A 56,750-nucleotide genomic window follows, 5' to 3' on the forward strand; every position below is an offset into this window, starting at 1 on the left:
GGGCACGGTCCACATCCATTCGCGGAGCTTGTCGCGCTCGTGGGTGAGCTCGTGGATGTCGGTCTCGGCGTACTCGAACTCCGGGGACCAGAACAGCGCGTCGAAAGGACACACCTCGATGCAGATACCGCAGTACATGCAGAGGGCGAAATCGATCGCGAAGCGGTCCAGGACGTTGCGGCTGCGCTCGCGGCCGCCCGGGGCCGCCGCGGGCACCGTCTCCTTGTGGGAGTCGATGTAGATGCACCAGTCGGGGCACTCACGGGCGCAGAGCATGCAGACCGTGCAGTTCTCCTCGAACAGCCCGATGACGCCGCGGGTCCTGGGCGGCAGTTCGGGCTGGACGTCCGGGTACTGGGCGGTGACGGTGCGCTTCGTCATGGTCCGCAGGGTGACGGCGAGACCCTTGGCCAGGCCTGCGCCGGGGATCGGAGGCACTAGTTGATCGCCACCTTCACGATGCCGGTGAGCGCGATCTGCGCGAGGGCGAGGGGGATGAGCGTGGTCCAGGCGAGCTTCTGCAGCTGGTCCTCGCGCAGACGGGGGTAGGTGACGCGGAGCCAGATGACGACGAAGGCGAGGACGGCCGTCTTGAGCAGTGTCCAGACCCAGCCGAGCCCTTCGGCGCCGAGCGGACCGTGCCAGCCGCCGAGGAAGAGGACGGTGGTCAGCGCGCACAGGACGACGATTCCGGCGTACTCGGCGAGCAGGAACAGGGCGAACCGGAGCCCCGTGTACTCGGTGTACGCGCCGAAGATGATCTCCGAGTCGGCAACGGGCATGTCGAAGGGCGGGCGCTGGAGCTCGGCGAGCCCTGCCACGAAGAAGACGAGGGCGCCGACGATCTGCCAGGGCAGCCACCACCACTCGAAGGCGTCGAGGATGCCGGGGAGCGAGACGGTGCCGGCCGCCATGGCCACGGAGGCGGCGGCGAGCAGCATCGGCAGCTCGTAGGCGAGCAGCTGTGCGGCGGTGCGGAGGCCTCCGAGCAGGGAGAACTTGTTGGCCGAGGCCCAGCCCGCCATCAGCGAGCCGAGCACGCCGACGCCCATGACGGCGAGGACGAAGAAGATGCCCGCGTCGACGACCTGACCGACCGCGCCCTCGCCGGGTCCGATCGGGATGGCGACGATCACGAGGAGGTACGGGAGGAGTGCGACGGCGGGGGCCAGCTGGAAGATGCGGCGGTCCGCCCCGGCCGGGACGATGTCTTCCTTCTGTGCGAACTTCACCCCGTCCGCGACGAGCTGGGCCCAGCCGTGGAACCCGCCCGCGTACATGGGGCCGAGGCGGCCCTGCATGTGCGCCATCACCTTGTGCTCGGCCTGCCCCACGACCAGGGGGACGACCATGAACACGGCGAAGACGACGAGGAGCCGAAGGGCGACGTCGAGTACGTCGTTCACGCGGTATCGCCTCCGGCGGGAGGATCGGTTCGGGGCGCGGCGTCAGGATCGGTGGCGGAGTCGTCCTGCGGCTGCGGTGCGGGTGCCGCCTCGGCCCCGCTCCCGGCGTCTGCCTGCCGTTCCCCGGGCTCGGCGGCCCGCTCCTCGCTCGGCGAGGCGGACCCGGCGGCTCCTGGCCGCGGCTGGTTGGTGGTCCCGGGGTCCGGGCCGGGCGCGGCGGTGTCGCCCGGGGTGCCGGGGTCCGGCTCGGGGTCGCCCTCGAAAGCGGGGCGGGCGTGGTGCCAGGGTGCGTCCGTGCTGCGGACGGCGCGAGGCTGCCGCGAACCCGCGGGCGGGGTGCCGGCGGACCCGGCGTCGGCCGGTGCCCCGGCGTCGGACGGCGCGGCGTCGGACGGTGCGGACGGTGCGGACGACGGTGTCGAGCCGGTGGTCCGGGAGGCCGATCCCTGGGAGGCACTGCGGGTACGGCGCGCCGGTGCGGCCTCCGGTGTCGCCGCAGCGTCCGGCGCCGTGGCCGTGTCCGGCGCTGCGGGCCGCTGGGCCGCCGAGCCCTCGGTCACGCTGCGGGCCCGGCGTACGGGCCGGTCGCCCGCCGCGCGGGCCGCCCTGGCGGGGCGGGCCGGGGCAGGGGGGAGCTGCCCCTTGAGCGGACCCCACTCGTTCGGGTCGGGCACACCCGGCGGCAGCATCGTGCGCCGCTTGGGCCCGCCGTGTTCTGACTCGCCCGGCTCCTTCGCGCCCGGCCAGGCCTTGGCGACCCGGGCCGCCAGGACGAAGTCCTTCCGCAGCGGGTGGCCTTCGAAGCCCTCGGGCAGCAGCAGCGGGGCCAGGTGCGGGTGGCCCTCGAAGCCGATGCCGAACATCTCGTACGTCTCGCGCTCGTGCCAGGCCGCGCCCGCGTACACGCCGACGGCGCTGGGCAGGCCGGGGGTCTCGTGCGGGACCGTCGTACGGACGAGCAGGCGCCGGACCGTACCGTCGCCCAGCGCCGCGACATGGGCGCAGACGCGGAAGGCGGTGCCTTCGTCGACCGCGCTCAGCCAGTCGAAGTAGCTGCAGCCCAGTGCGTCACGGGCCGTTTCGAGGGCGCCCGTCCAGGCGGCGGCGGGGACGTCGACGGTCAGCAGGTCGTACGCGTACGTGGCGGTGGCGTCCGCGCCGAAGATGTCGGTGACCGCGTCCGGCAGCCGGTCGTAGGTGTCAGCGGCAGTCACTTCCGCTCCTCCCCCGGCGTCCGCGGGGCGGCGACGAGACCGCTGCGCAGGGCGGCGGCCGAGGGGCGGACCGTGTCCCCGGTGGCGTACCGGTCGGCGAGCGACTCGCGGGCGATCTTCTCCTGGAGCTTGAGGATGCCCTGGAGCAGCGCCTCGGGCCGGGGCGGGCAGCCGGGTACGTACACGTCGACAGGGATGATCTGGTCGACGCCCTTCGTCACGGAGTACGAGTCCCAGTACGGGCCGCCGCAGTTGGAGCAGGCACCGAAGGAGATGACGTACTTCGGTTCGGGCATCTGCTCGTACAGGCGCTTCACGGCCGGGGCCATCTTGTCCGTCACCGTGCCGGACACGATCATGAGGTCGGCCTGCCGGGGCCCGGGCGCGAACGGGATCACGCCGAGCCGGATGAAGTCGTGGCGCGCCATGGAGGCGGCGATGAACTCGATGGCGCAGCAGGCGAGTCCGAAGTTGAAGACCCAGAGGCTGTAGCGGCGGCCCCAGTTGAGGACCACCTTCATCGGTTCGGGCGCGAGCCGGGACAGCACGCCGAGCCTCTGCGACTGCGGCAGCGTCGTCGGGTCGGGCAGCGGAACGGGGGGTTCGGGGTTCGGCCGGCTCGTCACGCCCATTCGAGGACGCCCTTCTTCCATGCGTAGAGCAGTCCCACGGCCAGGAAGCCGAGGAAGATGAACATCTCCACCAGCGTCGTCGCACCGTATCCGGGCGCCGCGAACACCGTCGCCCACGGGAACAGGAAGATCGAGTCGACGGCGAAGATCACGTACAGGAACGCGTACACGTAATAGCGAACCTGGGTGTGGGCCCAGCCCTCCCCCACGGGGTCCACGCCGCACTCGTACGTGAGGAGTTTCTCCGGCGTCGGGACCACGGGCCTGAGCAGCCGGCCGGCCCCGAAGGCGACGGCGACGAACAGCACGCCGACCACGGCGAGCAGCCCGACCACCGAGTAGCTCTGGAAGTAGTCCGACGCGAGAACGGTCGGTCCCGGCACGTCCGCCACGTCCGCCCCTCGCTCCCTCAGCCTGTCCGACGGTCTGTACGCACGGGAGTCTAGGCCCTGCTAAAGGGAGGGTAAGCAGCCGCGTCGCACAACTGGTGGGGTTATCCCTACTTCGCCCCCACCCACGAACCCCATGGCGTGGGCGCCCCCGGCCCGGCAGGCTTGCCGTATGACCATGAGCCCCGCCATGCCGGACCACGACCTTCCACCGCCCGCGCGCTTCGCTCTCGACCGGTGGACGTGGAAGGAGGTCGCGTATCTCCTGGCCAACCTTCCGATGGCGATCGCCGGGTTCGTCTACGCCGTGTTCCTGATCGGTGTGGGCGTGGGACTCTCCGTCACCGTGATCGGACTGCCGCTGTTCGCCCTCGGGCTGCAGGGGGCACGCGGCTTCGGCCGGGCCGAGCGGGGCAGGGCGCGGGGATTGCTCGGGGTACGGATCGACGAACCGAGTCAGATGGCGCGCAGCCACCGGGACACGGGCTTCTTCGCCTGGCTGTGGTCGGCGCTGAAGGACCCGGTGGCCTGGCGGTCGTTGCTGTATTCGTTCATGCGGCTGCCGTGGGGCGTGGCGACGTTCGCCGTGACGCTGGTGAGCCTGTTCGTGCTCTGGCCGGTGCTCCCCTTCATCGCGCGGGGGCTGACGAACGCGGACCGGGCGATGGCCCGCGGGCTGCTGTCGCCCTCGGACGAACTGGAACGCAGGATCGCCGAGCTGGAGTCGGACCGGGGTGTGGTGGTGGACACGGCCGCCGCCGACCTGCGCCGCATCGAACGCGACCTGCACGACGGCGCCCAGGCCCGCCTCGTCGCCCTCGCCATGGACCTGGGCCTGGCGAAGGAAAAACTCACCGACGACCCCGAAGCCGCAGCCCGCATGGTCGACGAAGCCCACGGAGAGGTCAAGGTCGCCCTCCAGGAACTCCGCGACCTCGCCCGAGGCATCCACCCCGCCGTCCTCACCGACCGAGGACTCGACGCCGCACTCTCCGCCATCGCCTCCCGCTGCACCGTCCCCGTCAACGTCTCGGTGGACCTGACCTCACGACCCGCCCAAGCCATCGAAGGCATCGCCTACTTCACCGTCTCGGAACTCCTCCAGAACGTCAGCAAACACGCCCGGGCCACCCACGCCACCGTCGACGTACGACGCACCACCGACCGGCTGCTCATCCAGGTCACCGACGACGGACACGGCGGGGCGCGACTGGACGGCGGTACGGGCATGGCGGGGCTGGCGGAGCGCCTGGGGGCGGTCGACGGTCTGTTCGTGCTGGACTCCCCGGAGGGCGGGCCCACCACGGTCACCGCGGAACTGCCCTGGCGGGACGGCGCGGACACCTCGGCGGAGGTCTGACCGCGCCCCCACGCCCGGGGTGGGGAAAACCCCCGGCCGGATACGGAGACCGCCCTCATGGTGCGGCGCCGCCCGGCACAGCAGTCTTGAGGTATCGGCAGGTGTACAGGCCCGCGGGGGAGTTCCCGCTCGGAAGAAACGGACGGACGCCACTCATGGCCACGGCATACGGACCGGAGACGCGGGACCACCACAGGACCGGTGCCGGACCGGGCGACCACCCACGGGCACCGCGGACGAAGCACTTCTTCCCGGCGGCGCTGCGGGCGCCGCTCGAGGCGCGCACCTGGCGCGAGCTGGGCTACCTCCTTCTGAGTCTCCCGATCAGCGTGGTGCTGTTCAGCTGCGCGGTCGTCATGACCTCGCTGGGGCTGGGCATGCTCATCACCTTCCTGGGCATTCCGGTACTCGCCGCCGGGCTCGTCATGTGCCGAGGATTCGGCGCGTTGGAGCGGGGCCGTGCACGCGGACTGCTGAAGCTCGACGTGCCGGACCCGGAGCCGTTGCGCGGGAGGACGGGCGGCCTGATGTCCTGGGTCGGCGCGGTGCTGAGGAGCGGGGCGTCCTGGCGGCATCTGCTGTACGCGCTGCTGCACTTCCCGTGGGCCGTGCTCGCCTTCACGGTCGCGCTGACGTTCTGGTCCTACGGATGGGCGACGTTCACCTACCCGCTGTGGCACTGGGTCTTCCCGGCGTACGCGGGGACCGGCGGCATCCAGCTGTACGGGGACCGCACGCACGAGGTCTACCTCGACACCCCCTTCGAGCTGGCGGTGACCAGCGGTGCCGGCCTGGCGATCGTCCTCGTGACGCCGTGGATCATCCGTGGTCTGGCGTCCGTCGACCGGCTGATGGTCGCCGGTCTGCTGGGCCCCTCACGGCTGGCGACCCGGGTCTCGGAGCTGGAGTCGGACCGGGGTGTGGTGGTGGACACGGCCGCCGCCGACCTGCGCCGCATCGAACGCGACCTGCACGACGGCGCCCAGGCCCGCCTCGTCGCCCTCGCCATGGACCTGGGCCTGGCGAAGGAAAAACTCACCGACGACCCCGAAGCCGCGGCCCGCATGGTCGACGAAGCCCACGGAGAGGTCAAGGTCGCCCTCCAGGAACTCCGCGGCCTCGCCCGAGGCATCCACCCCGCCGTCCTCACCGACCGAGGACTCGACGCCGCACTCTCCGCCATCGCCTCCCGCTGCACCGTCCCCGTCAACGTCTCGGTGGACCTGACCTCACGACCCGCCCAAGCCATCGAAGGCATCGCCTACTTCACCGTCTCGGAACTCCTCCAGAACGTCAGCAAACACGCCCGGGCCACCCACGCCACCGTCGACGTACGACGCACCACCGACCGGCTGCTCATCCAGGTCACCGACGACGGACACGGCGGGGCGGACATCTCGTCGGGCAGTGGCCTGGCCGGGCTCACCGAACGCCTGGACGCGGTGGACGGCGTCCTCGTCGTCGACTCCCCCGCGGGCGGTCCGACGACGGTCACGGCCGAGCTGCCCTGGCGGGGCTGAGCGCGGCTCCGCACAGCCCGGGCCGGCGGCGGCAGCGCCCCGGACGCCATCACGGCGTCCGGGGCGCTGCCGCCCGCGTGCGCGGGCCGCGCGGAACCGCCGGCCCACGCGCGGGCGCACCGGACGAAAGGCCTCGGTACGGCCCGTCCGGGGACGGATGCTGGGATGCTGGACGCCGTAGGGGCGGCGCGTGCAGCGGCGTACAGGGAGCAACACCGACAGTGGGGGACAACAGCGTCGTGGAGGACAGGGTGCGGGTCGTCATCGCCGAGGATTCGGTACTGCTCCGGGAGGGACTCACCCGGTTGCTGACCGACCTCGGGCACGATGTCGTGGCGGGGGTGGGGGACGCCGAGGCGTTGCTCAGGACGGTGAGCGATCTCGCCGCACAGGACGCGCTGCCCGACGTGGTGGTCGCCGATGTGCGGATGCCGCCGACCCACACCGACGAAGGCGTGCGGGCCGCGGTGCGGCTGCGCAAGGACTATCCGGACATCGGGGTGCTGGTGCTCTCGCAGTACGTCGAGGAGCAGTACGCCACCGAACTGCTGGCGGGCAGCAGCCGGGGCGTGGGCTACCTGCTCAAGGACCGGGTCGCCGAGGTCAGGGAGTTCGTGGACGCCGTCGTGCGGGTCGCGCGGGGCGGGACGGCGCTGGACCCCGAGGTCGTGGCGCAGTTGCTGGGACGGAGCCGCAAGCAGGACGTGCTGACACGGCTCACGCCCCGCGAGCGGGAGGTCCTAGGTCTGATGGCGGAGGGGCGCACCAATTCCGCGGTGGCCAAACAGCTGGTGGTCAGCGACGGAGCGGTGGAAAAGCACGTCAGCAACATCTTCCTGAAACTGGGGCTTTCCCCCAGTGACGGGGATCACCGGCGCGTTCTGGCGGTTCTCACCTATCTGAACTCCTGAAAGTCGGATGATCTAGCGGCAGTGCAGCGAAAACCCAGGCCTACGACGAAAGGATGAGCACCGAGGGCGTCCGTCCGACGGCTTGGGGGGTCCGTGATCATGGCAGAGCGTGACGAAACGGCGTCTCGAAAACGCGTCCACCATATGATCGGTCCAAGGAAGGCGACCCTTACAGAAGTAGGGTGGGGCCTGGACCGCCGGCGGGTCGGCCGGTCCCGAGCCGCCGCCCCGAGGGAGGTCCAGTTCAGTGACGAGCCAGGTCAGTAGCCCAGCCGGAAAGACCGACGAGCCCAGCGAGGCTGTCGTCGGGGAGCAACGCGCCCCCCTGTCCGATCGAACGGGTGCCACTGAGAAGGAAATCCGCCGTCTGGACCGGGTGATCATCCGTTTCGCGGGTGACTCCGGCGACGGGATGCAGCTGACGGGTGACCGGTTCACGTCGGAGACGGCGTCGTTCGGGAACGACCTGTCGACCCTGCCGAACTTCCCGGCCGAGATCCGGGCGCCTGCCGGGACCCTGCCGGGCGTGTCGTCGTTCCAGCTGCATTTCGCGGACCACGACATCCTGACACCGGGCGACGCGCCGAACGTGCTGGTCGCGATGAATCCCGCCGCGCTGAAGGCGAATATCGCGGACGTTCCGCGCGGGGCCGACATCATCGTGAACACCGACGAGTTCACGAAGCGCCCGATGGCGAAAGTCGGATATGAGACGTCGCCGCTGGAGGACGGGTCCCTCGAGGCCTACAACGTGCATCCCGTGCCGTTGACGACGTTGACGATCGAGGCATTGAAAGAGTTCGGTCTTTCCCGCAAGGAGGCCGAGCGGTCGAAGAATATGTTCGCGCTCGGGCTGTTGTCGTGGATGTACAACCGGCCGACCGAGGGTACGGAGAAGTTCCTCCGGTCCAAGTTCGCGAAGAAACCGGTCATCGCCGAGGCGAATGTGGCGGCGTTCCGGGCGGGCTGGAACTTCGGGGAGACGACGGAGGACTTCGCGGTCTCCTACGAAGTCGCCCCTGCGTCGCAGGCGTTCCCCACGGGTACGTACCGCAATATCTCCGGGAATCTCGCGTTGTCGTACGGGCTGATCGCGGCCGGCCGGCAGGCGGATCTCCCGCTCTATCTGGGCTCGTATCCGATCACTCCGGCCTCCGACATCCTGCATGAGCTGTCCCGTCACAAGAACTTCGGTGTGCGGACGTTCCAGGCGGAGGACGAGATCGCGGGGATCGGGGCCGCGCTGGGCGCCGCGTTCGGCGGTTCCCTCGCGGTGACGACGACCTCGGGCCCGGGGGTGGCGCTGAAGTCGGAGACGATCGGCCTCGCCGTCTCCCTGGAGCTGCCGCTGCTGATCATCGACATCCAGCGGGGCGGCCCCTCCACGGGTCTGCCCACCAAGACCGAGCAGGCCGATCTGCTCCAGGCCATGTTCGGCCGCAACGGCGAGGCGCCGGTTCCGATCGTCGCGCCGAGGACGCCGGCGGACTGTTTCGACGCGGCCCTGGACGCGGCCCGTATCGCGCTGACGTACCGGACCCCGGTGTTCCTGCTGTCGGACGGGTATCTGGCGAACGGTTCGGAGCCGTGGCGGATCCCGGAGGCCGACAGCCTGCCCGACCTGCGGACGCAGTTCGCGACCGGCCCGAACCACGAACTCGCCGACGGCACCGAGGTGTTCTGGCCCTACAAGCGCGACCCGGAAACCCTGGCCCGCCCCTGGGCCGTACCGGGCACTCCCGGCCTGGAGCACCGGATCGGGGGGATCGAGAAGCAGGACGGCACGGGGAACATCTCCTACGACCCGGCCAACCACGACTTCATGGTCCGCACCCGCCAGGCCAAGATCGACGGCGTCGTGGTCCCCGACATCGAGGTCGACGACCCGGCCGGCGCGCGGACGCTCGTCCTGGGCTGGGGTTCGACGTACGGGCCGATCACCGCCGCGGTCCGGCGGCTGCGGGCGTCCGGCGAGACGATCGCGCAGGCCCACCTGCGCCATCTCAATCCGTTCCCGAAGAACCTGGGCGAGGTGCTGGGGAGGTACGACAGGGTCGTCGTCCCGGAGATGAACCTCGGACAGCTGGCCACCCTGCTGAGGGCCAAGTACCTCGTCGACGTGCAGAGCTACAACCAGGTCAACGGAATGCCCTTCAAGGCCGAGCAGCTCGCCACAGCCCTCAAGGAGGCCCTCGATGCCTGACACCAACGAACTCCTCCACCTGGTCCCCAAGGCCGAGGGCAAGCAGTCCATGAAGGACTTCAAGTCCGACCAGGAGGTGCGCTGGTGCCCGGGCTGCGGTGACTACGCGGTCCTCGCGGCGGTGCAGGGCTTCATGCCCGAGCTCGGGCTGGCCAAGGAGAACATCGCGTTCGTCTCCGGCATCGGCTGCTCCTCCCGCTTCCCGTACTACATGAACACGTACGGGATGCACTCCATCCACGGGCGCGCGCCCTCCATCGCGACCGGGCTGGCCACCTCCCGCCGCGACCTGAGCGTGTGGGTCGTCACCGGGGACGGCGACGCCCTGTCCATCGGCGGCAACCACCTGATCCACGCCCTGCGCCGCAACGTCAACCTCAAGATCCTCCTCTTCAACAACAGGATCTACGGCCTGACGAAGGGCCAGTACAGCCCCACCTCGGAGCTCGGGAAGATCACCAAGTCGACGCCGATGGGTTCGCTCGACGCCCCCTTCAACCCGGTCTCCCTGGCCCTGGGCGCCGAGGCGTCCTTCGTGGCCCGCACCGTGGACTCCGACCGCAAGCACCTCACCGGGGTGCTGCGCGCCGCCGCCGACCACCCCGGCACCGCGCTGGTGGAGATCTACCAGAACTGCAACATCTTCAACGACGGCGCCTTCGACGCCCTCAAGGACAAGGAGAAGGCCGAGGAGGCGGTCATCCGCCTCGAACACGGCCAGCCCATCCGCTTCGGGGCACAGGGGTCCAAGGGTGTCGTCCGCGACCCGGTCACGGGTGACCTGAACGTCGTCGCGGTGACCGAGGAGAACCAGTCCCGGATCCTCGTCCACGACGCCCACAACCCGAGCCCCACCACGGCCTTCGCCCTGTCCCGCCTGGCCGACCCCGACACGCTGCACCACACCCCCATCGGGGTCCTGCGCAGTGTGGAGCGCCCTGTCTACGACACCCTGATGTCCGACCAGCTCGACACCGCCATCGAGCAGCACGGCAAGGGCGACCTGAGCACCCTCCTCGCCGGCAACGACACCTGGACCGTGGTCGGCTGACCGGCCGCCACCCGGCCCGCGGAGGCCGGGAGCACGTCCGCGGAGGCCCGGAGCCGACCGAGCGGTCAGCTCCGGGCCTCGTCGTACGCCTCGCGCGCCGCCTGTACGGCGTCCACGCGCCGCTCGGTCCAGCGGGCCAGCCCCCAGACCTGGTCGGCGGCCTCCTTGCCGAGCGAGGTGAGCGAGTAGTCCACCCGGGGCGGGATCACGGGCTTCGCGTCCCGGTGCACGAAGCCGTCGCGCTCCAGGGTCTGCAGGGTCTGCGCCAGCATCTTCTCGCTGACCCCGCCGACCGTGCGGCGCAGCTCGCTGAAGCGGTACGAGCGCTCCAGCAGCGCGGCCAGCACGAGGACGCCCCACCGGCTGGTGACGTGTTCCAGCACCAGCCGTGAGGGGCACATCGGCTGGTTCACGCTCGGAGTCCGCCCGGCACTTACGCTCATGCCAGTACCTTACTTCAAAGTGGGTACTTTCGTTTGGTTAGTGCCCTCTCTAGAGTGAGTGGCGAGAGTCCGTACGAGGATCAGCGCACCCAGAGGGAGAAATCATGAGCATCGTTGTCACCGGAGCCACCGGCGAGCTCGGCCGTCTCGTCGTCGAGCAGCTTCTCGCCACGGTCCCGGCGGACCGGATCGCCGCGGTCGTCCGCGACAGGGAGAAGGCCGCGGGCCTCGCCGCCCGGGGCGTCGAGATCCGCGTCGCCGACTACGACCGCCCCCAGACCCTCGCCGAGGCCTTCCGGGCCGGTGACCGCGTGCTGCTGATCTCCGGCAGCGAGGTCGGCAGGCGGGTGCCGCAGCACTCGGCCGTGATCGACGCGGCCAGGGCCGCGGGCGTCGCCCAGCTCGCGTACACGGGTGTGCTGGGCGGTCCGGACGCGGACTTCCAGCTGGCCGCCGAGCACCGGGTGACCGAGCAGCTGATCCTCGACTCCGGGCTGCCGTACACCTTCCTGCGCAACGGCTGGTACACCGAGAACTACACGGCGAACCTGGCCCCCGTCCTGGAGCACGGGACCGTCGTCGCGAACGCGGGCGACGGGCGCGTCGCCTCCGCCACCCGGGCCGACTACGCCGCCGCCACTGCCGCCGTGCTGACCGGCGAGGGCCACCTCGGCGCGGCGTACGAGCTGAGCGGGGACGTCGCCTGGTCGCTGGCCGAGTACGCCGCCGCGGTCTCCGCCGCGACCGGCAGGGAGATCACGTACACCGACGTGCCGGCCGCCGCGCACCAGGAGATCCTCGTCGGCGCCGGCGTGCCCGAAGGCTTCGCCGCGATCCTCGTCGACGTCGACGAGGCGATCAGGCGCGGGCTGCTGGCGGGCACGAGCGGCGACCTGGCCCGCCTGGCCGGCCGGCCGACGACACCGCTGGCCGAGACGGTGGCCGCCGCGGTGGCCTCGGCGTGAAGCGGAACTGATCTTGTCACGACCGTTCCCGTGAGACGGCTATGACAGGAGGCCTTTCCGGCGCTACCGTCGTGCGGTCGGCCGATCGCCGGCGCAGGAGTACCGGGAGGGCCCGTGAAGGGGAAGAACGAGCAGCGGGCCGGCCTGCTGTACGGAATCGGCGCGTACGGGATGTGGGGTCTGGTGCCCCTGTTCTGGCCGCTGCTGAAGCCGTCCGGAGCGGTGGAGATCCTCGCGCACCGGATGGTCTGGTCGCTGGGCGTCGTCGGGATCGCCCTGCTGTTCCTGCGCCGCTGGGCCTGGATACGCGAGCTGGCCGGGCAACCCAGGAAGCTCGGCCTGATCGCGCTCGCCGCGGCCGTCATATCGGTCAACTGGGGGCTCTACATCTGGGCCGTCAACAACGGCCGCGTGGTCGAGTCGTCGCTCGGCTACTTCATCAATCCGCTGGTCACCATCGCGATGGGCGTCCTGCTGCTCGGTGAGCGGCTGCGGCCCGCGCAGTGGACCGCGGTGGCGACCGGTTTCGCCGCGGTGCTCGTGCTGGCGATCGGGTACGGGCAGCCGCCGTGGATCTCGCTGGTGCTGGCGTTCTCGTTCGCGACGTACGGCCTGCTGAAGAAGAAGGTCAACATGGGCGGCCTGGAGTCCCTGGCCGCCGAGACCGCCGTCCTGTTCGTGCCCGCGCTGGGCTTCCTGCTGTGGCTCGGGGCGCGCGGCGACGCGACGTTCCTGGCCGGAGGTGCGGGGCACGGGGCCCTGCTCGCCTCGACGGGCCTGGTCACCGCGATCCCGCTCGTCTGCTTCGGCGCGGCGGCGATCCGGGTCCCGCTGTCCGTGCTGGGCCTGTTGCAGTACCTGGCGCCGGTCTTCCAGTTCGCGCTCGGCATCCTGTACTTCGACGAGGCCATGCCGCCCGAGCGATGGGCCGGCTTCGCCCTGGTCTGGGTAGCACTGATGATGCTGACCTGGGACGCGCTGCGGAAGGCGCGGCAGACGCGGGCCCAGGCACTGCGCCTCGCGGTGCTGGCGGCGGAGGCCGGCGCCCCGGTGAGTACGGGTTCCGCTCCGGCACCGGCCACGACGGCCGGCCAGGACGCGACGACGGCACCGGGCCCCGACGCGACGGCTACGGAGCAGACCTCGGCCCCCTGACCGGGGGCGCGGACACCGTGGTCGTGATCCGTCCCGACAACCACGTGGGGCTGGTCGCCGGGGCGGACGACACCCCTGCGGTGCTGGGGTATCCGGCCGGGCCGGACCGGGCGCGGCCGGCGGACCGGATGGGTGTGGCATGCATGGTGGACGGCGCACGCAAAGGCTGATTGAGTGCCCCGGATGGGGACGGTTCTGGGGGACATGAGGCACGTTCAGTGGCATGAGCTGCGCCATGCCCATGGTTCCGCGTCCCAGGTCCCCGGGATGCTGTCCCGGATCGCCTGGGGCGACAGCGAGTCCGCCGAGGACGCGCTGAGTGATCTGGGGCAGTGGATCGGCGCCATGGCGGTGTTCGACTCGACGGTCGCCACGGTGCCGTTCCTGTGGGAGCTCGCCGCCGTGGAGACGGTGAAGGACCGCGTCGGGGTGCTCGACCTGCTGCGGACGATCCTCGCCCACGGGCACGCGCACCACCCGGAGTGGACGCGGGGCGCCCACCAGGCGGTCCTGGCGGGCCGGGCCACGGCCGTGCGGCTGGCCGGGGACGGCGACCCGGCGGTGCGGCGGTCCGCCCAGGAGCTGCTGGCCGTCCTCGACGCCCACACCTGCGCGACCTGCCCGCCGGACTAGGCCTCCGGCTCCGCCGGGCCGGGCTCACGGGGGCCGGCGCACCCCGCCCGGATCACCGGTGTGCAGCGGCTCCAGGCGGCGGGCATCCCGGGCATCCCGAGCGAAGCGGTACGGCGGCCCTGCCACGTACGGAGAATCAGCCCCGATTGCGGCGCGCCCGTTGCCATTGACGTCCCGCAACCACTAAGAACGGCTTCCATGACCCTGCACTGGAAGCTCGTCATCGACGCCACCGACCCGCACGCCCAGGCCGACTTCTGGGCCGAGGCCCTCGGCTACCTGGTCGAGGACCACAGCGTCCTGATCGAGGAGCTGCTCGCCGTCGGGGCCGCGCCCGAGTCCGTCACGGTCGAATCCCATGGGCGCCGCGCCTGGCGTGATCTCGCGGCGGTGCGGCATCCGGACGATCCGTTCGAGGAGAAGAGCGGGGCCGGCCTCGGGCGGCGCCTGCTCTTCCAGCGCGTGCCGGAGCCGAAGACGGTCAAGAACCGCCTCCACCTGGACGTGCACACGGCCCCCGGACAACGCGACTCGGAGGTGGCCCGGCTGGTGGCCCTGGGGGCGGGCGTGCTGCGTACCGTGGAGGAGCCGGGCGGGTCGTGGCAGGTCCTCCTGGACCCGGAGGGCAACGAATTCTGCGTCCAGTGACGGAGCTGACCGTCCGCGCAGGTCAGCGGTGTACGGCCGGAAGCCGATCTCCCTAGGCTTGCCCCATGCCGACGCCACCCGCATATTCCCTCGTCGCCACGGATCTCGACGGGACCCTGCTGCGTTCCGACGACACCGTGAGCCCCCGCTCCCGTGCGGCCCTCGCCCACGCCGCAGCGGCCGGCGCGCGGCATCTGATCGTCACGGGGCGGGCGGTGCCCGGCATACGGGCGCTGCTCGCGGACCTGGACTACGCAGGTCCCGTGGTCTGCGGTCAGGGCACCCAGGTGTACGACGCCGGGTCGGCCCGCATGCTGAGCTCCGTGACGCTCGACCGCGAGCTGGCCGACGCCGCGCTCGGCAAGATCGAGGCGGAGGTCGGCCAGGTGTTCGCGGCGGTGGACCAGGACGGCGCCGGGGGCCGGACCCTGATCGAGCCGGGCTACCGGATGCCGCACCCCTCGCTCCCCGCCCGACGGACCGGCCGCCGCGAGGAGTTGTGGGCGGCGCCGATCATCAAGGTCCTGGTGCGCCACCCGGAGCTGACCGACGACGAGCTGGCCGCCGCGGCGCGCGCGGCCGTGGGCGAGCTGGCCAGCGTCACGATGGCGGGCCCGGGCACGGTCGAGCTGGCGCCGCACGGTGTGGACAAGGGCACCGGACTGGCCCTGGCCGCCGAGCTGCTCGGCTGCGATCCGGCGGACACGGTGGCGTTCGGCGACATGCCCAACGACCTGCCGATGTTCCGGCGTTCGGGCCACCGGGTGGCGATGGCCAACGCCCACGCCGAGCTGCGGGCGGCGGCGGACGAGGTCACGCTGTCGAACCAGGACGACGGTGTCGCGGTGGTGCTGGAGCGGCTGTTCGGCTGAAATCCCCACCGCCAACTGTATGCACCTGCATATAATGCGGACGCAGGTTACAGTCGCACGCAGACAATCGGGGAGATCACCTCATGGCCACGCGCAGCTTCCTCTTCCTGCTCGGCAGCAGCCGCGCCGACGGCAACACCGAGACGCTCGCCCGGCTCGCCGCCGAGCAGCTCCCGGCCCGGTCGGGGCAGCGGTGGCTGCACCTGCGAGATCTCCCGCTGCCCGACTTCGAGGACCTGCGGCACACGGAAGGCGGACACCCGGCCCCCACCGCGCCCGCCGCGACCCTGCTGGAGGCGACGCTCGGCGCGACCGACATCGTCATCGCCTCACCGCTGTACTGGTACGCGGTGTCCAGCTCCACCAAGCGCTACCTGGACCACTGGTCGGGCTGGCTGGAGACGCCCGGCCTCGACTTCGGGCAGCGGATGGCCGGGAAGACCCTCTGGGGGGTCACCGCTCTCGCGGACAGCGATCCGGCCATGGCCGAGCCCCTCGCGGGGACGCTGCGGATCTCCGCGCGGTATCTGGGGATGCGGTGGGGAGGGGTGCTGCTGGGCAACGGCAGCAAGCCCGGTGACGTCCTGTCCGACACCGCGGCGGTGTCCCGGGCCAAGACCTTCTTCAGCTGACGGCGCCACCGGTGGCCGGCGGCCCTCCGGCCCCGGGGTCCAACGAGCGCAGGACGTGGTCCACCAGCGAGGCGACCGTCGCCTCGTCCTGGGCAGGCTTGCCCAGCACGTGGCGGTAGTAGACGGGCCCGTAGAGCATCTCCACCGCCAGGGGGAGATCGGCGGCGGCCGGAATCTGCCCCTGCTCCTGGGCGCTGCGCAGCCGCGCCACCGCATCCTCGACACGCGGGCCGACCAACTGGTCCCTGACGGCGGCCGCGAGGTCGTCGTCGTGGTGCATCTCGGAGAGGATCCCGGCGTAGGCGGGGCCGTAGGGCGCCGTGGACATCAGCCGCACCGCGCCGTTGATGTGGGTCCGCAGGTCTGCCGCGATGTCACCGGTGTCGACGAACGGCGTGGCACCGACGAGCGCCTCCGTGAAGGCCTCCAGCAGCACCGCCCCTTTTGACGGCCACCAGCGGTAGATCGTCTTCTTGCTGACGCCCGCGCGCGCCGCGATGGCCTCGACGGTGACCCGGCCGTACCCCTTCTCCGTGCACAACTCCAGGGCGGCGTCCAGCGTCGCCCGCCGTGATCGCTCGCTGCGGCGCAGGGAACTCGGCGATGTGATCATTCGGTGAGCATAGGGGGAATCCGGCCGCGGCTTGTTGACAGCCCGTCGCCAGAAGTCGAACATTGACCAGGCAGAAACGGAACGTACCGTGTCGTGACGTTCCGTGAAGTGCACCGTTCGTGCCGTACGTGCCGCGACGAGCCGATCGGGGGACGGCTCGACCGGCCGACGGCGCGGACGGCCCCCGCCGGACCCGCCGCGGGCCTCAGACCGTGATGTCCTTCGCCGTGAACCGCGCCCAGGCCGCCGAGCCGAACACCGTCGCGTACACCGCCTGCAGACCGAGGTTCCTGACCATCTCGTCCCAGTGGACCGGGTCGCGCAGCAGGTCCGTGAAGGACAGCCAGTAGTGCGGGAAGAGATACGGGTGGATCCCTGCCGGCTGCGGCATCGTGTCCAGGATCTGCACGCTGATCAGCACGCCGACGGTGGCTGCCATCGCCGCGATCCCGCTGTCGGTGAGCGTCGAGACGAACAGTCCCAGCGCCGCGAACCCGGTCAGGGACGCCGCCACCACCACCGCGATCAGTCCGGCGCGCAGGAGCCCCTCCCCGAAACCGATCCGGGTCCCCGAGATCGTGGTGACCTCGCCGACGGGGAAGAGCAGCGCCCCCACCGCGAGCGCCGACACCGCCACGACCAGCGTCGCCACCAGGCAGAACACCAGCACGGACGCGTACTTCGCGAGCAGGAGCCGGGTGCGGCCCGCCGGGGCCACCAGCAGGTAGCGCAGGGTGCCGCCGCTCGCCTCGCCGGCGACGGAGTCGCCCGCGACGACACCGACCGCCATCGGGAGGAGGACGGGAAGCGTCGCCGAGAGTGCGGCGAAGACCAGGAAGAGGCCGTTGTCGGTGATCTGGGAGAGGAACGCGGGGCCGCCTCCCCCGCCGGCCGGTGAGCCGTCGCCCGTCTCGATCCGTACGGCGATCCCGACGAGTACGGGCACGGCGGCCAGCACCCCCAGCAGGGCCAGGGTGCGCCCCCGGCGGAGCGTGGTGGTCAGTTCGGAACGGAGGATCCCGAGCGTCCACCACACACGGCGCGGGGCGCGGGGCGCTGCCGCCGCGACGGATTCAGCCTGCGACATCGAATCCCTCTCCGGTGAGTGCGACGAAGGCGTCCTCCAGTGAGGCCCGTTCGATGCCGAAGGCACGTACGCGGACACCGCCGCGCACCAGGGCCGCGTTGAGGTCGGCGAGCTCCACCTCGCCGGGCGGCGCGTCGGCGCTCACCCGGTCCCCGTCGGTCAGGAGACCGGTCGCCCCGTGCTCCCCGAGGACGCGGGCGGCGGCGCCCGGGTCGGGCGTGGTGACGGTGAGCCGGCCGCGGGTCCCCGCCGCGAGGCCGGCGACCGGGCCCTGGGTGAGGAGCCTGCCGCGCGCCATCACCGCGGCGTGGGTGCAGACCTGTTCGATCTCGTCGAGCAGGTGGGAGGAGAGGAACACGGTCGTCCCCCCGGCCGCCAGCTCCCGGATCAGGGAGCGGATCTCGCGCATGCCCTGCGGGTCGAGGCCGTTGGTCGGCTCGTCCAGGACGAGCAGTCTGCGCGGCTGGAGCAGCGCGGCGGCGAGGCCGAGTCTCTGCTTCATGCCGAGCGAGTACGCCTTGGCCTTCCTGCCGGCCGCGGCGGCGAGCCCGACCCGCTCCAGGGCGCTGTCGACGCGTGCGCGGCGGGTGCGCGGATCGGCCGCGGCGTCGGCGGAGTCGTAGCGCACCAGGTTGTCGCGGCCGGTCAGGAACCCGTAGGGGGCAGGGCCTTCGATCAGCGCGCCGACGTGCGGGAGGACCGTGCGGGCGGCGCCGGGCATGGGGCTGCCGAGGACGCGCGCGGTACCGGCGGTCGGGTCGATGAGGCCCAGGAGCATCCGGATGGTGGTGGTCTTGCCCGAGCCGTTGGGGCCGAGAAAGCCGAAGACGCTGCCGCCGGGGACCCGCAGGTCGAGCCCGTCGACGGCCAACTGGCCGCCACGGTAACGCTTGGTGAGGCCGCGGGTCTCGATCACGGCCGCGCCCGGCTCCTCGCCGGATCCCGCCGCCGGCGTCCCGGTCACCGTGTCCGTCATGGGCACTCGTCCTCTCCCCGCCGCATACGCCCCGCCCCGCCGTACGGAGGGTACGGCGGGGCGGGGCCGTGCGGCGTGTACTACTTGGCGGTGTCGGCGGCCTTCACCAGCGCGTCCTTGGTGACCGCGCCGATGTAGACCTTGCCGTCGTCCGTCATCAGCGCGTTGACCAGGCGGGTCTTGAAGACCGTGCCCGAGCCGAAGTCGCCGGTCACCTTGTCGCCGAGGGCGTCCAGGAACTGCTGCGCCTCGGCGGGCACATCGCCGGAACCCGCCGCGGGGAGCCCCGCGCCGCCCGGGAGGTCGATCTCGGCGACCGCGCTCCAGCCCTCACCGATGACGTTGAGCCCCTGGAAGTCCTCCAGCGCGGACAGGTCCTTGTGTGCCTTGTCCGCGGCGCCGTCCTTCTTCGCCTCGGCCTTCAGCTCGTCGGCCTCGGTCACCTTCGCACCCTTGGGCGGGGTGAAGGAGAAGGAGGACGTGTCGGGCTTCGAGAAGTCGACCTTGGTGAACCCCGCGTCGATCGCCGCCTTGCCACCGCTGCTCGGGGACAGGGTGAACTTCAGCGGTACGCCGTTCTCCGCGTCCACCGCGACCCGGATCGAGCCGATCGTGGAACCGGACTGCCTGGGCTTGATCAGCAGCTGGTACGCGTCGCGTCCGGCCACCTGCGCCGTGCCGTCGACCGTGACGGACGTGGTGTCGCCCGCCGCGGCGAGGGCTTCCTCGGCCAGCTCCTTCGGCGTGGTCGGCACGCCCTCGGGCGCCGTGCGCTCCTTGTTCTTCCCACCCTCCGGCCCGGCCTGGCCCGAGGGCGCGTGGTAGACCTCGTTGCTCGCGCTGTCGTACGCCCAGACCTCGTCCCCGTTGTGGATCAGGCTGTACTCGGAGCCTTCGCCGAGGATCGACAGGCGCTGCCTGTCGGGGCCGTCGGCCGCCACGCGGAGCGTGTGCGTGCCGGAGGCGAGCTCCATCAGCTTGGCGTCGGGAGCGGCGCTCGACGTGCTGTCGCCCGGCCCGGCGCCCGGCACGAAGGAGTCCGTGAGCCCGCCGAAGGACGGGATGCCGAGGTCGGTGCTGATCTTCACCGTGCCGGAGAGCTGCTGCTCGTCCGATGCGGCGATCCTCTCGATGAGTTCCTGCGCCGTGATCTTCGGCAGCTGGGGGTCGCCGGAGTCGGCGAGCGCCGGGACGAGTCCGATCGTCGCCGCTGCCACCCCCGCCACCGCGACGGGGACGATGTACCGCGCCGCCTTGCGACGGACCATGACGGTGCCCGTGGCCTCGCCGGTGGTCTCTGCGCTGTCGTTCGGTGCCATGTGTGCCCTACCTCCGTGGTCGGCGGCTGCCATCCCGTGCACTCGTCCACTCCCTGCCGCCGTTCTCACCCGATGGGGTCAGGAGTGGTTGTTCTCCATCTGACCAAACAAGAACGCTTCAGGCGTCAGCCCGCGGGAGCAACTGCGCCTACCCCTCCGGTATGACACGGAGGGGCGGGGGGTCAGCCATCCAGTAGGGGGAGGGCGTCGACGGGAGGCCGCCGTCCGGCAGGGGCGGCGGCGCACGGGCGTCAGCCCGCGCGGTGCACCACGGCGTCGCACAGTTCCTCGAGTGCGGCCTTGGCGTAGCACTCGGGCAGCGGCGCCAGGGTCGCCCGCGCCGCCTGCGCGTAGCGGATGGTGTCCCGCCGCGCCTGCTCCAGCGCCGGGTGGGTACGCAGCCTGCGCAGCGCCTCGGCGAGCCGGTCGTCGTCGCCGAGGTCGCCGTCCAGGAGTGCGACGAGCTCCAGGTCGTCCGGGTCGCCCCCGGCTTCGGCCTGCGCGCGGAGGTGGAGCACCGGCAGCGTGGGGATGCCCTCACGCAGGTCGGTGCCGGGCGTCTTGCCGGACTCGTGGGAGTCGGAGGCGATGTCGAGCACGTCATCGGCGAGCTGGAAGGCGATGCCGAGCCGCTCCCCGTACTGGGTGAGGATGTCGACGACGGAATCGTCGGCGCCGGCCATCAGGGCACCGAACCGCCCGGACACGGCGACCAGCGAGCCGGTCTTGCCGCCGAGCACGTCCATGTAGTGGTCGACCGGGTCGCGGCCGTCGCGCGGGCCCGCGGTCTCCAGGATCTGGCCGGTGACCAGTCGCTCGAACGCCTCGGCCTGGATGCGCACGGCATCGGGGCCCAGGTCGGCCAGGATGTGCGAGGCGCGGGCGAAGAGGAAGTCACCCGTCAGGACGGCGACGGAGTTGCCCCAGCGGACGTTCGCGCTGTCGACCCCGCGGCGTACGTCCGCCTCGTCCATCACGTCGTCGTGGTACAGCGTGGCCAGGTGCGTCAGCTCGACGACCACGGCCGCGGGGACGACTCCCGGTGCGTCGGGGTCTCCGAACTGGGAAGCCAGCATCACCAGCAGCGGACGGAATCGCTTGCCTCCCGCGCTGACGAGGTGCTGGGCGGCCTCCGTGATGAACGGGACCTCGCTTTTCGTGGCGTCCAGCAGCCCCGCCTCGACAGCGGCCAATCCGGCCTGGACATCGGCCTCAAGCGCCTGGTCCCGCACGCGCAGTCCGAACGGCCCGACGACGGTCACGAGGGGATCTCCTGTCTGCTGACGATCACACGGAATGTCGATGTGTCGTTGTCCTCACTCAACTCAGCGTATCCGGTCGCGTTTGGATCACCGTGGGCGCCTTCCCGCCACCGCCGGTATGTTCGGGATCAGCTCATACGATCAGGAGTTGCCGCTTTGTCCCCAACCACGACCGGCACCGGGTCGGCGGGCCCGTCTCCCGGTGACGACCACGCCTTCCTCGGCCTGCCACGGGGCCTGACGCCCCTGTCCGGTCCGCAGGTCCGGGAGCGGTTCCCCTCCCTCGGGAGGCGGGCCGTCCCGGGCCCCTCGCGCGCTGACACGGTCGCGAACGGCGGCATGGGCAGGGACCCGGGCAGCCGTCCACGGCACCCTCGGCCCCGTGGTTCCGTCGCGGCCGGGCGGCCGGATCCCCGGCAGGCCGTCACCTGGCCGGGCGAAAGCACGGGGCCGGCCACGCCCCGGCGCCCCGCCCGATGCGCCGGGCGGTGCCGCGGATCACGGCCGGTGTCGTCATGGCCGCCCTCGCGTGACGGCTCCGGCGGCCGGCTCACCACGGACCGCTTCGCCGGTGCGCGGCCCCGTGGTCCCTGCTCTACGGCGAGGTCTCCAGCCCCGCCGACTTCGGTGCCGGTGGCGCGATCGCGGAGGGGGCCGGTGTGGCCGGCATCGCAGCCGCTCCCTGGCTCAAGCGCACCACGCACCCCGTCCACTGAGGTATCGCCATGCAGATCCGTACCGAATTCCCGTACGAGACGACCCACGAGGACCTCTACATCCCCCTGTCGGACGGCACTCAGCTGTACGCCCGGATCTGGCGGCCGGTCACCGACGAACCGGTGCCCGCGCTGCTGGAGTACCTGCCGTACCGGCTGAGCGACTGGACGGCGCCGCGTGACTGGCAGCGCCACCCCTGGTACGCGGGACACGGCTACGCCTCCGTGCGGGTCGATGTGCGCGGGCACGGCAACAGCGAGGGGATGCCGGGCGACGCGTGCGACGCGACGGAGGTCGCGGACGGGGTCGCCGTGGTGCACTGGCTCGCCCAGCAGGAGTGGTGCTCGGGCCGGGTCGGCATGTTCGGCATCTCGTGGGGCGGATGCAACTCGCTCCGGATCGCCGCCCTGGCCCCGGAGCCGCTGAAGGCGATCGTCACCGTCTGCTCGGCCGACGACCGCTACGACAACGGCGGCCACTACATGGGCGGCTCCGTCCTCGCCGTCGACATGCACGCCTGGGCCGCCGGCATGCTGGCCTTCGTCTCCCGTCCGCCGGATCCGGCGGACGTCGGCGACGACTGGAAGGACATGTGGCTGAAGCGGCTGGAGGCCGTCGGCCCGCTCATCCACACATGGCTGTCGCACCAGACCCGTGACGACTACTGGAAGCACGGCAGCGTCCGCGAGGACTACGGCGCCGTCAAGGCGAACGTCCTGGCGGTCGGCGGCTGGCACGACCCTTGCCGCGACACCGTCCTGCGGCTCGTCGAGCACCTGGACCCCGGGCGGGTGCGCGGGCTGATCGGGCCCTGGTCGCACCAGTACCCGGACCGGGAACTGCCCCCGGGGCCCGCGATCGGCTTCCTCCAGGAGACGCTGCGCTGGTGGGACCAGCACCTCAGGAACAAGGACACCGGGGTGATGCACGAGCCCCTGCTGCGGTCCTGGATCAGCGGCTCGCACCGTCCCGCCACGGTCTACGAGACGCTCCCCGGGCGCTGGGTCGGCGACGCGCGGTGGCCGTCGGAGAACGTCACGCCGGTGGCGTACGCCCTCCAGGGTGGTCCGCAGATCGTCCGCTCGCCGCAGCAGACCGGACTGGACGCGGGCCGCTTCTGCCCCTTCGGCAACGACGCCGACCTGCCTCCCGACCAGCGCGACGAGGACGCCAAGTCGGTGTGCTTCGAGTTCCCCGTCGCGGACACCCCCATCGAGATCCTCGGCAGGCCCCGGGTGAAGCTCCGCATCCGGATGGACGTGCCGCGCGGCCAGGCGATCGCCCGCCTGTGCGACGTGGCCCCGGACGGCGCCTCGACCCTGGTGACCCGGGGCGTCCTGAACCTGTCGGCACGGCACGGCCGGGACCGGTCGGAGGACTGGCCGGCCGGCGGGACCGAGGACGTCACCCTCGAACTGAACGGCATCGGGCACACCTTCCCGCCCGGCCACCGGATCAGGCTCGCCGTCTCGTCCTCGTACTGGCCCTGGATCTGGCCGCAGGCCGGCTCGGACGGCTTCACGCTCGACGCGGACGGCAGCCTCGTCGAACTGCCGGTGCGCCGGCACACGGAGGACCCGGCGATCACCTTCGGCGCACCGGAGCAGTCGGAACCCCTCGGGGTGGTCTTCCCCGTCACGCTCGACGAGCAGCGCCCGGAGCGTCTGGTGGTCCGCGATGTCGCCACGGGCGAATGGCGCCTGGAGGTCGACCCGCGCCACGGCGGCACACGGGTCTACCCGGACGGGCTCGAGATCACCGAGGACGCCGTGGAGACCTACACGATCCAGGAGGACGACCCGCTGTCGGCGCGGGCCCGCTCCAGCTGGGCGATCCGGCTGCACCGGCCGGAGATGTCCTGGGACGTGCGGATCGAGACGCGGTCACAGACGCGTGCGGACGCGGACGACTTCATCACGTCCGACGAGGTCGTGTGCAGGGACGGCGACGAGATCGTCTTCCACCGGACCTGGGAGAAGAGGATCCCGCGAACGGCCGGGTGACGGGTCCGCGCCGAGGGAGTACGGCGTAATCCTCCGGGCATTACGCATGCTTGAGGCGACTGCCGCGGGGTGGCGCCGCCGACGTAACGTGTCCCTCAAGCGACCTGGAAAGCGAGGCAGCAACAGATGCCCGAGCAGAGCAGCCCGCTCGATCTGGCCGAGGGAGACCCCTTCGGTCCGCACCACCTTCCGTACGGCGTGTTCTCCACCCCCGAGCACCCGGAGGACCGCAGGGTCGGTGTCCGCATCGGCGGCCATGTGCTGGACGCGGGAGCCGCCGCGCACGCGCTCGGTTCGCCGTACGCCCAACTGCTGGCGCAGCCGAGCCTGATGCCGCTGCTGGCGGCGGGCCGGACCGCATGGCGGGACGTGCGGCGCGCGCTCACCGCGTGGGTGACCGTCCCGGCGCACCGCCCTGACATAGAGCCGCTGCTGCACCCGGTCGACGCGGTGGCGCTGCACCTGCCGTACGAGGTGGCGGACTACGTCGACTTCTACGCCAGTGAGCACCACGCCACCAACGTCGGGAGGATCTTCCGGCCGGACGGCGCGGCCCTCACCCCCAACTGGAAGCACCTGCCCATCGGTTACCACGGGCGTGCGGGCACGGTCGTCGTCTCCGGTACGGACGTGGTGCGCCCGTCCGGGCAGCGCAAGGCGCCCACCGACCCGGTCCCCGTGTTCGGACCCTCGGTGAAGCTGGACATCGAGGCCGAGGTCGGCTTCGTCGTCGGCGTCCCGTCGCGGCAGGGCTCCCCGGTCGCGCTCGGCGACTTCCGCGAGCACGTCTTCGGCCTGTGCCTGCTCAACGACTGGTCGGCCAGGGACATCCAGGCCTGGGAGTACGTGCCGCTCGGCCCGTTCCTCGGCAAGTCCTTCGCCACCTCCGTATCGGCGTGGGTGACCCCGCTGGAGGCCATGGACGCGGCCCGTACGGCGCCGCCCGCCCGGGACGTCGAGCTGCTCCCGTACCTGGACGACGCGGACGACGAGGAGCCCGGCGGCTTCGACATCCGGATCTCCGTCGCGATCAACGGCCAGGTGGTGTCCGAGCCGCCGTTCTCCTCCATGTACTGGACGGCGGCCCAGCAGCTGGCGCAGATGACGGTGAACGGCGCCTCGCTGCGCACGGGGGACCTGTACGGCTCCGGCACGGTCAGCGGAGCGGAGCCCGGCGAGCGCGGCTCCCTGCTCGAGCTCACCTGGAACGGCCGCGATCCGCTGGACCTGCCCGGGGGAAGGCGGACGTTCCTGGAGGACGGCGACACGGTGACCCTGTCCGCCTGGGCGCCCGGTCCGCACGGGACGCGGGTCGGACTCGGCGAGGTCACGGGCCGGATCACGCCCGCGGCATGAGTCCGGACGCCCTCACGCCGGCCGGGGTGCGCCGTGGCGGGGGCGGGGCCGGCGGGGCGCGGCGACGGCGCTCCCCGGCGGACCCGGATTCCGCGGTCGCCCCGCCGTCCGGGTCCCTGGGCGACCCGGACGCGGGCGCGTCTCGGGGAGGCAGGTGGTCGACGCCGCGCGAGTCGTGCACACGTGCGGGCGGGCTTGGTCCGGTAGGCGGCGGATACGGTGGACGGACCCGCGAGACTCCTTCGTACGGGAGCACCGATGAGCATCGAACCCGCGGCCCCCGAGCCGAGGTGGGCGGTCCCGCCCGTAGGCGGCCGGACCGACGATGACCTGGACACACTCCCGAATCTGCCTCCGCATACGGAGCTCATCGACGGGAGCCTCGCGATCGTCACGCGAGGCCGGGCGACGCCGCGATAGCGCCCTCGTCGCCCGTCACGCGCTCAGTCGAACTCGGGTGGCTCCTCGTCCCAGCCGGCGTGCGCGTCCATGTCCTGCTCCACCTGTATCGGCCGCACCGCCCGCGCCGGCTCAGCGGCGCGAGCGGCTTCCGGCGGAGCAGCGGCGGGCGGGCCTGCCGGTGCCGGCACGGTGGGAGCGCTGTCCGTGCCGTCGTCCGGCCCCGCTCCTCCCAGCCCGGCCAGCACCTCCAGGACACCTTCGCCGTACGTCGCCAGCTTCTTCTCGCCCAGGCCGCTGATGCCGCCCAGCTCCGCCAGGGAGCCCGGGCGCAGGGCGGCGATCTCCCGCAGCGTCGCGTCGTGGAAGATCACGTACGCCGGGAGGCCCAGCTCCTTCGCCTGGGCGCCGCGCCAGGCGCGCAGCGCCTCGAAGACCGGGACGGCCCCGGCCGGGAGGTCGGCCACCGCGGCGGCGGACCTGCCCTTGCGCTCGCCGCCCCTGGCCGAGCGGGCCGTCGGCTTCTTCGGCTCCTTGCGCAGCAGTACCTCGCGCTCCCGGCCGAGCACCGAGCCACTCTCCTCGGTCAGCACCAGCGTGCCGTACTCGCCCTCGACGGCGAGCAGCCCCTGCGCCAGCAGCTGGCGCACCACACCTCGCCATTCCGCCTCGGCCAGCTCCTCGCCGATGCCGAACACCGAGAGCTGGTCGTGGTCGAACTGGATGATCTTCGCGGTCTTGCGGCCCAGCAGGATGTCGATGATCTGGCCGGCTCCGAACTTCTGCCCGCGCTCCCGCTTCAGCCGGACCACGGTGGACAGCAGCTTCTGCGCGACCACCGTGCCGTCCCAGGTCTCGGGCGGGGCGAGGCAGGTGTCGCAGTTGCCGCAGGTGTGCTCGCCGGGCTCCTGGCCGAAGTACGTCAGGAGCTGGGCACGGCGGCACCGGACGGTCTCGCAGAGCGCCAGCATCGAGTCCAGGTGCGAGGCGGCCCGGCGCCGGAACGCCTCGTCGCCCTCGCCGCCCTGGATCAGCTTGCGCTGCTGGACGACGTCCTGGAGTCCGTACGCCATCCAGGCCGTGGAGGGCGCACCGTCACGGCCCGCGCGGCCGGTCTCCTGGTAGTAGCCCTCGACGGACTTCGGCAGGTCGAGGTGGGCGACGAAGCGCACGTCGGGCTTGTCGATGCCCATGCCGAAGGCGATCGTCGCGACGACGACCAGCCCCTCCTCGCGCAGGAAACGCGACTGGTGCTCGGCGCGCGTCGCGGCGTCCAGGCCCGCGTGGTACGGCACGGCCTCGATGCCGTTGCGGCAGAGGTATTCGGCGGTCTTCTCCGTCGAGTTGCGCGACAGGCAGTAGACGATGCCGGCGTCCCCCGCGTGCTCCTCCTGGAGGAAGGTGAGCAGCTGCTTCTTCGGGTCGGACTTCCCCACGACGCGGTACTGGATGTTGGGCCGGTCGAAGCTGGCCACGAAGTGCCTGGCGTCGGGCATGCCCAGGCGCTGGGTGATCTCCCGGTGTGTGGCGTCGGTCGCCGTGGCCGTGAGCGCGATGCGGGGTACGTCGGGCCAGCGCTCGCCCAGGACGGACAGCGCCAGGTAGTCGGGGCGGAAGTCGTGGCCCCACTGGGCGACGCAGTGCGCCTCGTCGATCGCGAAGACGGAGATCTCACCGCGGGCGAGCAGCGCGAGGGTGGAGTCCAGCCGCAGGCGCTCCGGCGCCAGGTACAACAGGTCGAGCTCGCCCGCCACGAACTGGGCCTCCATCGAGCGGCGCTCGTCGAAGTCCTGCGTGGAGTTGACGAAGCCGGCGCGGACGCCGAGCGCCCGCAGGGCGTCCACCTGGTCCTGCATGAGCGCGATCAGCGGGGAGACCACGATGCCGGTGCCCGGCCTGACCAGGGCGGGGATCTGGTAGCAGAGGGACTTGCCGCCGCCCGTGGGCATGAGCACGACCGCATCACCGCCGGCGACCACATGCTCGATCACCGCGCCCTGCTCGCCGCGGAACGCCTCGTACCCGAACACCCGGTGCAGCGTCTGCTGCGCGGCGCTCTCGGTCGTCACACTCATCGTTCCCGTCCGCCCGTCCGTACCGTCCGTGTCGCTGTCCGACCCGTCCACAGCAACCATAGGTGCCGCGTACGACAACGCCGGACGGGCTTGACTTCCAGGGCCCGTCCGGCGTCGTCGTGGTGCTGCCGCCCGTTACCGCACGAACACTCCCGCCTGGCTCGCCAGGTCCAGGAAGTACTGCGGGGCCAGGCCCAGCACCAGGGTGACCGCGACACCGACCGCGATCGTGGTCATCGTCAGCGGGGACGGGACGGCGACCGTGGGGCCGTCCGCCTTCGGCTCGCTGAAGAACATCAGGACGATGACGCGGATGTAGAAGAAGGCGGCGATGGCCGACGAGATCACACCGACCACGACCAGTCCGGCCGCACCGCCGTCCGCCGCCGCCTTGAAGACGGCGAACTTGCCGGAGAAGCCCGAGGTGAGCGGGATACCGGCGAAGGACAGCAGGAACACGGCGAAGACGGCCGCCGTGAGCGGGGAGCGCCGGCCCAGGCCGGCCCACTTCGACAGGTGCGTCGCCTCGCCGCCCGCGTCGCGCACCAGGGTGACGACGGCGAAGGCGCCGACGGTCACGAAGGAGTACACGCCCAGGTAGAAGAGGACCGACGAGACGCCCTCCGGGCTGGCCGCGATGACACCGGCGAGGATGAAGCCCGCGTGCGCGATCGAGGAGTACGCCAGCAGCCGCTTGATGTCGGTCTGGGTGATCGCGACGACCGCCCCGCCCAGCATCGTGACGATCGCGACGCCCCACATGACCGGGCGCAGATCCCAGGTGAGCCCCGGCAGCACCACGTACAGCAGGCGCAGCAGCGCGCCGAACGCGGCGACCTTCGTGGCCGCGGCCATGAAGCCCGTGACCGGGGTGGGTGCACCCTGGTAGACGTCCGGGGTCCACATGTGGAACGGGACCGCGCCGACCTTGAAGAGCAGGCCCATGAGGATCATCGCGGCGCCGATCAGCAGCAGCGCGTCGTTGCCCATGGTGCCGGCGAGCGCCGGGTCGATCTCCTGGACGGTTCCGTCCACGACGTTCGCGATCCCGGCGTACGAGACGGTGCCGGCGTAGCCGTAGAGCAGTGCGATGCCGAAGAGCAGGAACGCCGAGGAGAAGGCGCCGAGCAGGAAGTACTTCACCGCGGCCTCCTGCGACATCAGCCGCTTGCGGCGGGCGACGGCGCACAGGAGGTAGAGCGGGAGGGAGAAGACCTCGAGCGCGACGAAGAGCGTCAGCAGGTCGTTGGCCGCCGGGAAGACGAGCATGCCCGCCACGGAGAACAGGACCAGCGGGAAGACCTCGGTCGTGGTGAAACCGGCCCTGACCGCCGCCTTCTCGCCGTCGCTGCCGGGGACCGAACCGGCCTGGGCGGCGAAGGAGTCCACGCGGTTGCCGTGCGCGGCCGGGTCCAGCCGCCGTTCGGCGAACGTGAACACGGAGACCATCGAGACCAGCAGGATGACGCCCTGCAGGAACAGGGTGGGTCCGTCGACGGCGACGGCGCCCATCGCGGCGATCTGCGCGTTCTTCCCGGCGTACCCGTCGGCCGCGAGCCCCACGACCGCGGCGAACGCGGCGGCGAGGGCGACGACGGTCAGGAACACCTGCGTGGTGTACCGGGCCCGGCGTGGGACGAAGGCCTCCACGAGGATGCCCAGGACGGCGACACCGACCACGATCAGGACGGGCGCCAGTTGGGCGTACTCGATGGTCGGCGCGGTGAACCTGTCGCCCGGTGCGGCCGTCGTCACCTCGCCCGCCGTCGTCCACAGACTGTGGACAGCTGTTGCGCTCACTTGGCGGCCTCCACCTCGGGCTGGGGGTCCTTCTTCTGTACGTCGTGCATGGTGTGCCGCACCGCCGGGTCGACGACCTCGGTGAGCGGCTTCGGGAACACGCCCAGGAAGATCAGCAGGGCGATCAGCGGAAGGGCCACCGCCAGCTCACGGACCTTGAGGTCGGGCATGCCCCCGATCCCCTCCCTGACCGGTCCCGTCATCGTCCGCTGGTAGAGGACGAGGACGTAGAGGGCGGCGAGCACGATGCCCAGGGTGGCGATGACGCCGAACACCGGGTACGCGCTGAACACGCCGACCAGGACCAGGAACTCGCTGACGAACGGGGCGAGGCCGGGCAGCGAGAGCGTGGCCAGGCCGCCGATCAGGAACGTCCCCGCCAGGACCGGCGCCACCTTCTGCACCCCGCCGTAGTCGGCGATGAGGCGCGAGCCGCGCCGGGTGATCAGGAATCCGGCGACCAGCATCAGCGCGGCCGTCGAGAGCCCGTGGTTGACCATGTAGAGCGTGGCGCCCGACTGGCCCTGGCTGGTCATCGCGAAGATGCCGAGCACGATGAAGCCGAAGTGCGAGATCGACGCGTAGGCGATGAGCCGCTTGATGTCGCGCTGGCCGACGGCGAGCAGCGCCCCGTAGACGATGGAGATCAGCGCCAGGACGAGGATCACCGGCGTGGCCCACTTGCTGGCCTCCGGGAACAGCTGGAGGCAGAAGCGGAGCATCGCGAAGGTGCCGACCTTGTCGACGACCGCGGTGATCAGGACGGCCACCGGGGTGGTCGCCTCCCCCATGGCGTTGGGAAGCCAGGTGTGCAGCGGCCACAGCGGCGCCTTCACCGCGAAGGCGAAGAAGAACCCGAGGAACAGCCACCGCTCGGTGCTGCTCGCCATCTCCAGGGAGCCGTCGGCCCGGGCCTCGGCGATCTCGGAGAGCGAGAAACTGCCCGCGACCACGTAGAGCCCGATGACGGCGGCCAGCATGATGAGCCCGCCGGCCAGGTTGTAGAGGAGGAACTTCACGGCCGCGTAGCTGCGCTGGGCCGCGGCGTTCTCGTCGGTGCCCGCGTGCGCCCGGTCCCCGAAGCCGCCGATGAGGAAGTACATCGGGATGAGCATGGCTTCGAAGAGGATGTAGAAGAGGAAGACGTCGGTGGCCTCGAAGGAGAGGATGACCATCGCTTCGACCATCAGGATCAGCGCGAAGAAGCCCTGGGTGGGCCGCCACCGGGAGGAGTTCGTCTCCAGGGGGTCGGCGTCGTGCCAGCCGGCCAGGATGACGAAGGGGATCAGCAGCGCGGTGAGCGCGAGGAGCGCCACCCCGATGCCGTCGACCCCCAGCTCGTACCGGACGCCGAAGTCCTTGATCCAGGCGTGCGACTCGGTCAGCTGGTAGCGCTCGCCGCCGGGTTCGAAGCGGGCGAACACGATGCCCGCCAGGACGAGGGTGCCCAGCGAGAAGAACAGCGCGAGCCATTTGGCGGCGGTGCGCCGTGCGGCGGGGACGGCGGCGGTGAGGATCGCGCCGATCGCCGGGAGCGCCGCCGTCGCTGTCAGGAGGGGAAAGGACATGGGATCAGACCGCCCTCATCAGCAGGGTTGCGGCGATGAGAACCGCCGCACCGCCGAACATCGAGACCGCGTAGGAGCGGGCATAGCCGTTCTGCAGCTTGCGCAGCCGGCCGGATAGCCCGCCCATCGTGGCGGCCGTGCCGTTGACGACGCCGTCGACCAGGGTGTGGTCGACGTAGACCAGGGAGCGGGTGAGGTGTTCGCCGCCGCGGACCAGGACCACGTGGTTGAAGTCGTCCTGGAGGAGGTCGCGGCGGGCTGCCCTGGTGAGCAGCGAGCCGCGCGGGGCCACGACGGGGACGGGCTTGCGCCCGTACATGGCCCAGGCGATGGCGACACCGATGACGAGCACCACCATGGTGGCGGCGGTGACGGTGGTGGCGCTGACCGGGGCGTGTCCGTGGTCGTGTCCGGTGACGGGCTCCAGCCAGTGCATGAACCGGTCGCCGATGGAGAAGAAGCCTCCGGCGAAGACCGACCCGAAGGCCAGCACGATCATCGGGATCGTCATCGACCTGGGTGACTCGTGCGGGTGCGGTTCGTGGCCCTCCGCGTCCGGCTGCCAGCGCTTCTCGCCGAAGAACGTCAGCAGCATCACGCGCGTCATGTAGAACGCGGTGATCGCGGCGCCCAGCAGGGTGACGGAGCCGAGGATCCAGCCCTCGGTGCCGCCCTTGGCGAAGGCCGCCTCGATGATCATGTCCTTGGAGAAGAAGCCGGACAGACCCGGGAAGCCGATGATCGCGAGGTAGCCGAGGCCGAAGGTGACGAAGGTGACCGGCATGAACGTCCGCAGGCCGCCGTACTTCCGCATGTCGACCTCGTCGTTCATGCCGTGCATGACCGAACCGGCACCGAGGAAGAGCCCCGCCTTGAAGAAGCCGTGCGTCACCAGGTGCATGATCGCGAAGACGTAGCCGATGGGGCCGAGGCCCGCGGCCAGGATCATGTAGCCGATCTGCGACATCGTCGACCCGGCGAGGGCCTTCTTGATGTCGTCCTTCGCGCAACCGACGATCGCACCGAAGAGGAGCGTGACCGCGCCGACGACCACGACGACCAGCTGGGCGTCGGGGGCCGCGTTGAAGATCGCGCCGGAGCGGACGATGAGGTAGACGCCCGCGGTCACCATGGTGGCGGCGTGGATGAGGGCCGAGACCGGGGTCGGGCCCTCCATCGCGTCACCGAGCCAGGACTGCAGCGGCACCTGGGCCGACTTGCCGCAGGCCGCGAGGAGCAGCATCAGGCCGATCGCCGTCAGCTTGCCCTCGCCGGTGTCCCCGGTCGCTTCGAGCACCGGACCGAAGGCGAAGGTGCCGAAGGTGGTGAACATCAGCATGATCGCGATGGACAGGCCCATGTCGCCGACCCGGTTGACCAGGAAGGCCTTCTTGGCGGCGGTGGCCGCGCTGGGCTTGTGCTGCCAGAAGCCGATGAGCAGGTACGACGCCAGACCGACGCCCTCCCACCCGACGTACAGCAGGAGGTAGTTGTCCGCGATGACCAGGATGAGCATCGCCGCGAGGAACAGATTCAGATAGCCGAAGAAGCGGCGGCGGCGCTCGTCGTGCTCCATGTAGCCGATCGAGTAGATGTGGATCAGCGTTCCCACACCGGTGATCAGCAGGACGAACGTCATCGACAGCTGATCGAGCTGGAAGGCCACATCGGCCTGGAATCCCTCGACGGGAATCCAGCTGAACAGCTTCTGGTGCAGGGCGCGGTCGTCGGCGCTCCTGCCCAGCATGTCGACGAACAGCACGACACCGACGACGAAGGACGCGGCGGCGAGCAGGGTGCCGATCCAGTGGCCGGCCCGGTCGAGCCGGCGTCCGCCGCACAGCAGGACCGCCGCTCCGAGCAGGGGCGCCGCGACCAGCAGCGCGATAAGGTTTTCCACGATTCCGACCCCTTACAGCTTCATCAGGCTGGCGTCGTCGACCGAGGCCGAGTGGCGGGAGCGGAACAGCGACACGATGATCGCGAGCCCGACGACGACCTCCGCGGCGGCGACGACCATCGTGAAGAAGGCGATGATCTGGCCGTCGAGGTTGCCGTGCATCCGGGAGAACGCGACGAGCGTGAGGTTGCAGGCGTTGAGCATCAGCTCGATGCACATGAACACCACGATCGCGTTCCGCCTGATCAGCACACCGGAGGCGCCGATCGTGAACAAAAGGGCCGCGAGGTAGAGGTAGTTGACCGGATTCACTTGGCGACCTCCTCCCCTTCTTCTGCGAGGTCCTTCTCCACGAGGCCGTCCCTCGCGTGGTCGTGCTCCGTGCGGTCGCGGCCCAGCCGCTCCTCGGAGCGCTGTTCCAGCGCCTTGAGGTCGGCGAGCGACTCGTCGGACACGTCGCGGATCTGGCCGCGCCGGCGCAGCGTCTGCATGACGGTGAGCTCGGACGGGGTGCCGTCCGGGAGCAGTCCGGCGATGTCCACGGCGTTGTGCCGTGCGTAGACGCCGGGGGCGGGCAGCGGCGGTACGTGGCTGCTGCGCACCCGCTGCTGCGACAGCTCCCGCTGGGTCTTGGCGCGTTCGGTGCGCTCGCGGTGCGTCAGCAGCATCGCGCCGACGGTCGCCGTGATCAGCAGGGCGCCGGTGATCTCGAACGCGAAGACGTACTTGGTGAAGATCAGGTTGGCGATGCCCTCGACGTTGCCGCCGTGCCGGGCGTTCGCCGCACCCAGGCCGTTGAAGCCGCTCAGCGAGGCCTGGCCGATGCCGGCGATCAGGAGGACGCCGAAGCCGAGGCCGCAGGCGGCGGCCAGCCAGCGCTGGCCCTTGAGGGTCTCCTTGAGGGAGTCCGCCGCGGTGACGCCGACGAGCATGACCACGAAGAGGAACAGCATCATGATCGCGCCGGTGTAGACGACGATCTGGACGATGCCCAGGAAATAGGCGCCGTTGGCGAGGTAGAAGACCGCCAGCACGATCATGGTGCCGGCGAGCGACAGCGCGCTGTGCACCGCCTTCTTCATCAGGACGGTGGCGAGCGCGCCGAGGACGGCGACGGTGCCGAGCAGCCAGAACTGGACGGCCTCACCGGTCGAGGTGGTGGCCGCTGCGGCCAGACCGGACGTCATGCGTCCACCTCCTTGTCCGACTCGCCCTCGGAGACGGCCGTCTGGCGCTCCGTACCGGGCGCGGCCTCGGTCACCAGGCCCCGGTAGTAGTCCTGTTCGTCCATGCCCGGGAAGATCGCGTGCGGGCTGTCGACCATGCCTTCCTCCAGCCCCGCGAGCAGCTCGTCCTTGGTGTAGATCAGGCTCTCGCGGGTGGTGTTGGCGAGCTCGAACTCGTTCGTCATGGTCAGTGCCCGGGTGGGGCACGCCTCGATGCAGAGCCCGCACAGGATGCAGCGCGCGTAGTTGATCTGGTAGACGCGGCCGTAGCGCTCCCCCGGGGAGTAGCGCTCCTCGTCGGTGTTGTCCGCGCCCTCCACGTAGATGGCGTCCGCCGGACACGCCCAGGCGCACAGCTCGCAGCCGACGCACTTCTCCAGGCCGTCGGGGTGGCGGTTGAGCTGGTGCCGGCCGTGGAAGCGCGGCGCCGTCACCTTCTGCGTCTCCGGGTACTGCTCGGTCAGCCGCTTCTTGAACATGGCCTTGAAGGTCACGCCGAAGCCGGCCACGGGATTCAGGAACTTCTCCCCTGAGGGCTCTGAGGGCTCAGACACCGTCAGCCTCCTTTCCGTCACTCGTACGTCCGCCATTCGCGGGTTCGTCACTCCGCGTATCCGGTCCGCCACTGACAACGAGCTCGCGCTCGCGTCGTGGCCTGCGGCGCGGCACGGGCGGCAGGGTCTGGCCCGGCAGCGGCGGCACCGGGAAGCCGCCCGCCATCGGGTCGAACGCCGGCTCGGGCCCGGCCTCCGCCTCGACGGCCTTGGCCTTCCGGTCCCGGAAGATGTCGGCGACGAAGCTGATCAGCAGGATCGCGATGACGGCCCCGGCGACGTACAGCACGATCTTCGAGAAGTCGTACCCCTCGTTGCGCAGCGCCCGGACCGTGGCGACCAGCATCAGCCAGACCACGGAGACCGGGATCAGGACCTTCCAGCCGAGCTTCATCAGCTGGTCGTAGCGGACCCTGGGCAGCGTGCCGCGCAGCCAGATGAAGAAGAACAGCAGCAGCTGGACCTTGATGACGAACCAGAGCATCGGCCACCAGCCGTGGTTCGCGCCCTCCCAGAAGGTGCTGATCGGGTACGGAGCCCGCCAGCCGCCCAGGAACAGGGTCACGGAGACCGCGGAGACGGTGACCATGTTGACGTACTCGGCGAGCATGAACATCGCGAACTTGATGGAGGAGTACTCGGTGTTGAAGCCGCCGACCAGGTCGCCCTCGGACTCCGGCATGTCGAACGGGGCGCGGTTGGTCTCCCCGACCATCGTGACGACGTAGATGATGAAGGAGACCGGCAGCAGGATGATGAACCAGCGGTCCTCCTGCGCCTCCACGATCTTCGAGGTCGACATCGACCCGGAGTAGAGGAACACCGAGGCGAACGCTGCGCCCATGGCGATCTCGTAGCTGATCATCTGGGCGCACGAGCGCAGACCGCCGAGCAGCGGGTACGTCGATCCGGAGGACCAGCCGGCCAGCACGATGCCGTAGATGCCGACGGAGGCGATCGCGAGGACGTACAGCATCGCGATCGGCAGGTCGGTCAGCTGCATCGTCGTACGGTGGCCGAAGATCGAGACCTCGTTGCCGGGCGGCCCGAACGGGATCACCGCGATCGCCATGAACGCGGGCGCGGCGGCGATGACCGGCGCCAGGACGTAGACGACCTTGTCGGCCCGCTTGACGACGACGTCTTCCTTCAGCATCAGCTTGACGCCGTCGGCGAGCGACTGGAGCATGCCCCAGGGGCCGTGCCGGTTCGGGCCGATGCGCAGCTGCATCCAGGCGACGACCTTGCGCTCCCACACGATGGAGAAGAGCACGGTCACCATCAGGAACGCGAAGCAGAACACCGCCTTGACGCCGACGAGCCACCAGGGGTCGGTGCCGAACATCGAGAGATCCTCGGCAGCGAGGACGGCACGGTGCGGTGCCGTCGCGAGTGGGACGAGGCCAGTCACGCCCGTACCTCCGATGCGACGTCGTGGGAGCCCGGGGCGGCGGGGCCGATCCGGACCAGTGCGCCGGGGACCGCACCCGTGTCGGCCGGGACGCCCCGGCCCACGGAGTTGAGCGGCACCCACACCACGCGGTCCGGCATGTCGGTGACCGCCAGCGGGAGTTCGGTGGTGCCGGCGGGGCCGGTGACGGCCAGCAGGTCGCCGTCCTTCACCCCGGCCTCGGCCGCCGTGGTGGCGGACAGCCGGGCGACGGCCGCGTGCCGGGTACCGGCCAGTGCCTCGTCGCCCTCCTGCAGCCGGCCCCGGTCGAGCAGCATCCGGTGGCCCGCGAGGACCGCCTCGCCGTCGCCCGCCCGGGGCACCGGCCGGGACCTGGCCCGCGGGTCCTCGGCGTGGGTGCCCTGCCAGCCGCCGAGCCGGTCCAGCTCGCGGCGCGCCGCGCGCAGGTCCGGCAGGGCGAGGTGCACGTCCAGCGCGTCGGCCAGCATGTGCAGCACCCGCGCGTCGGTCGGGCAGAGCGTGCGCGGCAGCTGCTCGGGCTTGAGCGCGGCCTCGAACATCCGCGCCCTGCCTTCCCAGTTGAGGAAGGTGCCGGGCTTCTCCGCGACGGCGGCGACGGGAAGGACCACGTCGGCGCGCTCGGTGACGGCGCCGGGGCGCAGCTCCAGCGAGACCAGGAAGCCGACCTCGTCCAGAGCTTCCAGGGCGCGGGCCGGGTCGGGCAGGTCCTCGGGGTCGACGCCGGCGACCAGCAGCGCGGCCAGTTCGCCGGTGGCCGCGGCCTCCACGATCTGTCCGGTGTCACGGCCGAAGCGGGACGGGAGCGCGGCGACGCCCCAGACGGACGCCACCTCCTGCCTGGCCCGCGGATCGGTCGCCGGACGGCCGCCGGGCAGCAGCGACGGGAGCGCGCCCGCCTCCAGGGCGCCGCGCTCACCGGCCCGCCGCGGGATCCACACGAGCGTGGCCCCGGTCGCGGCGGCGGTCCGTACGACGGCGGTCAGCGCGCCGGGCACTCCGGCGAGCCGCTCGCCCACGACGATCAGGGCGCCCTCGCCGCGCAGCGCCTCGGCCGCCACGGCTCCTTCGCCCTCCAGGCCGACGCCACCCGCGAGGGCGTCCAGCCACTCGGTCTCGGTGCCCGGTGCGGCGGGGAGCAGCGTGCCGCCCGCCTTCTCCAGTCCGCGGGTGGCGTGCGAGGCGAGCGCGAACGTCCGCTGCCCGTGCTTGCGGTGGGCCTTGCGCAACCGCAGGAAGACGCCGGGCGCCTCCTCCTCGGACTCGAAGCCGGCCAGCAGGACAGCCGGTGCCTTTTCGAGAGCGGTGTACGTGACCCCGGTGCCGTCCAGGTCCCGTCCTCGTCCGGCCACCCGCGCGGCCAGGAAGTCGGCCTCCTCGCCGCTGTGGACCCGGGCCCGGAAGTCGATGTCGTTCGTGCCGAGGGCGATCCGCGCGAACTTGCTGTACGCGTAGGCGTCCTCGACGGTCAGCCGGCCGCCGGTGAGAACGGCCGCCCTGCCGTGGGCGGCCGAGAGGCCGGCCGCCGCGGCGGCCAGGGCCTCGGGCCAGCTCGCCGCTTCGAGGACACCGTCCGCGTTGCGTACGAGCGGGGTGGTGAGCCGGTCGCGCTGCTGGGCGTAGCGGAAGCCGAAGCGGCCCTTGTCGCAGAGCCACTCCTCGTTGACCTCGGGGTCGTTGGAGGCGAGCCGCCGCATGACCTTGCCGCGCCGGTGGTCGGTCCGGGTCGCGCAGCCGCCGGCGCAGTGCTCGCACACCGAAGGCGTCGACACCAGGTCGAAGGGCCGGGAGCGGAAGCGGTACGCCGCCGAGGTGAGTGCTCCGACCGGGCAGATCTGGATGGTGTTGCCGGAGAAGTACGACTCGAAGGGATCGCCCTGACCGGTACCGACCTGCTGGAGCGCGCCGCGCTCGATCAGTTCGATCATCGGGTCACCGGCCACCTGGTTGGAGAACCGGGTGCAGCGTGCGCAGAGCACGCACCGCTCGCGGTCCAGCAGCACCTGGGTGGAGATGGGGACGGGCTTGACGAAGGTGCGCTTCTTCCCGTCGAAGCGGGAGTCGGCGCCGCCGTGCGACATCGCCTGGTTCTGCAGGGGGCACTCGCCGCCCTTGTCGCAGACCGGGCAGTCCAGCGGGTGGTTGATGAGCAGGAGCTCCATCACCCCCTTCTGGGCCTTCTCCGCGACCGGCGAGGTGATCTGCGACTTCACGACCATGCCGTCGGTGCACGTGATGGTGCAGGACGCCATCGGCTTGCGCTGGCCCTCGACCTCGACGATGCACTGCCGGCAGGCGCCGGCCGGGTCGAGGAGCGGGTGGTCGCAGAAGCGCGGGATCTCGATGCCGAGGAGCTCGGCGGCGCGGATGACCAGGGTGCCCTTGGGGACGCTGATCTCGATGCCGTCGATCGTCAGCGTGACCAGGTCCTCGGGCGGGATGGCCGCCTCGCCGCCCCCGGAGGGCGCACTCGTGGTGACTGTCATGCGTTCACCCCCAGGTGAGCGTTCTTGTCGTCGGCCCAGACGGTCGACTTGGCGGGATCGAAGGGGCAGCCCTTGCCGGTGATGTGCTGCTCGTACTCCTCGCGGAAGTACTTCAGCGAGGAGAAGATCGGCGAGGCGGCACCGTCACCGAGGGCACAGAAGGACTTGCCGTTGATGTTGTCGGCGATGTCGTTGAGCTTGTCGAGGTCGGCCATCTGGCCCTTGCCGGCCTCGATGTCGCGGAGCAGCTGGACGAGCCAGTACGTGCCCTCGCGGCACGGCGTGCACTTGCCGCAGGACTCGTGGGCGTAGAACTCGGTCCAGCGGGTGACGGCCCGCACGACGCAGGTGGTCTCGTCGAAGCACTGCAGCGCCTTGGTGCCGAGCATGGACCCGGCGGCACCGACGCCCTCGTAGTCCAGCGGGACGTCGAGGTGCTCCTCGGTGAACATCGGGGTGGAGGAGCCACCGGGGGTCCAGAACTTCAGTCGGTGGCCTTCCCGGATGCCGCCGCTCATGTCGAGCAGCTGGCGCAGGGTGATGCCGAGCGGGGCCTCGTACTGGCCGGGGCTGGTGACGTGCCCGCTGAGCGAGTACAGCGTGAAGCCCGGGGACTTCTCGCTGCCCATCGACTTGAACCAGTCCTTGCCACGGTTCAGGATCGCGGGAACCGAGGCGATGGACTCGACGTTGTTCACCACGGTGGGACAGGCGTACAGACCGGCGACCGCGGGGAAGGGGGGCCGCAGCCGGGGCTGGCCGCGCCGCCCTTCGAGCGAGTCGAGCAGTGCGGTCTCCTCACCGCAGATGTACGCGCCGGCACCGGCGTGCACGGTGAGTTCCAGGTCGAGACCCGAGCCCAGGACGTCCTTCCCCAGGTACCCCGCCTCGTACGCCTCGCGGACGGCCTCGTGCAGCCGCCGCAGTACGGGGACGACCTCACCGCGCAGGTAGATGAAGGCGTGCGACGAGCGGATCGCGTAGCAGGCGATCACGATGCCCTCGATGAGGCTGTGCGGGTTCGCGAAGAGGAGCGGGATGTCCTTGCAGGTCCCCGGCTCCGACTCGTCGGCGTTGACCACCAGGTAGTGCGGCTTGCCGTCGCCCTGCGGGATGAACTGCCACTTCATCCCGGTGGGGAAGCCGGCTCCGCCGCGTCCGCGCAGACCGGAGTCCTTGACGTACGCGATGAGGTCGTCCGGCGACATGGCGAGCGCCTTGCGCAGTCCCTCGTAGCCGTCGTGGCGGCGGTAGGTGTCCAGGGTCCAGGAATCCGGCTCGTCCCAGAAGGCGGAGAGCACGGGGGCCAGGAGCTTCTCCGGACTGGTCCCGTTCCTGTCGATCTCGGCTGCCAAGGTCATCACTCCCCCTCCTCGGCTACGGGCCCGGCCGGGTGCTCCGGGTCGGAGGCCGAGGTCTGCTGCGGTGCGTCATGAGAGCTGAGGTGCTCGGCGCCCTTCTGCGGCTGGTCGCCCGGGGCCTCGCCCCGGGGCGCGACCACGCGGGCGGGCACGGCGGCCTCGCCCTTGGCGAGCTTCAGCCCGACCAGGGAGGCGGCACCCGCTCCCCCCGTGGCCTCGACGGCGCCGGGGCGCTCGTCGGGGAAGCCGGCCAGCATGCGGGCCGTCTCCTTGTACGTGCACAGGGGTGCGCCGCGGGTGGGTTCGACGGTCCGGCCGGCGATCAGGTCGTCGACGAGGCGGGTCGCGCTCTCCGGCGTCTGGTTGTCGAAGAACTCCCAGTTGACCATCACGACGGGCGCGAAGTCACAGGCCGCGTTGCACTCGATGTGCTCCAGGGTGACCTTGCCGTCCTCGGTCGTCTCGTCGTTGCCGACACCGAGGTGGTCCTTGAGCCGGTCGAAGATGGCGTCGCCGCCCATCACCGCGCACAGGGTGTTGGTGCAGACCCCGACCTGGTAGTCGCCGCTCGGCCGGCGCCGGTACATCGTGTAGAAGGTGGCGACCGCGGTGACCTCGGCGGTGGTGAGGCCGAGGAGCTCGGCACAGAACGCCATGCCCGTGCGGGAGACGTACCCCTCCTCCGACTGCACCAGGTGCAGCAGCGGCAGCAGCGCGGATCGGCTGCCTGGATAGCGGGCGATCACCTCCTGCGCGTCCGCCGCGAGCCGGGCGCGTACGTCGGCCGGGTAGGCGGGGGCGGGGAGCTGCGGCATCCCCAGACTGACTTCTCGATCGGTTGCGGTCACCGGTCGACGCCTCCCATCACGGGGTCGATGGACGCGACGGCGACGATGACGTCGGCGACCTGGCCGCCCTCGCACATCGCCGCCATGGCCTGCAGGTTGGTGAAGGACGGGTCACGGAAGTGGACCCGGTAGGGGCGGGTGCCGCCGTCCGAGACGACGTGCACGCCCAGCTCGCCCTTGGGGGACTCGACGGCGGTGTACGTCTGTCCGGCCGGGACCCGGAAGCCCTCGGTCACCAGCTTGAAGTGGTGGATCAGGGCCTCCATGGAGGTGCCCATGATCTTCTTGATGTGGTCGAGCGAGTTGCCGAGGCCGTCGGGACCGAGCGCGAGCTGCGCGGGCCAGGCGATCTTCTTGTCGGCGACCATGACCGGGCCCGGCTCCAGCCGGTCCAGGCACTGCTCGACGATCCTGAGCGACTGCCGCATCTCCTCCAGGCGGATGAGGAAGCGGCCGTAGGCGTCACAGGTGTCCGCGGTGGGCACGTCGAACTCGTAGGTCTCGTAACCGCAGTAGGGGTCGGTCTTGCGCAGGTCGTGCGGGAGCCCGGAGGACCGCAGGACCGGGCCGGTGGCGCCGAGCGCCATGCAGCCGGCCAGGTCGAGGTGTCCGACGCCCTGCATGCGTGCCTTGAAGATCGGGTTGCCGGTGGCGAGCTTGTCGTACTCCGGCAGGTTCTTCTTCATGGTCTTCACGAACTCGCGGACACGGTCGACCGCGCCCGGGGGCAGGTCCTGGGCGAGTCCGCCGGGCCGGATGTACGCGTGGTTCATCCGGAGGCCGGTGATCAGTTCGAAGAGGTCGAGAACCATTTCACGATCACGGAGGCCGTAGATCATGATCGTCGTCGCGCCGAGCTCCATACCGCCGGTGGCGACGCACACCAGGTGCGAGGAGATCCGGTTGAGCTCCATCAGCAGGACGCGCAGGACGGTGGCCCGGTCGGGGATCTGGTCCTCGATGCCGAGGAGCTTCTCGACCCCGAGGCAGTACGCCGCCTCGTTGAACAGCGGGGTCAGGTAGTCCATGCGCGTGACGAAGGTGGTGCCCTGGGTCCAGTTCCGGAATTCGAGGTTCTTCTCGATGCCGGTGTGGAGGTAGCCGATTCCGCAGCGGGCCTCGGTGACGGTCTCGCCGTCGATCTCCAGGATCAGCCGCAGCACGCCGTGCGTGGACGGGTGCTGGGGGCCCATGTTGACGATGATGCGTTCGTCGTCCGACGTGGCGGCGGACTCGACGACCTCGTCCCAGTCGCCGCCGGTGACCGTATATACGGTCCCCTCGGTCGTGGCGCGGGAATCGGAGAGGGGCGTCCCGGAGGGACCCGGTGAGGGGTGGTGGCCGGGAGACGGGTGGGATCGGGGAGTAGTCATCAGCTGTACGACCTCCGCTGGTCCGGAGCCGGGATCTGGGCGCCCTTGTACTCGACGGCGATGCCGCCGAGCGGGTAGTCCTTGCGCTGCGGGAAGCCCTGCCAGTCGTCCGGCATCATGATCCGGGTCAGGGCGGGGTGCCCGTCGAAGACCAGCCCGAAGAAGTCGTAGGTCTCGCGCTCGTGCCAGTCGTTGGTCGGATAGACCTCGACGAGGGACGGGATGTGCGGATCGCTGTCGGGGGCGGACACCTCCAGGCGGATCAGCCGCCCGTGGGTGAGCGATCGCAGGTGGTAGACCGCGCGCAGCTCGCGCCCCTTGTGCCCCGGGAAGTGCACGCCGCTCACGCCCGTGCAGAGCTCGAAGCGCAGGGCCGGGTCGTCGCGCAGGGTCCGGGCGACCTGCGGCAGGTGCTCGCGGGCGATGTGGAAGGTGAGTTCGTCCCGGTCGACGACCGTCCTCTCGATGGCGTTGGCGGGAAGCAGGTCCTGTTCCTCCAGGGCGCCCTCCAGCTCGTCGGCCACTTCGTCGAACCAGCCGCCGTACGGACGGGAGGAGGCGCCCGGCAGGGTCACGGTGCGGACGAGTCCGCCGTAACCGGAGGTGTCGCCGCCGTTGCCGGCACCGAACATCCCCTTGCGTACGCCGATGACCTCACCGGTGTCGTCGCGCGGGGTGGGAACCTGGCCGCTGTTCGTGTTCATCTCGTCGCTCACCGCAGCAGCCCCTTCATCTCGATCAGGGGCAGTGCCTTGAGGGCCGCCTCCTCCGCCTCGCGGGCGGCCTCCTCCGCGTTGACCCCGAGCTTGGAGCCCTGGATCTTCTGGTGGAGCTTGAGGATGGCGTCGATCAGCATCTCGGGACGCGGCGGGCATCCCGGCAAATAGATATCGACAGGGACGATATGATCAACACCCTGCACAATGGCGTAATTGTTGAACATACCGCCCGATGATGCGCAAACCCCCATGGAGATCACCCACTTGGGGCTCGGCATCTGGTCATAGACCTGCCTCAGGACGGGCGCCATCTTCTGGCTGACCCGTCCCGCGACGATCATCAGATCCGCCTGCCGCGGCGAGCCGCGGAAGACCTCCATACCGAAACGGGCCAGGTCGTACCGCCCGGCTCCGGTCGTCATCATCTCGATGGCGCAGCAGGCGAGGCCGAAGGTGGCCGGGAAGACGGAGGACTTCCGTACCCAGCCGGCGGCCTGCTCGACAGTGGTCAGCACGAAGCCGCTCGGCAGCTTCTCTTCGAGTCCCATGGTGTGCCCCTCAGCCCCTCAGTCCCATTCCAGGCCGCCCCGACGCCACACGTACGCGTAGGCGACGAAGACGGTGAGCACGAAGAGCAGCATCTCCACGAGCCCGAAGATCCCCAGGGCGTCGAAGGTGACCGCCCAGGGATAGAGGAAGACGATCTCGATGTCGAAGACGATGAACAGCATCGCCGTCAGGTAGTACTTGATGGGGAAACGGCCGCCTCCGGCTGGAGTGGGGGTGGGTTCGATACCGCACTCGTACGCTTCGAGCTTTGCCCGGTTGTACCGCTTGGGGCCGATAAGCGTGGCCATGACCACGGAGAAGATCGCAAACCCTGCCCCGAGGGCGCCGAGCACGAGGATGGGCGCGTAGGCATTCACGCTCCTCGCTCCTTCCAGTCGTCCTTGACCGTTGGACCGCATCGGGCGACCGGCTCGCCACCTCACCAAGATCGTGCACATGTGAGGCAGTTCACAAGCCCGACTGCCCCGCATCCTATGCCTGCCACCCTGTGATCTGCGACACGGGGTACGCCCCCACCTTTGTGATCTCCACCACCTGACGAACGATCATGAAGTCGGATGAGCGGTGATCTTCGCACCCGAAGCGGCCGAGTGGTTACGAGACGTGACATCTGGCGGCGTTACCGCTGGTCAACGGCATGGAGCACTATCAATTGACAGCCACTACAAGCAAATTGGTGATGGACACCGGGTGGGTGATATAGGGACCCGCCACACGTGGACCCACCCGGACGGGGGCCCGGGCGTACCGATGTGGACAATGTGCGCGCATTCACGAACTTCCGGACGCGCTCCGCAGGAGCGGATCCGAGCGGGCCGCACCCTCGGGCGGAGCGCCCGGAGGCACACGGCGCCGACGCCACCCGATCGCGGACCGGAGACGTCCCGGACCACCGACCGGCCACCGGACGAACGGACATGACTCACCAATAGGTCATGGAGGCACATCGGGCCGGCCACCCCGGCGACCGCACCCGGGACGCGGGTGCACGGTCACCCCGCACGGAAGGGTCACGTTGTGACCTGCGTCACTTCACACATGCTTCAACTGAAGCGGGCTTGGCCATCCGTGTGAACAGATGGTAGGTGACGGGCAATTCGGGCGTATTGCTGAAACGCTGTGATCACAGCCGTGATGACGGTTGCCCGTTTTGCCCGTTACGGCGTCAATAAAGGCCCCAGATAAGCGGATTCATAGATTCCGAACGTAACTGTGTCGCAACACACGTTTCTTGACGGATACCCCCACACCCCTGATAGCGCTAGTACCCATGTCCCACACCGCTCACATACCCAGCCACCGGAAGCCCCGCCAGAGTGCCTCGAAGACGGCGCTGCGAGCCGGAGTTGCCGGTGGCGTCCTCAGCACCATCGCGGTCGCAGGCGCCGCCGGTCCGGCCCAGGCCGAGCCGGTGACCCAGACCATCGAGATGCCCACCATCACGGCCGGGCTCTCCACGACCGTCGCCGCCTCCGCCCAGGCGACACAGCAGGTCGCGCTCGACCTGGAGACGCAGGCGCACGAGGACGCGGCGGCGTCCGTGGCCGCGAAGACCGCCAAGAAGGCCAAGGCCGAGGCGGTCCGCAAGGCCGAGGCCAAGGAGAAGGCCGAGGCCGCCGCCAGGGCGAAGGCGGAGGCCGCCGCCGAGCGTGCCTCCCGCACCGCCGAGCGCACCACGCTGAGTGCCTCCTCGGGCTCGTCGGGCTCCTCCGCGTCCTCCTCGTCGCCGTCGTACTCCTCGAACGCCACGGGTTCCGCGGCGTCCGTGGTCGCGTTCGCGCAGGCGCAGGTCGGCGACGCGTACGTGTCCGGTGGCACCGGCCCCAACTCGTGGGACTGCTCCGGTCTGGTCCAGGCCGCGTTCCGCACGGTGGGCGTCGATCTGCCGCGCGTCTCGCAGAGCCAGTCGACGGCCGGCACCCAGGTCTCGCTGAACAACCTTCAGCCGGGCGACATCCTGTACTGGGGCGGTGCGGGCAGCGCGTACCACGTCGGCATCTACGTCGGCGGCGGCCAGTTCGTCGGCGCGCAGAACTCCGGCACGGGTGTGGTGCAGCAGTCCCTGGACTACGACCCGCCGTCGGGCGCGGTCCGCGTTCTCTGATCCACCGGCACGCCGGACGCTTCAGCACGGCCGAGGGCCGTCACCCCCCGCTCGGGGGTGACGGCCCTTTCGTGCCCCTGTCCTGCCGTGCCGCCCCCGGTCACCGTGTCCCGGTCCGGACCTCGGCCGCCGCGCCCTCGGGCCGGCGCGGCCCCGGCACCCTCGCCACCGCCGGTGCCGCCGCGTCACGGCGCAGCAGCAGTACGCCGGCCAGGCATGTGAGTCCCGCCAGCACGAAGCCGTACGCGGGCGTCGAACCCGAGGGCTGCGTCTCGTACACGAGCGCCGCCGACAGCACCGTCACCACGTTCCGGACGCGCCCGTCACCCGCAGTGGCCGCGATCACCGTCGTCCCCCAGAGCAGGTACCACGGCTGCACCATCGGGGAGAGGGCCACCAGGGCCAGCAGCGCCAGGCCCAGGGCGTGGACCGGTTCCGTACGGCCGGTCCAGGAACGCCGGGCGAGGACGGCGATCAGCACGAGGGCGACCAGCAGTCCCAGGTTGCGCACGGCCGACCTGACCGGATCCGGATCGGTTCCGATGAGCAGCCGCAGCAGTTCGCCGAGCCCCAGCCCGAGGTCGCTGCTGACCGACAGCGCGGTGTGTATGCGCCCCGCGACGCTCTGGGTCCCCAGCCAGCCGAAGCCGGTGCCGCACAGGAGCGTCGCGAGGACGGCGACCGCCCCGGCGACCGCCCCGGGCCCCAGCAGCCCCTTCGCCACGCGTCGTACGAGTGGGCCGGACGCCGCCCGGCCCACCACGACTCCGACGAACAGCAGGGCCAGCGCGGCAGGGGACTTGACCATCATCGCGAGCCCGATGAGCACCGAGCCGGTGATCCACCGCCCGCGCAGGGCGCACACCGCGCCCGCCAGCATGAGACCCACCATCAGTCCGTCGTTGTGGATGCCGCCGACCACGTGGAGGAGCAGCAGCGGGTTGAGCGCCCCCAGGTGGAGCGCGACGCTCCCGCTGCGGCCGTGCTCGCGGGCCAGGCGCAGCAGCGCCCAGGCGATCAGCGCCAGCGCGCCCAGGGCGACGATCCGCAGGCCCAGCACGGCGGGGACGATCGTGCCGCCCGTCGCCCAGGCGACACCGCGCGCGAGGAGCAGGAAGAACGGGCCGTACGGGGCGGGGGTTTCGGTCCAGTGGCCGCCGACGCTCGCCGCGGCGTCACCGCCGGGCCCCGCGGGGTCCAGGACCGACGGCCCCACGGTGTAGACGTCGTGGCCTTCGAGGACCATCGCGCCCTGGGCGATGTAGCTGTAGACGTCGGCGCTGTGGAGCGGCGGCGCCAGGACGAGCGGGGCCGCCCACCAGACGAGGGTGACGAGGGTGTGGCGGACGGAGGCACCCGCCCTGCCGTACAGCCACCAGGAGACGACGAGGAGCGTCAGGCCGCCGTACGCCAGTGCGTAGCCCGCGGCGGTCGCCGCGGGCCCGTGCGGGACCCACAGGCCCCACGGGTCGCGGGCCGGCAGGGTCCCGACGGCCCAGCCGCCCGCCGCTGTCGCCGCCGAGCCGGCCGCGCCCAGCCGGCGGTACGCGCCGACGCTCCATGCCCCCGTTGCCCGCATGGTCCGCAACCTACCGCAGCGGCCCCGGACCGGCGCCGGGTCCCCGGGCCGCTCAGGCCTTGGGGGCCACCTTCGAGAGCCCGTTGATGATGCGGTCCATCGCGTCGCCGCCCGTCGGGTCGGTGAGGTTGGCGAGCATCTTCAGTGTGAACTTCATCAGTACGGGGTGGGTCAGACCGCGCTGGGTCGCGATCTTCATGACCTTCGGGTTGCCGATCATCTTCACGAAGGCGCGGCCCAGCGTGTAGTAGCCGCCGTAGGTGTCCTTGAGGATCTTCGGGTAGCCGTGCAGGGCCAGTTCGCGCTGGGCCGGCGTCGCGCGGGCGTGTGCCTGGACGATGACGTCCGCCGCGAGCTGCCCGGATTCCATGGCGTACGCGATGCCTTCGCCGTTGAACGGGTTGACGAGGCCACCGGCGTCGCCGACGAGCAGCAGGCCCTTGGTGTAGTGCGGCTGGCGGTTGAAGGCCATCGGGAGGGCGGCGCCGCGGATCGGCGTCGTCATGTTCTCCGGGGTGTAGCCCCAGTCCTCCGGCATGGAGGCGCACCAGGCCTTGAGGACCTCGCGCCAGTCGAGCTCCTTGAAGGCGGAGGAGGAGTTGAGGATGCCGAGGCCGACGTTGGACGTGCCGTCGCCCATGCCGAAGATCCAGCCGTAGCCGGGCAGCAGCCGGTCCTCGGCGCCGCGGCGGTCCCACAGCTCCAGCCAGGACTCCAGGTAGTCGTCGTCGTGTCGCGGCGACGTGAAGTACGTGCGGACCGCGACGCCCATGGGGCGGTCCTCGCGGCGGTGCAGGCCCATGGCGAGGGACAGCCGGGTGGAGTTGCCGTCGGCGGCGACGACGAGCGGGGCGTGGAAGGTGACCGGGGTCTTCTCCTCGCCGAGCTTGGCGTGGACGCCGGTGATGCGGCCGGTCCGCGCGTCCGTGACCGGGGCGCCGACGTTGCAGCGCTCGTGCAGCCGCGCGCCCGCCTTCTGCGCCTGGCGGGCCAGCTGCTCGTCGAAGTCGTCGCGCTTGCGGACCAGTCCGTAGTCCGGGTACGAGGCGAGATCCGGCCAGTCCAGCTGGAGCCGGACACCGCCGCCGATGATGCGCAGGCCCTTGTTGCGGAGCCAGCCGGCCTCTTCGGAGATGTCGATGCCCATGGAGACGAGCTGTTTGGTGGCGCGCGGGGTGAGGCCGTCGCCGCAGACCTTCTCCCGCGGGAAGGCCGTCTTTTCCAGGAGGAGGACGTCGAGTCCGGCCTTGGCGAGGTAGTACGCGGTCGTGGAGCCGGCTGGGCCCGCCCCGACGACGATCACGTCCGCGCTGTGTTCGGAGAGGGGCTCGGTCACGGTCGGATCTCCCGAAGACTCGAATTCGCGTGCCGCGCGGCACATGTCGCGTGCAGTCTATGGGTGGCTGCTGATCAACCTCCCGAAGGGCTCCCCGATGCCGACCGTGCCTGCTGCGACCCCGTCCGTACATCTGCGCGTCCCGACCGACGAGGACGCACTGGCCTGGCACCGGGTCTTCGACGATCCGGAGGTGATGGAGTTCCTCGGCGGCCGGCGGGCGGAGTTCTCGGTGTACGAGGAGCTGACCGCGCGCCAGCGCAGGCACGACGCGGAGCGCGGCCACTGTCTGTGGACGGTGCTGGACGACGCCGGCGAGGTGCTCGGCTTCACGGGTGCCCAGCCGTGGCCGCACACGTCGTTCGGCCCGGTGGGCGAGACCGAGATCGGCTGGCGGCTGGGCCGGGCGGCGTGGGGCCGCGGCTACGCGACCGCTGCCGCCCGCACCACGCTGGAACGGGTGCGGGAGGCGGGTGTACGGGAGGTCGTGGCGATGATCGACGCACGCAACGAGCGCTCGCTGGCGGTCGCCCGTCGTCTCGGCATGCGGCAGGCCGAGACGTACACGACCCCGGTCTCCCGGCAGACGGCGCACTGCTTCCGGCTGGAGCTGTGAGCCGGCGGCCTCTCAGTCGCGCACGCCCCGGTGCAGGGCGACCACACCGCCCGTGAGGTTGCGCCAGGCGACCTTCGACCAGCCGGCCTTCTGCAGACGGGCAGCGAGGCCGGCCTGGTCGGGCCAGGCGCGGATCGACTCGGCGAGGTAGACGTACGCGTCCGGGTTGCTGCACACCGTCCGGGCGACCGGCGGCAGCGCCCGCATCAGGTACTCGGTGTAGACCCGGCGGAACGGCTCCCAGGTCGGCTGCGAGAACTCGCAGATCACGACCTTGCCGCCGGGCTTCGTCACCCGGTACAGCTCGCGCAGCGCCTGGTCGGTGTCCTGGATGTTGCGCAGCCCGAAGGAGATCGTGACCGCGTCGAAGGTCCCGTCCTTGAACGGGAGTTGCGTGCCGTCGCCCGCGGTGAACGGCATCCACGGGTGGCGCTCCTTGCCGACCCGCAGCATCCCGGTCGAGAAGTCGCAGGGGACCACGTAGGCGCCGGCCCGCGCGAAGGGCTGCGAGGAGGTGGCGGTTCCGGCGGCCAGGTCGAGGATCTTCTGGGCCGGCCGGGCGTCCACGGCCTTCGCGACCTCCTTGCGCCAGAGCCGGGCCTGCCCGAGGGAGATCACATCGTTGGTGAGGTCGTAGTTCGCCGCCACGACGTCGAACATCGAGGCGACTTCGTGCGGCTGCTTGTCCAGGGATGCTCGGGTCACCCTCCCATTCAAGCAGTCCTGCCGCCGGCCGCTCCCGGCGGCTTGACGCGGACGCCGGACCTTTCCGGCCCGGCAGCCCTCCGCAGGAGCACCGGCGGCGAGCGGAACGGCCCCGGCGCCGAGGACGTCCTGGCCGGCCCGCCTCGCCGGCGGCTCGGTGCACCGCGGTCCGGCGGTCCGGGCGGCCTGTCAGCTCGCGCGGAAGACCAGCCGCCCGCCGAGAACGGTAGCGACGCAGCAGGCCGCGCCCGCACCCGCCAGCTCCCCGGCGTCCCGCGCGTCGAACACCGCCAGGTCGGCCGGATCCCCGACGGCCGGCGGTCCCCCGGTGTACGCCCGCAGCTCCGCCGGATCGCGTACGCCCGCCAGCGGGTCGAGGCGGGGCGGGAGGCCCGGGTCCGCCGCGGCGGGCGGGTGCACCCGCAGGCCCGACCGGGACACCGCCAGGCGCACCGAGGGCCGGGTGAACGTCCCGGCGACGGCGGTCGTGCCGTGCCGCAGCATCCGCTGGAGCCCGCGCCGGGCGCTGGCGCCCCACCGGGCGTCGTCCGGCGCGAGTGCGGCGACCGCGTCGCCGGTCAGCGGTTCGGTACCCAGCTCGTCCGCCTCGCGCGGGTCCGGGTGGTAGACGGTCTCCAGCAGGGCCGTCGCCGTGGTGTTCACCAGCCCGGGGGCGATCACACCCGGCCAGCGCCGCACCCGGGCCCGCGGACGGGCCCCGGTCACGTCCACGTACGGGCCGACCGCGACGACGAAGCCGCCGTCCACGGCCACGGAGTCCGCCCCCACGGGGGCACCGAGGACCGCGTCGGCGGCATGGATCGTGAGCACGGAGAGGCTAGTTGGCGTTGAGGAGCTTCAGCTCCGGGTGGGCCGTGCCGCCTGCGAGCGCCGTGGAGGAGATGTGCGAGACGACGCGCTCGTCGACCGGGTCGTTCGCCGGGTCGTCGTGGACGACGAGGTGTTCGTACGTCGTGGCGCGCTGTGCGGGCACCCGGCCCGCCTTGCGGATCAGGTCGATGATCTCCAGGCGGTTCGAGCGGTGCCTGGCACCGGCCGAGGAGACGACGTTCTCCTCCAGCATGATCGAGCCGAGGTCGTCCGCCCCGTAGTGCAGGGACAGCTGGCCGACCTCCTTGCCGGTGGTCAGCCAGGAGCCCTGGATGTGGGCGACGTTGTCGAGGAACAGCCGGGAGATGGCGATCATCCGCAGGTACTCGAAGAGCGTGGCCTGCGTCTGTCCCTTCAGCTTGTTGTTCTCCGGCTGGTAGGTGTACGGGATGAAGGCGCGGAAGCCGCCCGTGCGGTCCTGTACGTCGCGGATCATCCGCAGGTGCTCGATGCGCTCGGCGTTGGTCTCGCCGGTCCCCATCAGCATGGTGGAGGTGGACTCGACGCCGAGGCCGTGGGCGATCTCCATGATCTCCAGCCAGCGCTCGCCGGACTCCTTGAGCGGGGCGATCGCGGTGCGCGGCCGGGCGGGCAGCAGCTCGGCGCCGGCGCCGGCGAAGGAGTCGAGGCCGGCGGCGTGGATGCGCTGGACGGCCTCCTTCGCGGAGACGCCCGAGATGCGCGCCATGTGCTCGATCTCGGAGGCGCCGAGCGAGTGGATGACCAGCTGCGGGAACGCCTTCTTGATCGCGGAGAAGTGCTCCTCGTAGTACTCGACGCCGTAGTCCGGGTGGTGGCCGCCCTGGAACATGATCTGCGTGCCGCCGAGTTCGACGGTCTCCGCGCAGCGGCGCAGGATGTCGTCGAGGTCGCGGGACCAGCCCTTGGCCGTGTCCTTGGGCGCCGCGTAGAAGGCGCAGAACTTGCAGGCCGTGACGCACACGTTGGTGTAGTTGATGTTGCGCTCGATGATGTACGTCGCGATGTGCTCCGTACCGGCGAAGCGACGACGGCGCACCGCGTCCGCGGCTGCCCCCAGTGCGTGCAGCGGTGCCGACCGGTACAGGTCGAGCGCCTCCCGGGGGGAGATCCGCCCGCCTTCGGCGGCGCGGTCGAGGACGGGCTGAAGGTCGGCCTTCTCGGTCACCGGGCTGTCACCTTTCGGCGGTTCTTCTGCGGATCCGCGGACCGATCCAGCCTACGCCAGCCCCCGCCGGGGTCAGCCGCCGGACCGGGTGAGGACACCCTTCGGCGTGCCCGCGGCCTCCTCGTGGGACCGGTAGAGCAGGGTGCTGCCGGAGGTGAGGGTGAAGTCCAGGTCGGACTCGCCGCCCGTGCACAGGGCGCCGTCACGGCTGTCCGGATCGGCGCGTTCGCGGACCTTGAGCACCGTGGGCGTACCGGAGACGAGCCGGCCGACGCTCCTGCAGACGACCTTCGTCCCGAGCACCTCCAGCACGTACGTCAGCCGCACCACGTCCTGGCCCTTCCTCCCTTCGGTGAACACGGCGGTGACGTTGCCGTGCGGCAGACCGCTGCGCTCCGTGGCGGGCCCCTTCCAGGTGCCGGTGAAGGCCTTGGGCAGCGTGCTCACCGAACCGCTGCCGGCCGGGGGCGACTGCTCAGGCCGGGGCGTCCCCGACGGGCCCGCGCTGTGGGTGGCCGCCGGGGGCTGCGCGGCTCCGTCGTTGCTGTGCCCGTCACCACCGCTGCGGAAGAGGCCCTCCAGCGTGCCGGACCCCAGGGTCACCGCGGCGAGCGCTCCGGCGACGGCCAGCGCGACGGTGCAGCTCACCCGCCTGCCCCTTTGCTCCCCGGGCCGGGAGTCGGCGTTCATGGTGACGGCGACGCGGGCGCCGGATCCGCGTACCGCGCCGCCGTCCTCGGTGGCGGGCCCGGTGGACGGCGGTCCGGACGGCGGGGGCGGCAGCGGCGGACCGAACGCACCGAGCGCCGCACTGCCCAGGGACGCGCTGCTGAACGGCACCGGACCCGACTGCACCGGCGCCTCCTGCGGCTCCAGGTCCAGCAGGGCCACCGCCGAGCGGCTGACCTCGCGCACCAGGGGGCCGGGCAGCCATCCCGCGGCCACCAGTGCGGCGGCCCCGCCGGGTGCGAGGGTCCGCGCCAGCTCCGCCGGCGCGGGCCGGTCGCCGGGGTCCTTGGCGAGGCAGGCGGCCACCAACTCGCGCAGCTCGCCCTCCAGCTCCCCCAGCTCGGGTGCCTCGTGCACCACCTTGTAGAGGAGGACGGCGGAGGAGTCGCCCACGAAGGGGGCGCTGCCGGTCGCGGCGTACGCGAGGACCGCGCCCAGGGAGAAGACGTCGGCGGCGCCGGAGATGTCCAGGCCCCGGATCTGCTCCGGCGCCATGTATCCGGGCGAGCCGACCGAGACGCCCGTGGAGGTGAGGGAGACCGTGGCGCCCAGCGCCCGGGCGATCCCGAAGTCGATCAGCCGGGGGCCCTCGAGGGCGAGCAGGACGTTGGAGGGTTTCACGTCCCGGTGGACGAGGCCGTGCGCGTGCACCGCGTCCAGCGCCTCACCGAGGCCGGCGCCCAGGGTCCGTACCGCGTGCTCCGGCAGCGGGCCGTGCCGGGTGACCGCCTCGGAGAGCGGCGGTCCGGCCACGTAGCCGGTCGCCACCCAGGGGATGGGCGCGTCCGGGTCGGCGTCCAGGACCGGGGCCGTCCACTGCGCGCCGAGCCGTCGTGCGGCGTCCACCTCGCGCCGGAACCGGGCACGGAACTGCTCGTCGAGGGCGAAGTGGGGGTGGACGACCTTGACCGCGACGGTACGGCCGCCCGCGCTGCGGCCCAGATAGACCCGGCCCATGCCGCCGGCGCCGAGCCTTCCGATCAGCCGGTAGGCACCGATCGCGTGCGGTTCGCCGGCTTCCAGCGGCTGCATATGGCGTCTCCCCGTGTGAACCCGCGTACCTCCGACCGCAGCCTAGGGCGCCCGGGACATAGGGTCACGAGAAGCCTTATGCCGATTTCGCCCCTAAGGGCACGAAGCATGGTTTTCGCCACTCCGAAAGGCGCAAACACATCGTTCCAGGCGTTCGTCCGCGTTCACCTGCGCGATACCGGAACGCACACCTGATTCGTTCCGGCGTCATCCGCTATTCGATGCCCGGATGCCGGTGACGGGCACCCCGGCCATTCGCCCCCCCTTTCACGGGAACGCGTCGGCAGGGGAATGCCGGGGTCGCCGCCCGGCGGGGGATAAAGGGCCGGCCCGGGAAGGCGCGGGAAGGCGGCGGAACAGTCCGGGATTCATCCGGTCGCGCGGCATTCCCGTCCGGTCCGTGCCGGCAGCTGTCAGCCGCCGAGCAGTTCGACCGTCACGTCCGCCGGGAAGCCGGTCGTCGGGCCGGTCCTGCGGGCGAACTCGCGCACACCGGCCAGCTGGTCCGGACCGAAGCGGAAGTCGAGGGTGGTGAAGTAGCGCTCCAGCACCTCGGCGTCGAAGGCCTCCCAGCGTGCGGCCTGCTCCGCCACCTTGGTGACCTCCTCCAGCGAGACGTCGCGCGAGGCCAGGAACGCCTCGTGGACCTTCTCCACATAGAAGGGGTGCGAGGCCAGGTAGTCCTTGCGGACGGCCCAGACCGCGAAGACGAACGGCAGCCCCGTCCACTCCTTCCACATCTGCCCCAGGTCGTGGACCTGCAGCCCCAGCTTGGGGGCGTCGTGCAGATTGGCGCGCAGCGCGGCGTCACCGATCAGCACCGCCGCGTCGGCCTCCTGCATCATCAGCCCGAGGTCGGGCGGGCAGGTGAAGTAGTCGGGCGTGACGCCGTAGCGCTCGGCCAGCAGCAGCTGGGCCAGCCGTACGGAGGTGCGGGAGGTGGAGCCCAGCGCCACCCGGGCACCGTCGAGCCGGTCGAGCGGCAGCTGGGACACGATCACGCACGACATGACGGGCCCGTCGCAGCCGACCGCGATGTCGGGGAGCGCGACCAGATCGTCGGCGTTGCGCAGGAACTCGACGAGGGTGACGGGGCCGATGTCGAGGTCACCCCTGATGAGCTGCTCGCTGAGTCTCTCCGGGGTGTCCTTCGAGAGCTCCAGGTCGAGCAGGGTTCCGGTCCGCGCCAGGCCCCAGTAGAGGGGGAGGCAGTTCAGGAACTGGATGTGGCCGACGCGCGGCCTGCTGCGACGGTCGTCGCCTTCTACGGGAGAGACGGTTGAATTGTCCACATCGCGAGGCTAGACCCGTGCCCTCCGGCGGGCATCATCGGGGCGCCGGGACGGCTCCCCGGGGCCTTGTCCGTCAGCTCATCGGTGACCCAATCAAACATCCGGGTGAAGTGATCTTTCCCTCTACCGCTCCCCGCGGACTGCGTGCTAGGCTCGCCCGCAAGTTGCAGTTTGGTTTCCCTTGCAGTACAGAGCCTGCGGAGCATGTAACCCGCAGGCTTTTGTAGTTTTCAGACTTGTTTGCAGGTTCTGGAGCAGGGCAACCCTTTGGCCCAAGGAGGGCTTATGGCTACCGGAACCGTCAAGTGGTTCAACGCTGAAAAGGGCTTCGGCTTCATCGCCCAGGACGGCGGCGGCCCGGATGTCTTCGTCCACTATTCCGCGATCAACGCGTCCGGGTTCCGCTCCCTCGAGGAGAACCAGGTCGTGAACTTCGACGTCACTCAGGGACCCAAGGGTCCGCAGGCTGAGAACGTCACCCCGGCCTAGTTGCCCGGGTCGGCCGATCGCGGCCGGCTATGCAGTACCCAAGGAGCCCCGTTCACCCGCCCCGGCGGAGGAACGGGGCTCCTGCCTTTCCCGGATCACCGCGGCACCGGACACGGGACTCGGGACACGGGCAGACCGGACTACCGGCACAGCCGGGAGCTTGACCTTCACACCGTGTGAAGCCGTGCAGTGGGAGCCATCATGTTCACCATCGGAGACTTCGCCCGGTACGGGCGGGTGTCGGCCCGGATGCTGCGCCACTACGACGCCGTCGGGCTCCTGCACCCGGACCGTACCGACCCCGCCACCGGATACCGCTACTACGGCGCCGCCCAGTTGGCCCGTCTCAACCGCATCATCGCGCTCAAGGATCTCGGTTTCACGCTCCAGCAGGTGCGGGCCGTCCTCGACGAGCAGGTGGGAACGCGGGAGCTGCGCGGCATGCTGCGCCTGCGGCGTGCGGAGCTGGAGGCCGCCATGACCTCGGCGGCGGCCCGGCTGGCACAGGTCGAGGCGAGGCTCCGGTCCATCGAGAGCGAGGGACACATGCCCACGGAAGACGTCGTGATCAAGCGGGTTCCGGCGGTCCGGGTCGCCGGACTGACCGGCACCGCCGCGAGCTACCGGCCGCAGGACATCACTCCGGTGATCGGCCCGCTGTACGAGAAGCTGTTCGCGCTGCTCGACGCGGCGGGGGTCCGCCCGTCCGGGCCGGGCATCGCCCGGTACGAGGACGACCCGGCCGGCGCCGGCGCGGTCACCGTGCACGCCGGTGTGACGGTCTCCGGGGCGGCGGCACCGCCCGCACCGCTCGGGGACACCGGGATCATCGTGGCCGAGCTGCCCGCGTTCGAGGCGGCGACGATCGTCCACCGGGGCCCGATGGACGGCGTCCTGGCGACCGAGCAGATTCTGGCCCGCTGGATCGACGTGCACGGACACCGGCCGGCGGGGTACTCCCGGGAGGTCAGCCTGGAGTGCCCGCAGGACCGGGAGAAATGGGTGACGGAGCTCCAGCAGCCGCTCATGATCTGACGCCGTGTCATCATCTGTACGGGCCCTCGCCCCCGAATCGTTGTCGAGGGCCTGTGCAGAGGAACACCCAGTGCTGACGAGTCCGCCTGTGACAGGGCAGACTGTTGTGCTCGGTACGAG

At 71.0% G+C, this 56,750-nt stretch carries 51 protein-coding genes and 1 pseudogene (1 of these 52 running past the window's edge); 19 read left to right on the top strand and 33 right to left on the bottom strand.

The genetic code is table 11. The features are described 5' to 3' along the window. The 5 genes in view from AB0F38_RS11235 to AB0F38_RS11255 are tightly spaced (each overlapping or abutting the next) and all read right to left on the bottom strand, a layout consistent with a single transcriptional unit that may run on beyond the window. A protein-coding gene (locus tag AB0F38_RS11235) for an NADH-quinone oxidoreductase subunit I (protein ID WP_361890118.1) crosses the window boundary here: on the bottom strand, nucleotides 1-438 show its 5' portion. 177 nt of this gene lie to the left of the window's left edge; only the first 438 of its 615 coding nucleotides appear in the window; the start codon lies at nucleotides 436-438; its stop codon lies beyond the left edge, outside the window. After that, nucleotides 438-1,406 carry a complex I subunit 1 family protein gene (locus AB0F38_RS11240; RefSeq protein WP_361890120.1) on the bottom strand — a complete coding sequence of 323 codons (969 nt, stop codon included), beginning with the start codon at nucleotides 1,404-1,406 and terminating at the stop codon, nucleotides 438-440. The genes AB0F38_RS11235 and AB0F38_RS11240 overlap by 1 nt, the downstream gene beginning before the upstream one ends. Further along, on the bottom strand, nucleotides 1,403-2,620 hold the full coding sequence (locus tag AB0F38_RS11245) for an NADH-quinone oxidoreductase subunit C (protein WP_361890123.1): 1,218 nt from the start codon (nucleotides 2,618-2,620) through the stop codon (nucleotides 1,403-1,405). The genes AB0F38_RS11240 and AB0F38_RS11245 overlap by 4 nt, the downstream gene beginning before the upstream one ends. Further along, entirely contained in the window at nucleotides 2,617-3,252 is a 636-nt protein-coding gene (locus tag AB0F38_RS11250; protein WP_361890126.1) for an NADH-quinone oxidoreductase subunit B family protein, read from the bottom strand. The genes AB0F38_RS11245 and AB0F38_RS11250 overlap by 4 nt, the downstream gene beginning before the upstream one ends. After that, nucleotides 3,243-3,644 (bottom strand): NADH-quinone oxidoreductase subunit A, encoded by a 402-nt coding sequence (locus AB0F38_RS11255; RefSeq protein WP_033297557.1) that lies wholly within the window; start codon nucleotides 3,642-3,644, stop codon nucleotides 3,243-3,245. The genes AB0F38_RS11250 and AB0F38_RS11255 overlap by 10 nt, the downstream gene beginning before the upstream one ends. Nucleotides 3,645-3,813: 169 nt before the next feature. Here AB0F38_RS11255 and AB0F38_RS11260 point away from each other — a divergent pair, with 169 nt between their 5' ends. From AB0F38_RS11260 to AB0F38_RS11280, 5 genes are all read left to right on the top strand, one after another. After that, nucleotides 3,814-5,001: a sensor domain-containing protein gene (locus AB0F38_RS11260; RefSeq protein ID WP_361890129.1), complete on the top strand. Its 1,188-nt coding sequence runs from the start codon at nucleotides 3,814-3,816 to the stop codon at nucleotides 4,999-5,001. A gap of 155 nt (nucleotides 5,002-5,156) precedes the next feature. Further along, complete coding sequence (locus AB0F38_RS11265) at nucleotides 5,157-6,521, top strand: sensor domain-containing protein (RefSeq protein ID WP_361890132.1); 1,365 nt, start codon at nucleotides 5,157-5,159, stop codon at nucleotides 6,519-6,521. 251 nt (nucleotides 6,522-6,772) lie between these two features. Beyond that, complete coding sequence (locus AB0F38_RS11270) at nucleotides 6,773-7,432, top strand: response regulator transcription factor (protein ID WP_361890681.1); 660 nt, start codon at nucleotides 6,773-6,775, stop codon at nucleotides 7,430-7,432. A gap of 247 nt (nucleotides 7,433-7,679) precedes the next feature. Next, a complete protein-coding gene (locus AB0F38_RS11275) occupies nucleotides 7,680-9,635 on the top strand; it encodes a 2-oxoacid:acceptor oxidoreductase subunit alpha (protein WP_361890135.1) in 1,956 nt (651 codons plus the stop codon). Continuing rightward, nucleotides 9,628-10,686, top strand: coding sequence for a 2-oxoacid:ferredoxin oxidoreductase subunit beta (locus AB0F38_RS11280; RefSeq protein ID WP_361890138.1), 1,059 nt, complete (start codon nucleotides 9,628-9,630; stop codon nucleotides 10,684-10,686). Before AB0F38_RS11275 ends, AB0F38_RS11280 begins: the two co-directional genes overlap by 8 nt. A 65-nt stretch (nucleotides 10,687-10,751) precedes the next feature. Here AB0F38_RS11280 and AB0F38_RS11285 read toward each other — a convergent pair whose 3' ends face one another. Next, on the bottom strand, nucleotides 10,752-11,129 hold the full coding sequence (locus AB0F38_RS11285) for a helix-turn-helix domain-containing protein (protein WP_361890141.1): 378 nt from the start codon (nucleotides 11,127-11,129) through the stop codon (nucleotides 10,752-10,754). A gap of 104 nt (nucleotides 11,130-11,233) precedes the next feature. Here AB0F38_RS11285 and AB0F38_RS11290 point away from each other — a divergent pair, with 104 nt between their 5' ends. From AB0F38_RS11290 to AB0F38_RS11320, 7 genes are all read left to right on the top strand, one after another. After that, nucleotides 11,234-12,094: an SDR family oxidoreductase gene (locus AB0F38_RS11290; protein ID WP_361890143.1), complete on the top strand. Its 861-nt coding sequence runs from the start codon at nucleotides 11,234-11,236 to the stop codon at nucleotides 12,092-12,094. Between the two features lie 114 nt (nucleotides 12,095-12,208). Then, entirely contained in the window at nucleotides 12,209-13,249 is a 1,041-nt protein-coding gene (gene rarD, locus AB0F38_RS11295; RefSeq protein ID WP_361890146.1) for an EamA family transporter RarD, read from the top strand. A gap of 23 nt (nucleotides 13,250-13,272) precedes the next feature. Beyond that, entirely contained in the window at nucleotides 13,273-13,419 is a 147-nt protein-coding gene (locus AB0F38_RS11300) for a hypothetical protein (protein WP_361890149.1), read from the top strand. 13 nt (nucleotides 13,420-13,432) lie between these two features. Further along, entirely contained in the window at nucleotides 13,433-13,882 is a 450-nt protein-coding gene (locus AB0F38_RS11305) for a hypothetical protein (protein WP_361890152.1), read from the top strand. Between the two features lie 198 nt (nucleotides 13,883-14,080). After that, nucleotides 14,081-14,530 carry a VOC family protein gene (locus AB0F38_RS11310; protein ID WP_361890155.1) on the top strand — a complete coding sequence of 150 codons (450 nt, stop codon included), beginning with the start codon at nucleotides 14,081-14,083 and terminating at the stop codon, nucleotides 14,528-14,530. A 65-nt stretch (nucleotides 14,531-14,595) separates the two neighbouring features. Continuing rightward, complete coding sequence (locus AB0F38_RS11315) at nucleotides 14,596-15,402, top strand: HAD family hydrolase (protein ID WP_361890158.1); 807 nt, start codon at nucleotides 14,596-14,598, stop codon at nucleotides 15,400-15,402. 83 nt (nucleotides 15,403-15,485) lie between these two features. After that, nucleotides 15,486-16,034, top strand: coding sequence for an NAD(P)H-dependent oxidoreductase (locus AB0F38_RS11320; protein ID WP_361890161.1), 549 nt, complete (start codon nucleotides 15,486-15,488; stop codon nucleotides 16,032-16,034). On the opposite strand, the gene AB0F38_RS11325 is transcribed toward AB0F38_RS11320, so the two are convergent. The 5 genes from AB0F38_RS11325 to AB0F38_RS11345 form a co-directional block, all read right to left on the bottom strand. Then, nucleotides 16,027-16,647 (bottom strand): TetR/AcrR family transcriptional regulator, encoded by a 621-nt coding sequence (locus AB0F38_RS11325; RefSeq protein WP_361890164.1) that lies wholly within the window; start codon nucleotides 16,645-16,647, stop codon nucleotides 16,027-16,029. The genes AB0F38_RS11320 and AB0F38_RS11325 overlap by 8 nt on opposite strands. A gap of 205 nt (nucleotides 16,648-16,852) precedes the next feature. Continuing rightward, entirely contained in the window at nucleotides 16,853-17,734 is an 882-nt protein-coding gene (locus tag AB0F38_RS11330; protein WP_361890167.1) for an ABC transporter permease, read from the bottom strand. Next, the gene (locus AB0F38_RS11335) at nucleotides 17,721-18,710 is read right to left on the bottom strand and encodes an ABC transporter ATP-binding protein (protein WP_361890170.1); all 990 of its coding nucleotides are present in this window, start codon (nucleotides 18,708-18,710) and stop codon (nucleotides 17,721-17,723) included. Before AB0F38_RS11335 ends, AB0F38_RS11330 begins: the two co-directional genes overlap by 14 nt. Nucleotides 18,711-18,790: 80 nt before the next feature. Further along, nucleotides 18,791-20,029 carry a DUF2092 domain-containing protein gene (locus AB0F38_RS11340; protein ID WP_361890173.1) on the bottom strand — a complete coding sequence of 413 codons (1,239 nt, stop codon included), beginning with the start codon at nucleotides 20,027-20,029 and terminating at the stop codon, nucleotides 18,791-18,793. Between the two features lie 251 nt (nucleotides 20,030-20,280). After that, complete coding sequence (locus tag AB0F38_RS11345) at nucleotides 20,281-21,291, bottom strand: polyprenyl synthetase family protein (protein ID WP_361890176.1); 1,011 nt, start codon at nucleotides 21,289-21,291, stop codon at nucleotides 20,281-20,283. Between the two features lie 725 nt (nucleotides 21,292-22,016). Between AB0F38_RS11345 and AB0F38_RS11350 the strand changes: the two genes are divergently transcribed. From AB0F38_RS11350 to AB0F38_RS11360, 3 genes and pseudogenes are all read left to right on the top strand, one after another. Next, the gene (locus tag AB0F38_RS11350) at nucleotides 22,017-24,011 is read left to right on the top strand and encodes a CocE/NonD family hydrolase (RefSeq protein ID WP_361890179.1); all 1,995 of its coding nucleotides are present in this window, start codon (nucleotides 22,017-22,019) and stop codon (nucleotides 24,009-24,011) included. Between the two features lie 126 nt (nucleotides 24,012-24,137). Further along, complete coding sequence (fahA, locus tag AB0F38_RS11355; RefSeq protein WP_361890182.1) at nucleotides 24,138-25,367, top strand: fumarylacetoacetase; 1,230 nt, start codon at nucleotides 24,138-24,140, stop codon at nucleotides 25,365-25,367. A gap of 258 nt (nucleotides 25,368-25,625) precedes the next feature. After that, a pseudogene (locus tag AB0F38_RS11360) lies at nucleotides 25,626-25,763 on the top strand (Uma2 family endonuclease); the annotation flags it as partial. 47 nt (nucleotides 25,764-25,810) lie between these two features. Here AB0F38_RS11360 and recQ read toward each other — a convergent pair. The 15 genes from recQ to AB0F38_RS11435 form a co-directional block, all read right to left on the bottom strand. Next, a complete protein-coding gene (gene recQ / locus AB0F38_RS11365) occupies nucleotides 25,811-27,841 on the bottom strand; it encodes a DNA helicase RecQ (protein ID WP_361890185.1) in 2,031 nt (676 codons plus the stop codon). A 135-nt stretch (nucleotides 27,842-27,976) separates the two neighbouring features. Further along, entirely contained in the window at nucleotides 27,977-29,641 is a 1,665-nt protein-coding gene (gene nuoN / locus AB0F38_RS11370; protein ID WP_361890188.1) for an NADH-quinone oxidoreductase subunit NuoN, read from the bottom strand. Next, a complete protein-coding gene (locus AB0F38_RS11375; RefSeq protein WP_361890191.1) occupies nucleotides 29,638-31,209 on the bottom strand; it encodes an NADH-quinone oxidoreductase subunit M in 1,572 nt (523 codons plus the stop codon). The genes nuoN and AB0F38_RS11375 overlap by 4 nt, the downstream gene beginning before the upstream one ends. A 4-nt stretch (nucleotides 31,210-31,213) precedes the next feature. Then, nucleotides 31,214-33,109 (bottom strand): NADH-quinone oxidoreductase subunit L, encoded by a 1,896-nt coding sequence (gene nuoL / locus AB0F38_RS11380; protein ID WP_361890194.1) that lies wholly within the window; start codon nucleotides 33,107-33,109, stop codon nucleotides 31,214-31,216. Between the two features lie 12 nt (nucleotides 33,110-33,121). After that, on the bottom strand, nucleotides 33,122-33,421 hold the full coding sequence (nuoK, locus tag AB0F38_RS11385; RefSeq protein ID WP_056796805.1) for an NADH-quinone oxidoreductase subunit NuoK: 300 nt from the start codon (nucleotides 33,419-33,421) through the stop codon (nucleotides 33,122-33,124). Next, nucleotides 33,418-34,296, bottom strand: coding sequence for an NADH-quinone oxidoreductase subunit J (locus tag AB0F38_RS11390; RefSeq protein ID WP_361890197.1), 879 nt, complete (start codon nucleotides 34,294-34,296; stop codon nucleotides 33,418-33,420). Before AB0F38_RS11390 ends, nuoK begins: the two co-directional genes overlap by 4 nt. After that, nucleotides 34,293-34,925 carry an NADH-quinone oxidoreductase subunit NuoI gene (gene nuoI, locus AB0F38_RS11395; RefSeq protein ID WP_361890200.1) on the bottom strand — a complete coding sequence of 211 codons (633 nt, stop codon included), beginning with the start codon at nucleotides 34,923-34,925 and terminating at the stop codon, nucleotides 34,293-34,295. Before nuoI ends, AB0F38_RS11390 begins: the two co-directional genes overlap by 4 nt. Further along, nucleotides 34,882-36,234: an NADH-quinone oxidoreductase subunit NuoH gene (gene nuoH, locus AB0F38_RS11400; protein WP_361890684.1), complete on the bottom strand. Its 1,353-nt coding sequence runs from the start codon at nucleotides 36,232-36,234 to the stop codon at nucleotides 34,882-34,884. The genes nuoI and nuoH overlap by 44 nt, the downstream gene beginning before the upstream one ends. Nucleotides 36,235-36,296: 62 nt before the next feature. Further along, nucleotides 36,297-38,804, bottom strand: coding sequence for an NADH-quinone oxidoreductase subunit G (locus AB0F38_RS11405; RefSeq protein ID WP_361890203.1), 2,508 nt, complete (start codon nucleotides 38,802-38,804; stop codon nucleotides 36,297-36,299). Continuing rightward, nucleotides 38,801-40,165, bottom strand: coding sequence for an NADH-quinone oxidoreductase subunit NuoF (gene nuoF, locus AB0F38_RS11410; protein ID WP_361890206.1), 1,365 nt, complete (start codon nucleotides 40,163-40,165; stop codon nucleotides 38,801-38,803). The genes AB0F38_RS11405 and nuoF overlap by 4 nt, the downstream gene beginning before the upstream one ends. Continuing rightward, on the bottom strand, nucleotides 40,165-40,980 hold the full coding sequence (nuoE, locus tag AB0F38_RS11415) for an NADH-quinone oxidoreductase subunit NuoE (protein WP_361890209.1): 816 nt from the start codon (nucleotides 40,978-40,980) through the stop codon (nucleotides 40,165-40,167). The genes nuoF and nuoE overlap by 1 nt, the downstream gene beginning before the upstream one ends. A gap of 29 nt (nucleotides 40,981-41,009) precedes the next feature. Beyond that, nucleotides 41,010-42,386, bottom strand: coding sequence for an NADH-quinone oxidoreductase subunit D (locus AB0F38_RS11420; RefSeq protein WP_361890212.1), 1,377 nt, complete (start codon nucleotides 42,384-42,386; stop codon nucleotides 41,010-41,012). Next, a complete protein-coding gene (locus AB0F38_RS11425) occupies nucleotides 42,386-43,090 on the bottom strand; it encodes an NADH-quinone oxidoreductase subunit C (protein ID WP_361890686.1) in 705 nt (234 codons plus the stop codon). The genes AB0F38_RS11420 and AB0F38_RS11425 overlap by 1 nt, the downstream gene beginning before the upstream one ends. 8 nt (nucleotides 43,091-43,098) lie before the next feature. Beyond that, nucleotides 43,099-43,653, bottom strand: coding sequence for an NADH-quinone oxidoreductase subunit B (locus AB0F38_RS11430; RefSeq protein ID WP_014154689.1), 555 nt, complete (start codon nucleotides 43,651-43,653; stop codon nucleotides 43,099-43,101). A gap of 18 nt (nucleotides 43,654-43,671) precedes the next feature. Continuing rightward, the gene (locus AB0F38_RS11435; RefSeq protein ID WP_003992243.1) at nucleotides 43,672-44,031 is read right to left on the bottom strand and encodes an NADH-quinone oxidoreductase subunit A; all 360 of its coding nucleotides are present in this window, start codon (nucleotides 44,029-44,031) and stop codon (nucleotides 43,672-43,674) included. 914 nt (nucleotides 44,032-44,945) lie between these two features. Here AB0F38_RS11435 and AB0F38_RS11440 point away from each other — a divergent pair. Beyond that, nucleotides 44,946-45,779, top strand: coding sequence for a C40 family peptidase (locus tag AB0F38_RS11440; RefSeq protein WP_361890215.1), 834 nt, complete (start codon nucleotides 44,946-44,948; stop codon nucleotides 45,777-45,779). Between the two features lie 100 nt (nucleotides 45,780-45,879). Here the strand turns inward: AB0F38_RS11440 and mptB are convergent, their stop codons facing one another. Both mptB and AB0F38_RS11450 read right to left on the bottom strand, forming a co-directional pair. Further along, a complete protein-coding gene (gene mptB, locus AB0F38_RS11445) occupies nucleotides 45,880-47,358 on the bottom strand; it encodes a polyprenol phosphomannose-dependent alpha 1,6 mannosyltransferase MptB (protein ID WP_361890218.1) in 1,479 nt (492 codons plus the stop codon). Nucleotides 47,359-47,410: 52 nt separating this feature from the next. Next, a complete protein-coding gene (locus AB0F38_RS11450) occupies nucleotides 47,411-48,694 on the bottom strand; it encodes a geranylgeranyl reductase family protein (protein WP_361890221.1) in 1,284 nt (427 codons plus the stop codon). A gap of 97 nt (nucleotides 48,695-48,791) precedes the next feature. On the opposite strand from AB0F38_RS11450, the gene AB0F38_RS11455 reads away from it, so the two are divergent. Then, nucleotides 48,792-49,310 carry a GNAT family N-acetyltransferase gene (locus AB0F38_RS11455; protein ID WP_361890689.1) on the top strand — a complete coding sequence of 173 codons (519 nt, stop codon included), beginning with the start codon at nucleotides 48,792-48,794 and terminating at the stop codon, nucleotides 49,308-49,310. A 12-nt stretch (nucleotides 49,311-49,322) separates the two neighbouring features. Here AB0F38_RS11455 and AB0F38_RS11460 read toward each other — a convergent pair whose 3' ends face one another. The 5 genes from AB0F38_RS11460 to AB0F38_RS11480 all read right to left on the bottom strand — a co-directional run bounded on the left by AB0F38_RS11460 (nucleotide 49,323) and on the right by AB0F38_RS11480 (nucleotide 55,106). Beyond that, complete coding sequence (locus tag AB0F38_RS11460) at nucleotides 49,323-50,015, bottom strand: demethylmenaquinone methyltransferase (protein WP_361890224.1); 693 nt, start codon at nucleotides 50,013-50,015, stop codon at nucleotides 49,323-49,325. 189 nt (nucleotides 50,016-50,204) lie between these two features. After that, nucleotides 50,205-50,846 (bottom strand): hypothetical protein, encoded by a 642-nt coding sequence (locus tag AB0F38_RS11465; protein ID WP_361890227.1) that lies wholly within the window; start codon nucleotides 50,844-50,846, stop codon nucleotides 50,205-50,207. 7 nt (nucleotides 50,847-50,853) lie between these two features. Continuing rightward, nucleotides 50,854-52,053 carry a cyclic dehypoxanthinyl futalosine synthase gene (gene mqnC, locus AB0F38_RS11470; protein ID WP_361890229.1) on the bottom strand — a complete coding sequence of 400 codons (1,200 nt, stop codon included), beginning with the start codon at nucleotides 52,051-52,053 and terminating at the stop codon, nucleotides 50,854-50,856. Nucleotides 52,054-52,125: 72 nt separating this feature from the next. After that, nucleotides 52,126-53,814, bottom strand: coding sequence for a serine/threonine-protein kinase (locus AB0F38_RS11475; protein ID WP_361890232.1), 1,689 nt, complete (start codon nucleotides 53,812-53,814; stop codon nucleotides 52,126-52,128). 413 nt (nucleotides 53,815-54,227) lie between these two features. Continuing rightward, entirely contained in the window at nucleotides 54,228-55,106 is an 879-nt protein-coding gene (locus AB0F38_RS11480; RefSeq protein ID WP_361890235.1) for a menaquinone biosynthesis protein, read from the bottom strand. 285 nt (nucleotides 55,107-55,391) lie between these two features. Here AB0F38_RS11480 and AB0F38_RS11485 point away from each other — a divergent pair, with 285 nt between their 5' ends. Beyond that, a complete protein-coding gene (locus AB0F38_RS11485) occupies nucleotides 55,392-55,595 on the top strand; it encodes a cold-shock protein (protein WP_003967102.1) in 204 nt (67 codons plus the stop codon). Nucleotides 55,596-55,796: 201 nt separating this feature from the next. Continuing rightward, nucleotides 55,797-56,630, top strand: coding sequence for a MerR family transcriptional regulator (locus tag AB0F38_RS11490; protein WP_361890238.1), 834 nt, complete (start codon nucleotides 55,797-55,799; stop codon nucleotides 56,628-56,630). Nucleotides 56,631-56,750 lie beyond the last annotated feature (120 nt).

The organism is Streptomyces sp. NPDC025273 (genome assembly GCF_040638585.1).
Lineage (GTDB): Bacteria > Actinomycetota > Actinomycetes > Streptomycetales > Streptomycetaceae > Streptomyces > Streptomyces cinereorectus.

What these genes read in the sequence shown, in the direction of transcription:
- AB0F38_RS11250 (WP_361890126.1), bottom strand. Translation starts at nt 3,252, where the DNA reads ATGGGCGTGACGAGCCGGCCGAACCCCGAACCCCCCGTTCCGCTGCCC.
- AB0F38_RS11260 (WP_361890129.1), top strand. Translation starts at nt 3,814, where the DNA reads ATGACCATGAGCCCCGCCATGCCGGACCACGACCTTCCACCGCCCGCG.
- AB0F38_RS11265 (WP_361890132.1), top strand. Translation starts at nt 5,157, where the DNA reads ATGGCCACGGCATACGGACCGGAGACGCGGGACCACCACAGGACCGGT.
- AB0F38_RS11280 (WP_361890138.1), top strand. Translation starts at nt 9,628, where the DNA reads ATGCCTGACACCAACGAACTCCTCCACCTGGTCCCCAAGGCCGAGGGC.
- AB0F38_RS11285 (WP_361890141.1), bottom strand. Translation starts at nt 11,129, where the DNA reads ATGAGCGTAAGTGCCGGGCGGACTCCGAGCGTGAACCAGCCGATGTGC.
- AB0F38_RS11290 (WP_361890143.1), top strand. Translation starts at nt 11,234, where the DNA reads ATGAGCATCGTTGTCACCGGAGCCACCGGCGAGCTCGGCCGTCTCGTC.
- AB0F38_RS11305 (WP_361890152.1), top strand. Translation starts at nt 13,433, where the DNA reads ATGGGGACGGTTCTGGGGGACATGAGGCACGTTCAGTGGCATGAGCTG.
- AB0F38_RS11310 (WP_361890155.1), top strand. Translation starts at nt 14,081, where the DNA reads ATGACCCTGCACTGGAAGCTCGTCATCGACGCCACCGACCCGCACGCC.
- AB0F38_RS11315 (WP_361890158.1), top strand. Translation starts at nt 14,596, where the DNA reads ATGCCGACGCCACCCGCATATTCCCTCGTCGCCACGGATCTCGACGGG.
- AB0F38_RS11320 (WP_361890161.1), top strand. Translation starts at nt 15,486, where the DNA reads ATGGCCACGCGCAGCTTCCTCTTCCTGCTCGGCAGCAGCCGCGCCGAC.
- AB0F38_RS11325 (WP_361890164.1), bottom strand. Translation starts at nt 16,647, where the DNA reads ATGATCACATCGCCGAGTTCCCTGCGCCGCAGCGAGCGATCACGGCGG.
- AB0F38_RS11330 (WP_361890167.1), bottom strand. Translation starts at nt 17,734, where the DNA reads ATGTCGCAGGCTGAATCCGTCGCGGCGGCAGCGCCCCGCGCCCCGCGC.
- AB0F38_RS11335 (WP_361890170.1), bottom strand. Translation starts at nt 18,710, where the DNA reads ATGACGGACACGGTGACCGGGACGCCGGCGGCGGGATCCGGCGAGGAG.
- AB0F38_RS11340 (WP_361890173.1), bottom strand. Translation starts at nt 20,029, where the DNA reads ATGGCACCGAACGACAGCGCAGAGACCACCGGCGAGGCCACGGGCACC.
- AB0F38_RS11350 (WP_361890179.1), top strand. Translation starts at nt 22,017, where the DNA reads ATGCAGATCCGTACCGAATTCCCGTACGAGACGACCCACGAGGACCTC.
- fahA (WP_361890182.1), top strand. Translation starts at nt 24,138, where the DNA reads ATGCCCGAGCAGAGCAGCCCGCTCGATCTGGCCGAGGGAGACCCCTTC.
- recQ (WP_361890185.1), bottom strand. Translation starts at nt 27,841, where the DNA reads ATGAGTGTGACGACCGAGAGCGCCGCGCAGCAGACGCTGCACCGGGTG.
- AB0F38_RS11375 (WP_361890191.1), bottom strand. Translation starts at nt 31,209, where the DNA reads ATGTCCTTTCCCCTCCTGACAGCGACGGCGGCGCTCCCGGCGATCGGC.
- AB0F38_RS11390 (WP_361890197.1), bottom strand. Translation starts at nt 34,296, where the DNA reads ATGACGTCCGGTCTGGCCGCAGCGGCCACCACCTCGACCGGTGAGGCC.
- nuoI (WP_361890200.1), bottom strand. Translation starts at nt 34,925, where the DNA reads ATGGCGGACGTACGAGTGACGGAAAGGAGGCTGACGGTGTCTGAGCCC.
- nuoH (WP_361890684.1), bottom strand. Translation starts at nt 36,234, where the DNA reads ATGTTCGGCACCGACCCCTGGTGGCTCGTCGGCGTCAAGGCGGTGTTC.
- AB0F38_RS11405 (WP_361890203.1), bottom strand. Translation starts at nt 38,804, where the DNA reads ATGACAGTCACCACGAGTGCGCCCTCCGGGGGCGGCGAGGCGGCCATC.
- nuoF (WP_361890206.1), bottom strand. Translation starts at nt 40,165, where the DNA reads ATGACCTTGGCAGCCGAGATCGACAGGAACGGGACCAGTCCGGAGAAG.
- nuoE (WP_361890209.1), bottom strand. Translation starts at nt 40,980, where the DNA reads ATGCCGCAGCTCCCCGCCCCCGCCTACCCGGCCGACGTACGCGCCCGG.
- AB0F38_RS11420 (WP_361890212.1), bottom strand. Translation starts at nt 42,386, where the DNA reads ATGACTACTCCCCGATCCCACCCGTCTCCCGGCCACCACCCCTCACCG.
- AB0F38_RS11425 (WP_361890686.1), bottom strand. Translation starts at nt 43,090, where the DNA reads ATGAACACGAACAGCGGCCAGGTTCCCACCCCGCGCGACGACACCGGT.
- AB0F38_RS11430 (WP_014154689.1), bottom strand. Translation starts at nt 43,653, where the DNA reads ATGGGACTCGAAGAGAAGCTGCCGAGCGGCTTCGTGCTGACCACTGTC.
- AB0F38_RS11440 (WP_361890215.1), top strand. Translation starts at nt 44,946, where the DNA reads ATGTCCCACACCGCTCACATACCCAGCCACCGGAAGCCCCGCCAGAGT.
- mptB (WP_361890218.1), bottom strand. Translation starts at nt 47,358, where the DNA reads ATGCGGGCAACGGGGGCATGGAGCGTCGGCGCGTACCGCCGGCTGGGC.
- AB0F38_RS11455 (WP_361890689.1), top strand. Translation starts at nt 48,792, where the DNA reads ATGCCGACCGTGCCTGCTGCGACCCCGTCCGTACATCTGCGCGTCCCG.
- AB0F38_RS11475 (WP_361890232.1), bottom strand. Translation starts at nt 53,814, where the DNA reads ATGCAGCCGCTGGAAGCCGGCGAACCGCACGCGATCGGTGCCTACCGG.
- AB0F38_RS11485 (WP_003967102.1), top strand. Translation starts at nt 55,392, where the DNA reads ATGGCTACCGGAACCGTCAAGTGGTTCAACGCTGAAAAGGGCTTCGGC.
- AB0F38_RS11490 (WP_361890238.1), top strand. Translation starts at nt 55,797, where the DNA reads ATGTTCACCATCGGAGACTTCGCCCGGTACGGGCGGGTGTCGGCCCGG.